This is a genomic window from Cellulomonas sp. NPDC055163, assembly GCF_053607065.1.
In genome coordinates, this window is the sequence record NZ_JBSGSU010000002.1 from 284,754 (window position 1) to 341,379 (window position 56,626).

Annotated in this window: 53 protein-coding genes and 2 pseudogenes (2 of these 55 only partly in view); 16 read left to right on the forward strand and 39 right to left on the reverse strand. The window is 74.8% G+C overall.

Annotation, left to right across the window (positions count from 1 at the left end; translation table 11 throughout):
- Together ACWFNE_RS04980 and ACWFNE_RS04985 are read left to right on the forward strand one after the other, a co-directional pair.
- Positions 1-407, forward strand: partial view of an ABC transporter transmembrane domain-containing protein gene (locus ACWFNE_RS04980; protein ID WP_452121360.1) — the final stretch only. Its footprint begins 1,471 nt before the window's first position; only the last 407 of its 1,878 coding nucleotides appear in the window; its start codon lies beyond the left edge, outside the window; the stop codon is at positions 405-407.
- Positions 388-2,121 (forward strand): ABC transporter ATP-binding protein, encoded by a 1,734-nt coding sequence (locus ACWFNE_RS04985; protein ID WP_452121361.1) that lies wholly within the window; start codon positions 388-390, stop codon positions 2,119-2,121. The genes ACWFNE_RS04980 and ACWFNE_RS04985 overlap by 20 nt, the downstream gene beginning before the upstream one ends.
- A 213-nt stretch (positions 2,122-2,334) precedes the next feature.
- Here the strand turns inward: ACWFNE_RS04985 and ACWFNE_RS04990 are convergent, their stop codons facing one another.
- Positions 2,335-2,943: a GNAT family N-acetyltransferase gene (locus ACWFNE_RS04990; protein WP_452121362.1), complete on the reverse strand. Its 609-nt coding sequence runs from the start codon at positions 2,941-2,943 to the stop codon at positions 2,335-2,337.
- Between the two features lie 126 nt (positions 2,944-3,069).
- Here ACWFNE_RS04990 and arfB point away from each other — a divergent pair, with 126 nt between their 5' ends.
- Positions 3,070-3,495: an alternative ribosome rescue aminoacyl-tRNA hydrolase ArfB gene (gene arfB, locus ACWFNE_RS04995; RefSeq protein WP_452121363.1), complete on the forward strand. Its 426-nt coding sequence runs from the start codon at positions 3,070-3,072 to the stop codon at positions 3,493-3,495.
- Positions 3,496-3,588: 93 nt separating this feature from the next.
- On the opposite strand, the gene ACWFNE_RS05000 is transcribed toward arfB, so the two are convergent.
- Both ACWFNE_RS05000 and ACWFNE_RS05005 read right to left on the reverse strand, forming a co-directional pair.
- Complete coding sequence (locus ACWFNE_RS05000) at positions 3,589-4,746, reverse strand: pectinesterase family protein (protein ID WP_452121364.1); 1,158 nt, start codon at positions 4,744-4,746, stop codon at positions 3,589-3,591.
- Between the two features lie 64 nt (positions 4,747-4,810).
- Complete coding sequence (locus ACWFNE_RS05005) at positions 4,811-5,863, reverse strand: SURF1 family protein (protein ID WP_452121365.1); 1,053 nt, start codon at positions 5,861-5,863, stop codon at positions 4,811-4,813.
- A gap of 380 nt (positions 5,864-6,243) precedes the next feature.
- On the opposite strand from ACWFNE_RS05005, the gene ACWFNE_RS05010 reads away from it, so the two are divergent.
- The 3 genes from ACWFNE_RS05010 to ACWFNE_RS05020 all read left to right on the forward strand — a co-directional run bounded on the left by ACWFNE_RS05010 (position 6,244) and on the right by ACWFNE_RS05020 (position 12,111).
- Positions 6,244-8,733: a phosphoketolase family protein gene (locus tag ACWFNE_RS05010; RefSeq protein WP_452121366.1), complete on the forward strand. Its 2,490-nt coding sequence runs from the start codon at positions 6,244-6,246 to the stop codon at positions 8,731-8,733.
- Between the two features lie 91 nt (positions 8,734-8,824).
- Positions 8,825-10,918, forward strand: a complete 2,094-nt coding sequence (gene pta / locus ACWFNE_RS05015; RefSeq protein ID WP_452121367.1) for a phosphate acetyltransferase — start codon at positions 8,825-8,827, stop codon at positions 10,916-10,918.
- Positions 10,915-12,111, forward strand: coding sequence for an acetate/propionate family kinase (locus ACWFNE_RS05020; protein ID WP_452121368.1), 1,197 nt, complete (start codon positions 10,915-10,917; stop codon positions 12,109-12,111). The genes pta and ACWFNE_RS05020 overlap by 4 nt, the downstream gene beginning before the upstream one ends.
- Positions 12,112-12,239: 128 nt before the next feature.
- On the opposite strand, the gene ACWFNE_RS05025 is transcribed toward ACWFNE_RS05020, so the two are convergent.
- The 3 genes from ACWFNE_RS05025 to ACWFNE_RS05035 all read right to left on the reverse strand — a co-directional run bounded on the left by ACWFNE_RS05025 (position 12,240) and on the right by ACWFNE_RS05035 (position 16,272).
- Positions 12,240-13,412 (reverse strand): alpha/beta hydrolase fold domain-containing protein, encoded by a 1,173-nt coding sequence (locus ACWFNE_RS05025; protein ID WP_452121369.1) that lies wholly within the window; start codon positions 13,410-13,412, stop codon positions 12,240-12,242.
- Complete coding sequence (locus ACWFNE_RS05030) at positions 13,409-15,040, reverse strand: succinic semialdehyde dehydrogenase (protein WP_452121370.1); 1,632 nt, start codon at positions 15,038-15,040, stop codon at positions 13,409-13,411. Before ACWFNE_RS05030 ends, ACWFNE_RS05025 begins: the two co-directional genes overlap by 4 nt.
- Before the next feature lie 107 nt (positions 15,041-15,147).
- A complete protein-coding gene (locus ACWFNE_RS05035) occupies positions 15,148-16,272 on the reverse strand; it encodes a GuaB3 family IMP dehydrogenase-related protein (protein ID WP_452121371.1) in 1,125 nt (374 codons plus the stop codon).
- A 221-nt stretch (positions 16,273-16,493) separates the two neighbouring features.
- Between ACWFNE_RS05035 and ACWFNE_RS05040 the strand changes: the two genes are divergently transcribed.
- Entirely contained in the window at positions 16,494-17,237 is a 744-nt protein-coding gene (locus tag ACWFNE_RS05040) for an exonuclease domain-containing protein (RefSeq protein WP_452121372.1), read from the forward strand.
- Positions 17,238-17,384: 147 nt separating this feature from the next.
- Here the strand turns inward: ACWFNE_RS05040 and guaB are convergent, their stop codons facing one another.
- From guaB to ACWFNE_RS05055, 3 genes are all read right to left on the reverse strand, one after another.
- The gene (guaB, locus tag ACWFNE_RS05045) at positions 17,385-18,914 is read right to left on the reverse strand and encodes an IMP dehydrogenase (protein ID WP_452121373.1); all 1,530 of its coding nucleotides are present in this window, start codon (positions 18,912-18,914) and stop codon (positions 17,385-17,387) included.
- 185 nt (positions 18,915-19,099) lie between these two features.
- On the reverse strand, positions 19,100-19,762 hold the full coding sequence (locus ACWFNE_RS05050) for a response regulator transcription factor (protein ID WP_412867551.1): 663 nt from the start codon (positions 19,760-19,762) through the stop codon (positions 19,100-19,102).
- A gap of 129 nt (positions 19,763-19,891) precedes the next feature.
- Positions 19,892-20,872 carry a MerR family transcriptional regulator gene (locus tag ACWFNE_RS05055; protein ID WP_452121374.1) on the reverse strand — a complete coding sequence of 327 codons (981 nt, stop codon included), beginning with the start codon at positions 20,870-20,872 and terminating at the stop codon, positions 19,892-19,894.
- 250 nt (positions 20,873-21,122) lie between these two features.
- Between ACWFNE_RS05055 and ACWFNE_RS05060 the strand changes: the two genes are divergently transcribed.
- Positions 21,123-21,419, forward strand: a complete 297-nt coding sequence (locus ACWFNE_RS05060; RefSeq protein WP_034629095.1) for a WhiB family transcriptional regulator — start codon at positions 21,123-21,125, stop codon at positions 21,417-21,419.
- A 273-nt stretch (positions 21,420-21,692) separates the two neighbouring features.
- Here the strand turns inward: ACWFNE_RS05060 and groES are convergent, their stop codons facing one another.
- Positions 21,693-21,989, reverse strand: a complete 297-nt coding sequence (gene groES, locus ACWFNE_RS05065; protein WP_452121375.1) for a co-chaperone GroES — start codon at positions 21,987-21,989, stop codon at positions 21,693-21,695.
- A gap of 245 nt (positions 21,990-22,234) precedes the next feature.
- On the opposite strand from groES, the gene ACWFNE_RS05070 reads away from it, so the two are divergent.
- The 4 genes from ACWFNE_RS05070 (at position 22,235) to ACWFNE_RS05085 (ending at position 25,667) form a co-directional block, all read left to right on the forward strand.
- Complete coding sequence (locus tag ACWFNE_RS05070; RefSeq protein ID WP_452121376.1) at positions 22,235-23,488, forward strand: THUMP-like domain-containing protein; 1,254 nt, start codon at positions 22,235-22,237, stop codon at positions 23,486-23,488.
- Positions 23,485-24,630, forward strand: a complete 1,146-nt coding sequence (locus ACWFNE_RS05075) for a glutamate--cysteine ligase (protein WP_452121377.1) — start codon at positions 23,485-23,487, stop codon at positions 24,628-24,630. The genes ACWFNE_RS05070 and ACWFNE_RS05075 overlap by 4 nt, the downstream gene beginning before the upstream one ends.
- A gap of 132 nt (positions 24,631-24,762) precedes the next feature.
- The gene (locus ACWFNE_RS05080; RefSeq protein WP_452121378.1) at positions 24,763-25,131 is read left to right on the forward strand and encodes a PadR family transcriptional regulator; all 369 of its coding nucleotides are present in this window, start codon (positions 24,763-24,765) and stop codon (positions 25,129-25,131) included.
- Positions 25,128-25,667: a hypothetical protein gene (locus ACWFNE_RS05085; RefSeq protein WP_452121379.1), complete on the forward strand. Its 540-nt coding sequence runs from the start codon at positions 25,128-25,130 to the stop codon at positions 25,665-25,667. Before ACWFNE_RS05080 ends, ACWFNE_RS05085 begins: the two co-directional genes overlap by 4 nt.
- Positions 25,668-25,802: 135 nt before the next feature.
- Here the strand turns inward: ACWFNE_RS05085 and tsaD are convergent, their stop codons facing one another.
- The 8 genes and pseudogenes from tsaD to ACWFNE_RS05125 form a co-directional block, all read right to left on the reverse strand.
- Positions 25,803-26,861 (reverse strand): tRNA (adenosine(37)-N6)-threonylcarbamoyltransferase complex transferase subunit TsaD, encoded by a 1,059-nt coding sequence (tsaD, locus tag ACWFNE_RS05090; RefSeq protein WP_452121380.1) that lies wholly within the window; start codon positions 26,859-26,861, stop codon positions 25,803-25,805.
- Positions 26,862-27,026: 165 nt separating this feature from the next.
- Positions 27,027-27,878 (reverse strand): annotated as a pseudogene (locus ACWFNE_RS05095) (sulfurtransferase); the annotation flags it as partial.
- 147 nt (positions 27,879-28,025) lie between these two features.
- Positions 28,026-28,460, reverse strand: a pseudogene (gene rimI, locus ACWFNE_RS05100) (ribosomal protein S18-alanine N-acetyltransferase); the annotation flags it as partial.
- Positions 28,457-29,185, reverse strand: coding sequence for a tRNA (adenosine(37)-N6)-threonylcarbamoyltransferase complex dimerization subunit type 1 TsaB (tsaB, locus tag ACWFNE_RS05105; RefSeq protein ID WP_452121381.1), 729 nt, complete (start codon positions 29,183-29,185; stop codon positions 28,457-28,459). The pseudogene rimI and the gene tsaB, both read right to left, overlap by 4 nt.
- 44 nt (positions 29,186-29,229) lie before the next feature.
- A complete protein-coding gene (gene tsaE / locus ACWFNE_RS05110; protein WP_452121382.1) occupies positions 29,230-29,787 on the reverse strand; it encodes a tRNA (adenosine(37)-N6)-threonylcarbamoyltransferase complex ATPase subunit type 1 TsaE in 558 nt (185 codons plus the stop codon).
- Positions 29,784-31,097, reverse strand: coding sequence for an alanine racemase (gene alr, locus ACWFNE_RS05115; RefSeq protein WP_452121383.1), 1,314 nt, complete (start codon positions 31,095-31,097; stop codon positions 29,784-29,786). The genes tsaE and alr overlap by 4 nt, the downstream gene beginning before the upstream one ends.
- 186 nt (positions 31,098-31,283) lie before the next feature.
- Entirely contained in the window at positions 31,284-31,898 is a 615-nt protein-coding gene (locus ACWFNE_RS05120; RefSeq protein ID WP_452121384.1) for a nucleoside/nucleotide kinase family protein, read from the reverse strand.
- The gene (locus ACWFNE_RS05125; protein ID WP_452121385.1) at positions 31,895-33,493 is read right to left on the reverse strand and encodes a bifunctional ADP-dependent NAD(P)H-hydrate dehydratase/NAD(P)H-hydrate epimerase; all 1,599 of its coding nucleotides are present in this window, start codon (positions 33,491-33,493) and stop codon (positions 31,895-31,897) included. Before ACWFNE_RS05125 ends, ACWFNE_RS05120 begins: the two co-directional genes overlap by 4 nt.
- Before the next feature lie 237 nt (positions 33,494-33,730).
- Between ACWFNE_RS05125 and ACWFNE_RS05130 the strand changes: the two genes are divergently transcribed.
- Positions 33,731-34,717 carry an LLM class F420-dependent oxidoreductase gene (locus tag ACWFNE_RS05130; protein WP_452121386.1) on the forward strand — a complete coding sequence of 329 codons (987 nt, stop codon included), beginning with the start codon at positions 33,731-33,733 and terminating at the stop codon, positions 34,715-34,717.
- A gap of 165 nt (positions 34,718-34,882) precedes the next feature.
- On the opposite strand, the gene ACWFNE_RS05135 is transcribed toward ACWFNE_RS05130, so the two are convergent.
- Together ACWFNE_RS05135 and glmS are read right to left on the reverse strand one after the other, a co-directional pair.
- Positions 34,883-35,242, reverse strand: a complete 360-nt coding sequence (locus tag ACWFNE_RS05135) for a holo-ACP synthase (protein ID WP_412867564.1) — start codon at positions 35,240-35,242, stop codon at positions 34,883-34,885.
- 91 nt (positions 35,243-35,333) lie between these two features.
- Positions 35,334-37,190 (reverse strand): glutamine--fructose-6-phosphate transaminase (isomerizing), encoded by a 1,857-nt coding sequence (gene glmS, locus ACWFNE_RS05140; protein WP_452121387.1) that lies wholly within the window; start codon positions 37,188-37,190, stop codon positions 35,334-35,336.
- Positions 37,191-37,336: 146 nt separating this feature from the next.
- On the opposite strand from glmS, the gene coaA reads away from it, so the two are divergent.
- Entirely contained in the window at positions 37,337-38,293 is a 957-nt protein-coding gene (gene coaA, locus ACWFNE_RS05145; protein ID WP_452121388.1) for a type I pantothenate kinase, read from the forward strand.
- Between the two features lie 52 nt (positions 38,294-38,345).
- Here the strand turns inward: coaA and ACWFNE_RS05150 are convergent, their stop codons facing one another.
- The 7 genes from ACWFNE_RS05150 to ACWFNE_RS05180 all read right to left on the reverse strand — a co-directional run bounded on the left by ACWFNE_RS05150 (position 38,346) and on the right by ACWFNE_RS05180 (position 45,334).
- Positions 38,346-38,969 carry a hypothetical protein gene (locus ACWFNE_RS05150; protein ID WP_452121389.1) on the reverse strand — a complete coding sequence of 208 codons (624 nt, stop codon included), beginning with the start codon at positions 38,967-38,969 and terminating at the stop codon, positions 38,346-38,348.
- 148 nt (positions 38,970-39,117) lie between these two features.
- Positions 39,118-39,888, reverse strand: coding sequence for a DedA family protein (locus ACWFNE_RS05155; protein WP_452121390.1), 771 nt, complete (start codon positions 39,886-39,888; stop codon positions 39,118-39,120).
- A 364-nt stretch (positions 39,889-40,252) separates the two neighbouring features.
- The gene (locus ACWFNE_RS05160) at positions 40,253-40,918 is read right to left on the reverse strand and encodes a peptide deformylase (RefSeq protein ID WP_452121391.1); all 666 of its coding nucleotides are present in this window, start codon (positions 40,916-40,918) and stop codon (positions 40,253-40,255) included.
- Complete coding sequence (gene glmM, locus ACWFNE_RS05165; protein WP_452121392.1) at positions 40,915-42,261, reverse strand: phosphoglucosamine mutase; 1,347 nt, start codon at positions 42,259-42,261, stop codon at positions 40,915-40,917. The genes ACWFNE_RS05160 and glmM overlap by 4 nt, the downstream gene beginning before the upstream one ends.
- Before the next feature lie 106 nt (positions 42,262-42,367).
- Positions 42,368-42,856, reverse strand: coding sequence for a 30S ribosomal protein S9 (rpsI, locus tag ACWFNE_RS05170; protein ID WP_034625781.1), 489 nt, complete (start codon positions 42,854-42,856; stop codon positions 42,368-42,370).
- Positions 42,857-42,900: 44 nt separating this feature from the next.
- Positions 42,901-43,350, reverse strand: a complete 450-nt coding sequence (gene rplM / locus ACWFNE_RS05175; RefSeq protein ID WP_258726101.1) for a 50S ribosomal protein L13 — start codon at positions 43,348-43,350, stop codon at positions 42,901-42,903.
- Positions 43,351-43,651: 301 nt separating this feature from the next.
- Positions 43,652-45,334, reverse strand: coding sequence for an ABC-F family ATP-binding cassette domain-containing protein (locus ACWFNE_RS05180; protein ID WP_452121393.1), 1,683 nt, complete (start codon positions 45,332-45,334; stop codon positions 43,652-43,654).
- Between the two features lie 126 nt (positions 45,335-45,460).
- Here ACWFNE_RS05180 and ACWFNE_RS05185 point away from each other — a divergent pair, with 126 nt between their 5' ends.
- Positions 45,461-46,075: a DUF5709 domain-containing protein gene (locus ACWFNE_RS05185; RefSeq protein WP_452121394.1), complete on the forward strand. Its 615-nt coding sequence runs from the start codon at positions 45,461-45,463 to the stop codon at positions 46,073-46,075.
- A gap of 211 nt (positions 46,076-46,286) precedes the next feature.
- Here the strand turns inward: ACWFNE_RS05185 and truA are convergent, their stop codons facing one another.
- A complete protein-coding gene (truA, locus tag ACWFNE_RS05190; protein ID WP_452121395.1) occupies positions 46,287-47,177 on the reverse strand; it encodes a tRNA pseudouridine(38-40) synthase TruA in 891 nt (296 codons plus the stop codon).
- Positions 47,178-47,374: 197 nt separating this feature from the next.
- Positions 47,375-47,932, reverse strand: a complete 558-nt coding sequence (locus tag ACWFNE_RS05195) for a dihydrofolate reductase family protein (protein ID WP_452121396.1) — start codon at positions 47,930-47,932, stop codon at positions 47,375-47,377.
- A gap of 144 nt (positions 47,933-48,076) precedes the next feature.
- Here ACWFNE_RS05195 and ACWFNE_RS05200 point away from each other — a divergent pair, with 144 nt between their 5' ends.
- Positions 48,077-48,862, forward strand: a complete 786-nt coding sequence (locus ACWFNE_RS05200) for an ROK family protein (RefSeq protein WP_452121397.1) — start codon at positions 48,077-48,079, stop codon at positions 48,860-48,862.
- 313 nt (positions 48,863-49,175) lie between these two features.
- Here ACWFNE_RS05200 and ACWFNE_RS05205 read toward each other — a convergent pair whose 3' ends face one another.
- From ACWFNE_RS05205 to ACWFNE_RS05250, 10 genes are all read right to left on the reverse strand, one after another.
- Positions 49,176-50,051: an alpha/beta fold hydrolase gene (locus ACWFNE_RS05205; protein ID WP_452121398.1), complete on the reverse strand. Its 876-nt coding sequence runs from the start codon at positions 50,049-50,051 to the stop codon at positions 49,176-49,178.
- Positions 50,052-50,230: 179 nt separating this feature from the next.
- Positions 50,231-50,791 (reverse strand): 50S ribosomal protein L17, encoded by a 561-nt coding sequence (gene rplQ / locus ACWFNE_RS05210; RefSeq protein WP_452121399.1) that lies wholly within the window; start codon positions 50,789-50,791, stop codon positions 50,231-50,233.
- Positions 50,792-50,861: 70 nt separating this feature from the next.
- Positions 50,862-51,875: a DNA-directed RNA polymerase subunit alpha gene (locus ACWFNE_RS05215; protein WP_034625816.1), complete on the reverse strand. Its 1,014-nt coding sequence runs from the start codon at positions 51,873-51,875 to the stop codon at positions 50,862-50,864.
- 148 nt (positions 51,876-52,023) lie between these two features.
- Positions 52,024-52,425: a 30S ribosomal protein S11 gene (gene rpsK / locus ACWFNE_RS05220; protein ID WP_034625818.1), complete on the reverse strand. Its 402-nt coding sequence runs from the start codon at positions 52,423-52,425 to the stop codon at positions 52,024-52,026.
- A 90-nt stretch (positions 52,426-52,515) separates the two neighbouring features.
- The gene (rpsM, locus tag ACWFNE_RS05225) at positions 52,516-52,896 is read right to left on the reverse strand and encodes a 30S ribosomal protein S13 (protein WP_034625821.1); all 381 of its coding nucleotides are present in this window, start codon (positions 52,894-52,896) and stop codon (positions 52,516-52,518) included.
- Positions 52,897-53,112: 216 nt separating this feature from the next.
- Complete coding sequence (gene rpmJ, locus ACWFNE_RS05230; RefSeq protein ID WP_013117849.1) at positions 53,113-53,226, reverse strand: 50S ribosomal protein L36; 114 nt, start codon at positions 53,224-53,226, stop codon at positions 53,113-53,115.
- Between the two features lie 62 nt (positions 53,227-53,288).
- Positions 53,289-53,510 (reverse strand): translation initiation factor IF-1, encoded by a 222-nt coding sequence (gene infA, locus ACWFNE_RS05235; RefSeq protein WP_012867920.1) that lies wholly within the window; start codon positions 53,508-53,510, stop codon positions 53,289-53,291.
- Positions 53,511-53,901: 391 nt separating this feature from the next.
- Positions 53,902-54,843, reverse strand: coding sequence for an LPXTG cell wall anchor domain-containing protein (locus ACWFNE_RS05240; RefSeq protein WP_452121400.1), 942 nt, complete (start codon positions 54,841-54,843; stop codon positions 53,902-53,904).
- A gap of 418 nt (positions 54,844-55,261) precedes the next feature.
- Positions 55,262-56,095, reverse strand: coding sequence for a type I methionyl aminopeptidase (gene map, locus ACWFNE_RS05245; protein ID WP_452121401.1), 834 nt, complete (start codon positions 56,093-56,095; stop codon positions 55,262-55,264).
- A gap of 25 nt (positions 56,096-56,120) precedes the next feature.
- Positions 56,121-56,626 carry the 3' portion of an adenylate kinase gene (locus tag ACWFNE_RS05250; protein WP_452121402.1) on the reverse strand. It continues 73 nt past the right edge of the window, so only the last 506 of its 579 coding nucleotides appear in the window; its start codon lies off the right edge, out of view; its stop codon occupies positions 56,121-56,123.

The window sequence follows — 56,626 nt, forward strand, 5'->3', positions numbered from 1 at the left end:
GCGTCGCGCTCGCCCGGGCCCTGCTCACCGAGGCCGAGGTGCTCGTGCTCGTCGAGCCGACCAGCGCGGTCGACGCCCACACCGAGGCCCGCATCGCGGCCCGGCTCGTCGAGGCGCGCCGCGGCCGCACGACGGTCGTGGTCACCGCCAGCCCGCTCGTGCTCGACGTCGTGGACGAGGTCGCGCTCGTGTCGGGCGGGCGCGTCGTGGCCCGCGGTGCCCACCGGACGCTCCTGGACGGGACCGACTCCGCGTCGCGCGCGTACCGCGAGGTGGTGTCGCGCTCGACCGCCGAGCCGTCGCCCGCCACGCCCGGATCAGGCGACCTGACCGACGACCTCGCCGAGGAGCTCGACGAGACCCTGCACGACACGAAGGAGCAGGACCGTGAAGCTGCCCGTCGCTGACGCACCGGCGCTGCGTCGCCACACCGGGCTGCTGCTGCGGCGGCACCGCGGCGGCCTGCTGCTCGTCGTCGTGCTGCACTCGCTCGCCGCGGCCGCCGGGCTCGCCGCGCCCTGGCTGCTCGGCGGGCTCGTCGACGCCGTCACCCAGGGCACGACGAACGCGCACGTCGACCGCACCGTCGCCGTCCTCGTCGTCGCGGTGCTCGCACAGACCGTGCTGATCCGCTACGCACAGCGGGCCGCGATGGTGCTCGGCGAAGGGGTCTTCGCCGAGCTGCGGGAGGAGTTCGTCTCGACCGTGACGCGCCTGCCGCTCTCGACCGTCGAGCGGGCCGGCACCGGCGACCTCGTCGGACGGACCACGACCGACATCGACCGCGTGCAGTACACCGTGCGGTTCGGGGTCCCCCGCGTCCTGGTCACCGTCGCGACGATCGTGCTGACCGCCGTCGCGGCGTTCCTCACGCACCCGCTCGTCGCGCTCGGGCTGCTCGCCGGCGTGCCGCTGCTGCTCGGCGTCACGCGCTGGTACCTGCGGCGCGCCGCCCCGGCGTACCTGCGCGAGTCGGCGTCCTACGCGCGGCTCAACGGGACCATCACCGAGTCGGTCGAGGGCGCCCGCACCATCGACGCGCTCTCCCTCGGCGCCCGCCGCCGCGCGCGCGTCGACTCGGACCTGCGCGAGGCGTTCGAGGCGGAGCGGCACACGCTCTGGCTGCGCACCATCCTGTTCCCCGGGATCGACGTCGCGTTCCTGCTGCCCGTGATCGCGGTCCTGGTCTGGGGCGCGTACCTCGTGTCGACGGGCTCCGCGACGATCGGGGCGGTCACCACCGTCGCCCTGTACGCGACGCAGGTCATGCACCCCATCGGCGAGCTGATCTTCTGGCTCGACGAGATCCAGGTCGGCGCCACGTCCCTCGCACGGATCATCGGCGTCGCCGCCGTCGCACCGGACCGCGAGGCCCGGCCCGCGACGCCGGCGGACGAGCACGTCGAGGGCCGCGGCGTCCGGTACGCCTACCGCGCGGGGCACGACGTGCTGCACGGCGTCGACCTCGACCTGCGCGTCGGGGAGCGGCTCGCGGTCGTCGGCCCGTCGGGCGCCGGGAAGTCGACGCTCGGGCGGATGCTCGCGGGCATCCACCCGCCCACCGGCGGCACCGTCACGGTCGGCGACGTGCCGCTCGTCGACCTCCCGCTCGACGAGCTCCGTGGGCACGTGGCGCTCGTGACGCAGGAGCACCACGTGTTCGTGGGGACCGTCGCGGAGAACCTCAGGCTCGCGGACGACGCCGCGACCGACGAGCAGCTCGAGCGGGCGCTGCGGGCCGTCGACGCGTGGGACTGGGTCGCGGCGCTCCCCGAAGGGCTCGGCACCGCGGTCGGGTCCGGCGGCACCGTCCTGACGCCGGCCCAGGCGCAGCAGGTCGCGCTCGCGCGGCTCGTGCTGCTCGACCCGCACACGCTCGTGCTCGACGAGGCGACGAGCCTCCTCGACCCGCGCGCGGCCCGGCACCTGGAGCGCTCGCTCTCGGCGGTGCTCGAGGGGCGCACGGTCGTGGCGATCGCGCACCGCCTGCACACTGCGCACGACGCGGACCGGGTCGCGGTCGTCGACGCGGGCCGCATCACCGAGATCGGCTCGCACGACGAGCTCGTCGGGGCCGGAGGCGACTACGCGGCGCTGTGGCGGTCCTGGCAGCGCGACTGACGGGTGCGGGGGGCGGGTGGCCGACGCGACGGCCACCCGCCCTCGCCGTGGGCGGCGTCGGCAGCCGGCCGCCCGGCGCGGTGCGGCCTCCTCGGGCGACCGGCGGCGTCGCGTCTCGGGTCGCCCGGCCCGCCGCGCGACCGGCGGCGTCGCGTCTCGGGTCGCCCGGCCCCGTCGCCGGTGATGACCCGGCCGTGGGGACGGCCCGCGGGCTCAGACCGGCGCGTCCGTCGCGATGCCGAAGTAGGCCGCTCCTGAGTTGGCGACCGGGACGCCGTGGAACCCGAGCCGCTCGTAGAACGCGCGTGCCGACGTGTTCGCCGGGTCCATCCCGAGGTGCAGCGCCGGCACGCCGCGCTCGCGCAGCGCCCCGAGGAACGCCCGGACGAGCCGACGGCCGTGACCGGCGCCCTGGTGCTCCGGGAGCAGGTCGATGTGCAGGTGGGCGGGGTAGCCCGCCAGCTCGGGGTGGAGGTTGCGCTCCGGCTGGTGCAGGAGCTCGACGAACGGTGCGTCGGCGCTGCCGAGCTCGGCGGGCAGCGGGTGCCGGGCCGCGACGAGCGGCAGCCAGCGGCGGCGGTGCTGCTCGACCCAGTGCGCCGTGTCGGCCGTGCCGAGCACGTAACCGACGGCCCGGTCCCCGTCGTCGAGCACGAAGGCCAGATCGGGCTCGAGCAGGAGGTACGGACCCGCGAACACGTCGGGCATGAGGTCGTCGTCGCGGTACACGCCGCGGGCGTCGCCACCCGCGGCCGCGGTCCGCACGCACACGTCGTACACGTCGGCGCGGTCGAACGCCTCGTACGGCCGGATGAACGCCACCGGAACCTCCTCCAGGCGGGCCGGGCTGCGCCGCCACCCCGCCCCCGGATCGCGTGGGGGCGCGCGGGGACGGCCGACGCAGACTATCCCGGCGACGTGGGGGCGCGGATGCCGGATCCTGGGGTCATGTTCGCTCCCGTCCCGCTGCGCGGCGGCGTCGTGCTGCCCCCGGACGCCCTGGCCTGGCGGTTCTCCCGGTCGGGTGGTCCGGGCGGCCAGTCGGTCAACACCGCCGACTCGCGCGCCGAGCTGCTGGTCGACCTCTCCGCGGTCCTCTGGCGCTCGCCCGAGCAGGAGGCCCGGGTGCGCGAGCGGCTCGCCGCCCGGCTCGACGGCGACCGTCTCGTCGTCGCCGCGTCCGAGTACCGCTCGCAGCTGCGCAACCGCGAGGCGGCGCTCGAGCGGGTCACGACCCTCCTCGACGGTGCGCTCGCTCCGCCGCCCCCGCCGCGGCGCCCGAGCCGGCCGAGCCGGGCCTCCCGGGTCCGGCGTGCCGCGGACGAGCGGCGCCGGCGCGAGGTCAAGGCGCTGCGCCGCCGCCCCGACGCCTGACCGGGCCGCCCGCGCCGGCCCGAGCCGCGCCCGGCGACCGCGTCGAGCGACACACGTCTCTCGCGAGCGTGGCCCAGGTGCCGCTGGGTGCCGTCAGCTCCGCCGGAAGGGCGCCCAGCCGTCGTCGCCCGCGAGGTACGTCCGCGGGGTGAGTGCCGCGGCCTCGGCGCGCGTGAGCTGCCGACGGTCGGGCGTCACGAGCGCGCCGGGCCCCCGGTTGTGGTGCTCGGCGAAGCGCGCGTCGCGCCACGACCAGCCGCCCGAGAAGTCGCTCCACGCGGTCGCGCCGACGTGCGCGCCGATCCACGAGTCCCGCACGAGCACCTGGCCGATCGCGTCGGGGTCGTTGCTCGGGTGCCACGGCCGGCCGAGGAAGACCGTGCCCGTGGGCGCGTCGCTCGTGAAGCGGCAGCGCGTGAACAGGAAGCCGTACGGGTTCGCGATCATCGTGCTCGGCGCGGTGACGTACCCGTTGTTGGTCGTCGAGCCGCGCGTGAGCGAGCGGATCTCGCAGCCCTCGAAGACGGCGGTCGCGCGGCCGAACACGAAGTCGACGTCACCCTCGACGTAGCAGTCGCGGAAGTAGGCGCGCGCGACGACCGCGGCGGACGCGCTGTTGACGTAGAGCGTGTCCTGGTTGCCGAGGAACCGGACGCCGTCGAACACGAGCCGGTCCGCGCGGGTCAGCACGGCGACGGCCTGGCGGTTGGTGATCTCGGGGTGCGCGGCCTCGTCGAACAGGTTGGCGAAGGTGAGGTTGCGGGCGGTGAAGTCGGCGCCGTCCACCGTCACGCTCGCGCTGCCGCTCGTGCCGTAGGTGCCGGTGCCGTCGGGCTTGGGTGTGCCGTTCGCGTTGTCGTAGGCGATGACGACGTCCTGCGCGCGGCGTCCGGTGCCGACGAGCGTGAGGAACGGCTTGGTCGCCGGGACCTTGACGAGCTCCCGGTACTCGCCGGGGCGGACCGCGATGACCCACGGCTCGGTCGCGCCCTCGGGCGCGGCGTCGACCGCGGCCTGGACGCTCGTGAAGTCGGCGCGGCCGTCGGCCGAGACGGTCGCGTCGGGTCGGTCGTGGCCGTCCCCGTGCGCGGGCCTGCCGGCCGGGAGGGACCCGGCGCGGGCGCCGTCGGGCGCCGCCTCGCCGGACGCGGCCGGGGCGGTGGCGGAGGCGGTCGGGGCGAGCGCTCCGAGGACGAGGCCGAGCACGGCCACCGGGATCGCGAGCAGTCGGGTGCGTCGTCGTGCGAGCATCTCTACCTCACTGTAGAAAGCGCTTTCCGGACGCGGGTGACGCTAGGGCACCTCCCCGAGCACGTCAAGGCGCCGTGGGAGCCCCCTCCGGCATCCCCGGGACGCCGCCCCGCGCCTCGTCGCGCACCATCCGGATCCACAGCACGAGCGCGAAGCCGCCGAAGATCCACCACTGCGCCGCGTACGCGAGGTTCTGGACGTTGAGGCCCGAACCCGAGCGCGTCGGCGGCGGCAGCTGCGCGAGCCCGTCGCCCTGAGCGGGGTCGGACCCGGTCAGCACCAGGTAGCCGCTCCAGATCGGACCGCCCCACGCGTTGACCAGCGCGCCCGAGCTGATCGCGTCGGTGCGTCCGGGCGCCGAGCCGCCGTCGCCCGCACCCTCCGACGACTGCAGGTAGCCCGAGACCGTGACCTCGCCGTCGGGGACCGCGAGCGCGGCGGCGTCGTCCGGCTCCGCGACCCACCCGCGCACGACGGGGAGCACCGGGTCGCCCGAGCCGGCGCCCGCCTGACCCGAGCCCCCCGACCCCGACCCCGCCTCCGCCGACCCGGCGTCCCCCGACCCCGCCCGGCTCGACGCCGCGCCGCCCGGGTCCGCGTCGTGCACCCGCAGCGGGGTGAGCACGAGGTAGCCGGTGCGTCCGTCGAGCGCACGACCCTCGACGAGCAGCTGACCCGCGGGCTCGTACACGCCGCTCGCCGTGACGTGCCGCCCGACGAGCTCGCCGCGGAACGTCGTCTGCGGCGCCAGCACCGTCCCGATCCCGACGGGCTCGGCTGCGGCCTGCTCGGCACGCCGCTCGGCCGCCTCGGAGGCCCCGCGGATCTCGGCGCGGTCGAGCTGCCACACACCGAGGCGCGCGCAGACCGCGGCGGCGGCGAGCAGCACGAGGAGCAGGACGAGCATCCGCGGACGCAGCGCCGCACGGACGAACGTCGTCGGTGGGGCCCCGGCACCGGGCTCGTCCGCACCGACGCCCGCGTCGCGCGCGTCACCGTCCCGCCCGGGAGCAGCCCCGGCACCGACCGCAGTCGCCGCACCCGGCTCGGCGGCGTGACCGACGTCACGCCCCGCGCGCGCAGCGTCGAGGCGGTCCGGGCCGGCGGGTTCGAGCACGCCTGCACGGTACCTCGCGCAGCCGTCAGGAACTCCGACCGGCGGCCCGCACGGGCGGACCTACGAGGTGCCCGCCGCACGCCCACGACCGCGTTGACCAGGGCAGACGCCCGCGCGTGGCCGCAGCGGGCCGACCCGGGGCCGAGGGGCACGACCGTGCGGCGCGGACCCCGATGAGGTTGTATGGGCGAGGACCGACGACGCGGCGCGCGTGGGCGCACCGCACCGTCGGGCGTCGTGCCTGGGTCGGACGTCCCGGCTCGGCGTCCTGGTCCGCGCAAGGCTGGGACCGGCACCACTCGCGCCGCGCGTGCGTGGTGCCGGGGGCACGCAGGAACGAACGACGAGCAAGCACCCAGCACCCACGGGGAGACGAGCAGATGAGCACGACGACCTCGCAGCACACCTCCTGGCGGACCGGCACCGGCGCCCCCGTCTCCGACGAGACGCTCCGTCGCATCGACGCGTGGTGGCGCGCCGCCAACTACCTCTCGGTCGGGCAGATCTACCTGCTCGCCAACCCGCTGCTGCGTGAGCCGCTGACCCGCGACCACGTCAAGCCGCGCCTGCTGGGCCACTGGGGCACGACCCCGGGCCTCAACTTCCTGTACGCGCACCTGAACCGGGTCATCGCGGAGCGCGAGCAGTCGACGATCTACATCACGGGACCCGGCCACGGCGGCCCCGGGCTGGTGGCGAACTCCTACCTCGAGGGCACGTACTCGGAGGTGTACTCCGACATCACGCAGGACGAGGAGGGCGTGCGCCGGCTGTTCCGGCAGTTCTCCTTCCCGGGCGGCATCCCGAGCCACGTCGCCCCCGAGACGCCGGGGTCGATCCACGAGGGCGGGGAGCTCGGCTACGCGCTGTCCCACGCGTACGGCGCGGCGTTCGACAACCCGGACCTGCTGGTCGCGACGGTCATCGGCGACGGCGAGGCCGAGACCGGCCCGCTCGCGACGAGCTGGCACTCGAACAAGTTCGTCGACCCCCGGACGGACGGCGTCGTGCTGCCGATCCTGCACCTCAACGGGTACAAGATCGCGAACCCGACGGTCCTCGCGCGCATCCCCGAGGAGGAGCTCCTCGACCTCATGCGGGGCTACGGCCACAAGCCGTACGTGTTCACGGGCGGGTTCGACCAGGAGGACCACGCCGCGGTGCACGCCCGGTTCGCGGCGCTGCTCGACGAGGTGCTCGACGAGATCGCCGCGATCAAGGCCCGCGCGGCGGACGGCGACGAGACCCGGCCGCAGTGGCCGATGATCGTGTTCCGCACCCCGAAGGGCTGGACGTGCCCGCCGGTCATCGACGGCAAGCAGGTCGAGGACTCGTGGCGCTCGCACCAGGTCCCGCTCGCGAGCGCGCGCGACACCGAGGAGCACCTCCAGGTGCTCGACGGCTGGCTGCGCTCGTACCGCGCGGAGGAGCTGTTCGACGACGGCGGGCGCCTCGTCGAGGACGTCGCCTCGCTGTCCCCCGGGGGCACCCTGCGCATGAGCGACAACCCGCACACCAACGGCGGCCTGCTGCTCAAGGACCTGCGGCTGCCCGACTTCCGGGACTTCGCGGTCGACGTGCCCGTGCCGGGCGGCTCGATCAGCGAGGCGACGCGCGTGCTGGGCCAGTGGCTCACCGAGGTCATCCGCCTCAACCCCGACAACTTCCGGATCTTCGGGCCCGACGAGACGGCGTCCAACCGCCTGCAGGCCGTGTTCGACGTGACGGACAAGGTCTGGAACGCGGAGTACGTCAGCGACAAGGTCGACGACCACCTCGGCCGCGTCGGGCGGGTCGTCGAGATGCTGTCCGAGCACCAGTGCCAGGGCTGGCTCGAGGGGTACCTGCTGACCGGGCGCCACGGCCTGTTCAACTGCTACGAGGCGTTCATCCACATCATCGACTCGATGTTCAACCAGCACGCGAAGTGGCTCAAGGTCACCGACGACATCCCGTGGCGCCGGCCCATCGCGAGCCTGAACTACCTGCTGTCGAGCCACGTGTGGCGCCAGGACCACAACGGGTTCAGCCACCAGGACCCGGGCTTCATCGACCACGTGGTCAACAAGAAGTCCGAGATCGTCCGCGTCTACCTGCCGCCGGACGCGAACACGCTGCTCTCGACGTACGACCACTGCCTGCGCAGCCGGCAGTACGTCAACGTCGTCGTCTCCGGCAAGCAGCCGGCGCCGAACTTCCTGACGATGGACCAGGCCGTCGCGCACTGCACGCGCGGCCTCGGGATCTGGGACTGGGCCGGCACCGAGCGGCCCGGCGAGGACCCGGACGTCGTGCTGGGCTGCGCGGGCGACGTGCCGACGCTCGAGGTCCTGGCGGCGGCGGACATCCTGCGCCAGGAGCTCCCGGACCTCAAGGTGCGCGTGGTCAACGTCGTCGACCTCATGCGTCTGCAGGACGAGCGTGAGCACCCGCACGGGCTCTCGGACCGCGACTTCGACACGCTGTTCACGACCGACAAGCCGGTCGTGTTCGCGTACCACGGCTACCCGTGGCTCATCCACCGCCTCACCTACCGCCGCAAGGGCCACTCCAACATCCACGTGCGCGGGTACAAGGAGGAGGGCACGACGACGACGCCGTTCGACATGGTCATGCTCAACGACCTCGACCGCTTCCACCTGGTCATGGACGTCATCGACCACACCCCGGGGCTGCGCTCGAAGGCAGCGAGCCTGCGCCAGCGCATGGACGACCGGCGCATCGAGGCCCGCGAGTACACGCGCCGGCACGGGGAGGACATCCCCGAGGTGCGCGACTGGGTCTGGCCCGACGCGGGCGAGACCGGCCGGGACGAGAGCGGCACGCAGTACGACCGCGCGACCGCCGCGACCGGCGGCGACAACGAGTGACGCACCGGGGCGTCGGGACCACCGTCCCGGCGCCCCGTCCGCGTCCCCCGTCCCCGGCACCCCGGGGACCAGCACAGAGAGAAGCCGTCCCGTGGCCCGCAGCATCTACCTGACCTCCTCCGAGGGCGAGACCGGCAAGTCGACCGTCGCGCTCGGGCTCGTCGACCTCCTCACGCGCACCGTGCAGCGGGTCGGGGTGTTCCGGCCCGTGGCCCGCTCGACGGACACGCGCGACTACGTCCTCGAGCTGCTGCTCGCGCACGACGGCGTCGACCTCGCGTACGACGACTGCGTCGGGGTGACCTACGAGCAGGTGCACGCGGACCCCGAGGCGGCGCTCGCCGAGATCGTCCAGCGCTACCACGCGGTCGAGCGCCAGTGCGACGCCGTCGTGATCGTGGGCACCGACTACACCGACGTCGCCGGCCCGACCGAGCTCGCGTACAACGCGCGGATCGCCGCGAACCTCGGCGCTCCCGTCCTGCTCGTCGTCAGCGGCTACGGCCGCACCCCCGACGCGGTGCGCCAGGCCGCCGAGGTCTCGCTGTCCGAGCTCGAGGCGAACCACGCGCACGCGATCGCGGTCGTCGCGAACCGCTGCGACCCCGGCGCGCTCGACACGGTGCGGGCGGCCCTCGGCTCGCAGGTCCCCGCGTGGGCGCTGCCCGAGGAGCCGTTCCTCTCGGCGCCGACCGTCCGCCAGCTCATGGAGTCCGTGGGCGGCCACCTCACGGTCGGCGACGAGGAGCTGCTGTCCCGTGAGGTCGTCGACGTGCTCGTCGGCGCGATGTCGATCGAGCACCTGCTCGACCGGCTGCACGACGGCGTCGTCGTCATCACCCCGGGCGACCGCTCCGACATCCTGCTCGGCCTGCTCACCGCGCACGCCGCCGACGGCTTCCCGTCGCTGTCCGGGATCATCCTCAACGGCGGCTTCTACCCGCCGCCGACCGTGGCGCGCCTCGTCGAGGGCCTCGGTGCACGCCTGCCGATCATCCGCACGGACCTCGGGACGTTCCGCAGCGCGAGCGCCGCCGCACGCACCCGGGGCCGGCTGAGCGGCGACTCGCAGCGCAAGGTCGACCTCGCGCTCGCGCTGTTCGAGAAGCACGTCGACGGGCCCGCGCTGCTCGCGGCGCTCGAGGTGCCGCGCGTCGAGGTCGTCACGCCGCTCATGTTCGAGTACGAGCTGCTCGACCGGGCGCGCTCCTCGCGCCAGAAGATCGTGCTCCCCGAGGGCAACGACGACCGCATCCTGCGCGCCGCGTCGACGCTGCTCCAGCGCGGCGTCGCCGAGATCACGCTGCTCGGCGACGAGACCGCGATCCGGGCCCGCGGCGTCGAGCTCGGGCTGCGGCTCGGCGACGCGCACGTCGTGGACCCCGCGTCGGGCGAGCTCTTCGAGCGCTTCGCCGCCGAGTACACCGAGCTGCGCCGGCACAAGGGCATGACGCTCGACCGGGCCCGCGAGATCGTCGCGGACGTGTCGTACTTCGGCACGATGATGGTCCAGCTCGGGCTCGCGGACGGCATGGTCTCGGGCGCGCTGCACACCACGGCGCACACGATCAAGCCGTCGTTCGAGATCATCAAGACCGTCCCGGGCGTCTCGATCGTCTCGTCGGTGTTCCTCATGTGCCTCGAGGACCGGGTGCTCGTGTACGGCGACTGCGCGGTCAACCCGGACCCGACGGCCGAGCAGCTCGCCGACATCGCGATCTCCTCGGCGGCGACCGCGAGCCAGTTCGGCATCGAGCCGCGCGTCGCGATGCTCTCGTACTCGACGGGCGCGTCGGGCTCGGGCGCGGACGTCGACAAGGTCCGCCGCGCCACCGAGCTCGTGCGCGAGCGCCGCCCGGACCTCAGCGTCGAGGGCCCCATCCAGTACGACGCAGCGGTCGACGCCTCGGTCGCGCAGACCAAGATGCCCGACTCCGCGGTCGCGGGCCGGGCCACGGTGTTCGTCTTCCCCGACCTGAACACCGGCAACAACACCTACAAGGCGGTCCAGCGCTCCGCGGGCGCCGTCGCCGTCGGCCCCGTGCTGCAGGGCCTGCGCAAGCCGGTCAACGACCTCTCGCGCGGGGCCCTGGTGCAGGACATCGTCAACACCGTCGCGATCACCGCGATCCAGGCGCAGGCGCTCGACGCCCTCCGCGCGAACGACCCGGAAGGCCCCCAGTGAGCACCCACGTCCTCGTCATCAACTCCGGCTCGTCCTCGATCAAGTACCAGCTGATCGACGTTGACACGCACGACGCCCTGGCCACGGGGCTCGTCGAGCGGATCGGGCAGCCGACCGGGAAGCTCAAGCACACCGGCCCCGCGGGCACGACCGAGCTCGAGCAGCCCGTGCCGGACCACGAGGCCGGCATGGCGATGGTCCTCGGGCTGTTCGAGGAGCACGGCCCGCGGCTCGTCGAGTCGGAGCTCACGGCCGTCGGCCACCGCATCGTGCAGGGCGGCAGCATCTTCGCCGGGCCCGCGGTCATCGACGACGCGGTCCTCCAGCAGATCGACGACCTCTCGTCGCTCGCGCCGCTGCACAACCCCGCGAACGTCTCGGGCGTGAAGGCCGCGCGGCACGCGTTCCCGTCGACCCCGCACGTCGCGGTCTTCGACACCGCGTTCCACAGCACGCTCGAACCCGCCGCGTACGAGTACGCGATCGACCGCGAGGTGGCCCGCCGGTACGCGATCCGCCGCTACGGCGCGCACGGCACCTCGCACCTGTACGTCTCGCGCCGGACGGCCGCGTTCCTCGGCAAGGACCCGGCCGACCTGAACGTCATCGTGCTGCACCTCGGCAACGGCGCGTCGGCGACCGCGGTCCGCGGCGGGCGGTCGGTCGAGACGTCGATGGGCCTGACGCCGCTCGAGGGCCTCGTCATGGGCACGCGCTCGGGCGACATCGACCCCGCGGTGCTGTTCCACCTCGCGCGCGTCGCCGGGATGTCGATCGACGAGCTCGACGACCTGCTCAACCGCCGCTCCGGGATGCTCGGGCTCGCCGGGCACACCGACATGCGCGACGTGCACGCGGCCGTCGACGCGGGCGACGAGAACGCCCGCACCGCGCTCGACGTGTACTACCACCGGATCAAGGGCTACGTCGGCAGCTACTACGCGCACCTCGGCCGGGTCGACGCGGTCGTGTTCACCGCGGGGATCGGCGAGAACGACCGTCACGTCCGGGCCGGCGCGCTCGCGGGCCTCGAGCGCCTCGGCATCGAGGTCGACCCCGAGCGCAACGCGGGCCGGATCACCGGGGAGACCGTCATCTCGCCCGAGGGGGCCGAGGTCGCCGTCCTCGTCATCCCGACGAACGAGGAGCTCGAGATCGCCCGCCAGGCGGTCGAGACGATCTCGGCGGGCTGACGTCCGCACCAGGCTGCACGGGCGGGCGTGCATGCCCATGGTCGCGTCCGGACATCCTCCGGTCGCGGCAGTCCGCGTGCGCGCCCCACGCGTGGGCGTGCGCCGGGCCGAGGAACCGGCTCGGCTCGTCAGTCCTCGTCGTCCGCCGGCTGCTCGAACGCCGGCACGTGGCGCGGGGTGCGCGCGGCCACCTCGGGTCGCAGCCGGTCGGCGAGGAACGCCACGACACGCTCCAGGACCGGCACGGGGTCGACCCCGACGAGGCAGTGGTCGGCGCCCGGGACGACGTCGAGCGTCACGTCGGGTGCGCCGGCGGCGACGAGGTCGTCGCGCAGGCGCCGGCTCAGCGCGGGCGGGACGGTGCGGTCGGCGTCGCCGGTCACGAGCAGGACCGGGGGCTGCGGCGCGCCCCACGAACCGGCGAACAGGTGCAGCGACGCGCGCTGGCTCGTCTCGTCGTCCGCGAGGTCGGCCGGGCGCCCGCCGAGCAGGCGCGCCTCCGGGGTGTCGGCCTCCTGCTCCGGGGTGAGCCCTTTGCTCGCGACCTGCGCGACGAGGTCCGTCGGCGTGTACAGCAGGACGAGCGCCTGGACCCGGCCCCCGATGCTGCCGTACCCCGCGAGCGCTGCGGCCCCGGCGAGGTGTCCGCCGGCGCTCTCGCCCGCGAGCGCGAACCGGTCCGCGTCGAGCCCCAGGGGCACGGCGTGCAGGCGCAGGTGGCGGACCGCGGCCGACACGTCGTCGAGAGGCCCGGGGAACCGCGCCTCACCCGAGAGCCGGTAGTCCACCGTCGAGACCGCCAGTCCCGCGCCCACGAGCGCCGCGAACAGCCACCGCTCGGGCCACCCCTCGGGGGTCGAGCGCCGGTGCCCCTCCTCCCACCCGCCGCCGTGCACCCACACGACGCACGGCCAGCCGGTCGGTGGCACGTCGCCGGCCGGCACGTGTAGGTCGAGCAGCAGCGGGCGGACGCCGCGGATCAGCGAGTACGCGACGTCCAGCCGGCTCCGGGCACCCGGCACGACCCCCGCGACGTGCGGGGGCAGCAGGTTCCGCCCGAACGTCGGCACCGCGTACCCGGACAGGTCGACCGGCCCGCGCGCGTCCGCCGCGGCGGTCGCCTGCCACCCCGCCTGGACGCTGCCCGCAGGAGCCGCACCGCCGCCCGCCGCACCGCCCTCCGCGACAGCGCCGTCCGCCGAACCACCCGTCACGCCCGCCACACCGCCCGTCGCAGCCGCCGCACCGCCGCCCGCCGCACCGCCCTCCGCCGCGCCGCCGTCCGCCGAACCACCCGTCACGGCCGGCGCAGCGCCTTCATGACCCGCAGCGCGCCGGTCAGCATCGCCGTCCACTGCTCGGCGTCGAGCTCGTAGACCCGCCGGAGGCCCACGCCCGGCAGCCCGGCGAACCCGTGCACGCCGCGCTGCACGGCGACGGTCTGGGGCGCGGTCGTCGCCCACAGGCCCTCGGGTCCGTGCCGGTGCCCCATGCCGGACTGCCCCCGCCCGCCCTGCGGCGCACCGAGCGAGGACCACGCCGCGGCGTACCCCTCGTTGACGTTGACCGTGCCCGCGCGCACCCGGGCGGCGAGCGCGGCCCCGCGCCGGCCGCTGCGCGTCCACACGCTCGCGTTGAGGCCGAGCTCGCTGTCGTTCATCGCGGCGACGGCCTCGTCGTCGGAGGCGACGCGGTACACGGACACGACCGGCCCGAACGTCTCCTCGCGGTGCACCCGGGCGTCCTCGGTGACCCCGTCGAGGATCGTGGGCTCGTAGAAGAACGGCCCGAGGTCGGTGCGGTGCACGCCGCCCGCGAGCACGCGCGCGCCGTGGGTCAGGGCGTCCTCGACGTGCTCGACGACGGTCGCGAGCTGAGCGGCCGACGTGAGCGACCCGACGTCGGCCACGTAGTCGAGCCCGGCGCCGAGCGACAGCGCGCGCGTGCGGCGGACGAACGCCGCGAGGTACTCGTCGGCGACCGCCTCGTGCACGTAGAGGCGCTCGATGGACACGCACAGCTGGCCCGTGCTCGCGAAGCACGCCCGCACCGCACCTTCCGCGGCCGTCTCGACGTCGACGTCGTCCGCGACGTACATCGGGTTCTTGCCGCCGAGCTCGAGCGTCGCGGGAATCAGCCGTTCCGCGGCCTGACGGGCGACGACCCGGCCGGTCGCGGTCGACCCCGTGAAGCTGACCTGGTCGACGTGCTCGACGACCGCAGCGCCGACGGACGGCCCGTCGCCGACCACGACCTGCAGCACCCCGGGCGGCAGGCCCGCGGCCTCGAGCTGCTCGGCGGCCCACAGCGCCGTGAGCGCCGTCTGCGGGTCGGGGCGCAGCACCACGGCGTTGCCCGCGACGAGCGCCGGCAGAACGTCGCTGAGAGCGAGGGTCAGCGGGAAGTTCCAGGGCGCGATGACGCCGACGACCCCGAGCGGGTGGCGCAGCACGCGCGCGCCCGTGAGCCCGGGAAGGATGCCGCCGCTGCGCCGGGCCGCGAGGTAGGCGCGGGCCTTGACGGCGTAGTGCCGCGCGACGAGCGCGACGTCGACGACCTCCTCGTACGCGCTGGCCCGGGACTTGCCGTTCTCGAGCTGGACCAGGTCGAGGACGTCGCTCTGGTTCGCGAGGACGAGGTCGTGCAGGCGCAGGAGCACCTCGGCGCGACGGCGCAGCGGGAGCGCGGCCCACGTGTGCTGCGCGCGGCGCGCGGACCGGACGGCGCGCGCGACGTCGTCGGGCGTCGAGAGCGGTACGGCCGCGATCGGGCCACCCGTGAACGGTGCGTACGTCGTGCGCGTCTCGTGGCCCGGCGACGTCACGACGCGCGCGAGGAGCGTGCGGACGTCGTCGGGCTCGAGCACGTACGTCGCGAGCGGGTCGGTCTCCGGGTCGATCAGCTGGACGTGCTCGTCGTCGTGCGCCATCCGGCCAGCGTAACCGGGCATCCCGGGCACCGGCAGGCACCGGCACGGACCGGCAGCGACCCGCCGCGCTCGCCCCGCGCCCGGCCGCGCGGGCGCCCCGACGTGCGTCAGTGCGGCTGGTACGGCGAGACGACGACCTCGACGCGCTGGAGCTCCTTGAGGTCCGAGTAGCCCGTCGTCGCCATCGAGCGCCGCAGCGCCCCGATGAGGTTGAGCGTGCCGTCCGCGGTGTGGCCGGGGCCGAAGAGCACCTGCTCGAGCGTGCCCGACGAGCCGACGCGGACGCGCTCACCGCGCGGGAGCTCCGGGTGGTGCGCCTCGGGCCCCCAGTGCCAGCCCTGGCCTGGCGCCTCGGTCGCGCGCGCGAGCGCCGCACCGAGCATCACCGCGTCCGCGCCGCACGCGATGGCCTTGACGATGTCGCCCGAGCGCCCGACGCCCCCGTCGGCCATGACGTGCACGTAGCGCCCGCCCGACTCGTCGAGGTAGTCGCGCCGCGCCGCCGCGACGTCCGCGACCGCGGTCGCCATCGGGGCGTGGATGCCGAGCGACGTGCGCGTGGTGTGCGCGGCGCCGCCGCCGAAGCCCACGAGCACCCCCGCCGCGCCGGTCCGCATGAGGTGCAGCGCCGCCGTGTACGTCGAGGCGCCGCCGACGATGACCGGTACGTCGAGCTCGTAGATGAAGCGCTTGAGGTTGAGCGGCTCCGCGCGGCCCGAGACGTGCTCGGCCGAGACCGTGGTCCCGCGGATGACGAACAGGTCGACGCCGGCGTCGACGACGACCTTGGAGAACTCGCGCGTGCGCTGCGGCGACAGCGCACCCGCGACCGTCACGCCCGCGGCGCGGATCTCCTTGAGGCGCAGCGCGATGAGGTCGGCGTCGATCGGCGCGGCGTAGATCTCCTGCATGCGGGCCGTCGCGTCCGCGCTGTCGAGCTCGGCGATCTCCGCGAGGAGCGGCTCCGGCGACTCGTAGCGCGTCCAGATGCCCTCGAGGTCGAGCACCCCGAGCCCGCCGGCCCGGCCGAGCGCGACCGCCGTCGCGGGGCTCATGACCGAGTCCATCGGCGCGGCGACCACCGGGAGCTCGAACTGGTAGGCGTCGATCTGCCAGCTGACCGAGACCTCCTCGGGGTCGCGCGTGCGCCGCGAGGGCACCACCGCGATGTCGTCGAAGGAGTACGCGCGGCGTCCCCGCTTGCCGCGGCCGATCTCGATCTCGTTGCTCACCGGTCCAGGTTACCGGCGTGCCGTCCCGCTCCGTGTCGGTGCCCGCTGGCACTGTGGGCGCGAGCCGCGGCGCAGGTGGCCGTGGGCCGGGCGCAGGTGGGCGCAGGTGGGCGCGGGTGGACGCGGGTGGACGCGGCTCACGGTGCGGGTGGCCCGCCACGGCGCGGACCGCGCGGCCGGCCGCGGGGGCAGGACGAGCAGGGCGAGCGAGGAGCACGACGATGAGCTGGACGCAGGGCCCGCTGGTGGGCTTCGACACCGAGACGACCGGCGTCGACGTCGAGCACGACCGCATCGTCACCGCCGCGCTCGTGCGCCGCGACGCGCACGGGACCCACGTGCGGACCTGGCTGATCGACCCGGGCGTCGAGATCCCCGCCGAGGCGGCCGCGATCCACGGCATCTCGACCGAGCACGCCCGCACGCACGGCGCGGCACCGGCGGGTGCGCTCGAGGAGATCGCGACCGAGCTCGCCGCCGCGCTGCGCGAGGGCACGCCCGTCGTCGCCTACAACGCGTCGTTCGACCTGTGCCTGCTCGACGCCGAGCTGCACCGCCACGGCCTGCGCCCGGTCTCCGCGCGCCTGGGTCGCGCCGTCGGGCCCGTGATCGACCCGCTCGTGCTGGACCGTCACGAGGACCGCTACCGGCCCGGGCGGCGCAAGCTCGTCGACCTGTGCGGGCACTACGAGGTCGTCGACCCGGGCGCCCTGCACACCGCCGACGTCGACGTCGTCGCGACGCTCGACGTGCTCGACCGGCTCGTCGGCCGGTTCCCGCACCTGCGCACGCTCGACCTCGAGACGCTGCACGAGTACCAGGTGACCGCGCACCGGGCGTGGGCCGAGAGCTTCAACGCGTGGCGCGCGGGCCGCGGGCTCGAGGGCCCGGGCGCGGAGACGACGTGGCCGACGCGCACCCCGGCCGTGCAGGCACCCGTGGGCGTGCCGGCGCCCGTGGGCTGAGCGGCGGCGTTCGGCCGCGCAGCCCGGGACGCGTCCGGCGCACGACCCGGTGCGCTTCCGGACGCCCCGCAGGACGCGGGCACTCAGCGGGCCCCGAGCACGACGACGCCGGGCCGCCCGCGTGGGGCGACCCGGCGTCGGCAGGCGTCAGCGCGAGGCGTAGTTCGGCGCCTCGGAGATCATCTGCACGTCGTGCGGGTGCGACTCCTTGAGCCCCGCCGACGTGATGCGCACGAACTTGCCGCGCTCCTGGAGCTCGGGGACGGTCCGCGCGCCGACGTAGAACATCGACTGGTGCAGGCCGCCGACGAGCTGGTGCGAGACCGCCCCGAGCGGGCCGCGGTACGGGACCTGGCCCTCGATGCCCTCGGTGATGATCTCGTCGTCGGCGAGGTCGCCCTGGAAGTAGCGGTCCTTGGAGTACGAGCGGCGGTCGCCGCGCGACTGCATCGCACCGAGCGACGCCATGCCGCGGTAGCGCTTGAACTGCTTGCCGTTGACGAACACGAGGTCGCCCGGGGACTCGTCGCACCCGGCGAGCAGCCCGCCGAGCATGACCGAGTCCGCACCGGCGACGAGCGCCTTGGCGATGTCGCCCGAGTACTGCAGGCCGCCGTCGCCGATCACGGGCACCCCGGCGGGCTTCGCGGCGAGCGACGCCGCGTAGATCGCGCTGACCTGCGGCACACCGACACCGGCGACCACGCGCGTCGTACAGATCGAGCCCGGCCCGACGCCGACCTTGACCGCGTCGACGCCCGCGTCGACGAGCGCCTGGGCGCCCTCACGCGTCGCGATGTTGCCGCCGATGACCTGGACACCGCGCGTCGCGGGGTCGGACTTGATCCTGCGGACCATGTCGAGCATGAGGCGCGCGTGCCCGTTGGCGGTGTCGACGACGAGCACGTCGACCCCCGCCTCGACGAGCGTCGTGACGCGGTCCCACGCGTCGCCGAAGAACCCGACCGCGGCACCGACGACGAGCCGGCTCTCGCTGTCCTTCGTGGCGAGCGGGTACTGCTCGGACTTCACGAAGTCCTTGACGGTGATGAGCCCGCGCAGGACGCCCGCGGCGTCGACCAGCGGGAGCTTCTCGATCTTGTGCTTCGCGAGCAGGGCCGCGGCGTCGTCGCGCTCGATCCCCACGGGCGCCGTGATGAGCGGCATCGGGGTCATGACCTCGCGGACGGTGCGCGTCTCGTACTCCGAGGACGGCACGAAGCGCAGGTCGCGGTTGGTGATGATGCCGAGCAGGCGCTGCCCGTCGTCGACGACCGGCAGGCCCGAGACCCGGTACTTGCCGCACAGCGCGTCGAGCTCGGCGAGCGACGCGTCCGGCGCGACCGTGACCGGGTCGGTGACCATCCCGGACTCGGAGCGCTTGACGAGCTCGACCTGGTGCGCCTGGTCGTGGATCGAGAGGTTGCGGTGCAGGATCCCTATGCCGCCCTGGCGGGCCATCGCGATCGCCATGCGCGACTCGGTGACGGTGTCCATCGCCGCCGACAGCAGCGGGATCGCGATCGAGATCTCGCGCGTGAGGCGGGTCGTGGTGTCGACCTCGCTCGGGATGACGTCCGTCTCCCCGGGGAGGAGGAGCACGTCGTCGTAGGTGAGGCCGATGTAGCCGAACGGGTCGGCCGGCGCAACGGATCCGGGGGTGCCAGCGTCGCTCATCCGGCGATGATACGCCGCAGGGTCCGGCCGTCCGCGGTGCCGCCCGTCACACGGACAGCGCCCGGAACGGGCCCCGACCGAGCGGCGGGACGGGACCGGACCGAGCCGCGGGACGGGTCAGGACCGAGCCCTGGGACGGGTCACGGCCGAGCCGCGGGACGGGTCGCGACCGGCCCTGGGACGCGTCAGCGGATGAGACCCCGGCGCAGACCGATCGCCACGGCCTGCGCGCGGTCGGCCGCACCGAGCTTGCGGAACAGCCGTCGTGCGTGCGTCTTGACGGTGTCCTCGGAGAGGAAGAGCTCGGCGCCGATCTGGGAGTTCGACCGGCCGTTGCTCATGCCGATGAGCACCTCGATCTCGCGCTTGGTGAGCGAGACCGTCTCGGGTGCGTGCGCCTGCGCGGGGACCTCGGTGAGCGCCTCGATGACGCCCGTCGCCGGTTCGGTGCGCGCGCCGACCGGGACGGCGGCGGGCAGGACCGGGGTCGCGAGGACGTGCGCGGCGACCGCGGAGAGCTCCGCGCGGCCGACGTCGGGGGCGAGGTAGCCGCGGGCGCCGATCGCGATGGCCCGGTCGAGGGCGACCTCGTCACCGGGCGTCGCGAGCAGCACGACCGTGGTGGCGCCCGAGACCGAGCGCAGCCGGCGGATCGCCTCGATGGGACCGACGCCACCGAGGTGCGCGTCGAGCAGCACGATGGTCGGCGGCATGCGCCTCGCGAGGGTCACCAGCTCGTCGACCGAGGCCGCGGCCCGGACAGGTGCGAGCGAGGGGACCCCGAGGGCCGTCAGGACGAGGCGCTCGCGCACCGTCGTCGAGCCGTGACAGACCACGACTCCAGCCATCAGATCCCTCCTCCTGGCCGCGGAGCATCCGTCGGCCGTCGACTGTGTATCGACGCAGCGCTCCGCAAGGTTAGTCCACCGAACGGGTGAAAGGACGGGTCCGGGGGCCCAAAGCTGGACAGATGTCCGTCACGAGCTCACGGCCAGGACCTCGTGCAACAGGCCCGGGAGGGAGCGCGACCGGTGCACCGTCCGGTCGAGCGGGACGTGCTCCGCGGCGGCGTCGTCGGGCACGTGCACGAACTGCGGGACGTGCGGGTGCGCCGCCGCGAGCGCCGCGACGACGGCGAGCTCGGGTGCGGTCTGGGTGGTGACGAGCACGACCGCCGCGGGCCGCGTCATGGTGGCGATCTCCACGAGACGGTTCTGCTCGACGCGCCCGGCCACGATGCGCGCGTCGACCGACCGCTCCGCGAACGCGGCGGCGAGCATGTGCAGCACGAGGGGGCGCTCCTCCCCCGGCGGAGCGAGCAGCAGCACGACCCGGCGTCCGGCGACGTGGGCGTTCTGCAGCGGCGCCGTGCGCGCGCGCAGCCCGGCGAGCACCGCGGCGACGACGAGGCCGTCGGCGTCCTCCCCCGCCCGGGCGAGGACGGTGCGCGACGCGATGGCGTGCCGCGCCGGCTCGACGAGCTCGGTCCACCACGCCATGACGCCGCCGGGCTCGGGCGGCGAGAGCAGCCGCCGCACCCCGGCCTCGTCTCCGCGCAGCGCCGCGTCGACGACGAGCGTGGGGCTCGCGGGTGCGGCGGTCTCGCGATGTCCGGCCGGGGCGGCGGGGCGAGGCGCAGCGGGGGCCGTGAGGCCGTCGACGTCGGGGTGCACGTGCGACTCGCGCGCGACGCGGGCGGCCTCGGACGGCGCGACGCCGTCGAGCGTGAGCCCGCGCATGACGAGCAGGCGCGCGACGTCCTCGGCGGTGTAGCGCCGGTGGGAGCCGGCGGAGTGCGCTGAGGGTCCCAGGTCGTAGCGCCGGTCCCAGGTCCGCAGGGTCGCCGGGGCGACCCCGAGCCGCCGGGCGACGGCGGCGACGGTCAGCGCCGGAGCCTCACCCGCGCCGGGCGGCGACGGGTCTGCGGACGCCGAGCCGGACTCGTCCGCGGTTGCCATGAAGCGATTGTGCCCAGGTCCTGACGCGGTCGCCAACGCGTTCCGGGAGCGAGTCGGGCACGTGACCAAGTTGGTCAGGTGCGCCCCGTCCCTGAAGCGTTATCGAACAGGGGGCTTGAACAACTTCTGACGCGGTTGTAGTGTCTCGCTTCAGACGCAGCAGATCAGGGCTTCCCAGCCCGGATCTCTCGTCGACACAACTTCCGCCCGCGGGACCCCCGCCGGCGCACAGCTCGTCAAGGAGGACCTCATGGCTGAGATCTCGCGCTTGCCCGGACCGGTGATGGACCTGTGGGAGTGGCAGTTCGAGGGCGCCTGCCGCGACGCCGACGAGAACCTGTTCTTCCACCCGGAGGGTGAGCGCGGCTCGGCCCGCCGTCGCCGCGCGGAGGCCGCCAAGGCCATCTGCGCCACGTGCCCCGTGCTCAAGGAGTGCCGCGAGCAGTCGCTCGCCGTCCGCGAGCCGTACGGCGTCTGGGGCGGGCTCTCCGAGGACGAGCGTGCCGCGATCCTCGCCCGGCCGTCGACGCGCCAGGCCGCCGTCTGACGCACGCGCCGCACCCGCACGACCGCCCGCTCACCGCGGGCCCACGTCGCCGAAGCCCCTCCTGGTTCTGCCGGAGGGGCTTCGTGCATGTCCGGGCCCGCTGGGCTCCGCGCCGAGTCGGGCCACGGGCACGCACGTCGCCGGCCACGACCCGCGGCTCGCACGCCCCGGCGCGCTCGGCCCTTGGCGATGCGTTCGACCCGTGCACGACGAAGCCCCTCCCGGCCAGGCCGGGAGGGGCTTCGTCACGCGGTCAGCAGCGCTGACCGGGCGTCAGCTGACGACGACCGCGAGGATGTCGCGCGCCGAGAGGATGAGGTACTCCTCGCCGGAGTACTTGACCTCGGTGCCGCCGTACTTGCTGTAGATGACCTTGTCGCCCACGGCCACGTCCAGCGGGACGCGGTTGCCGTTGTCGTCGACGCGACCGGGACCGACCGCCAGGACCTCGCCCTCCTGGGGCTTCTCCTTGGCGCTGTCCGGGATGACGAGACCGGACGCCGTGGTCTGCTCGGCCTCGAGGGCCTTGACGACGATGCGGTCCTCGAGCGGCTTGATGGAGACCGACACAGCGGACCTCCCCTTCGCATGTGAGTTCTTCAGTGATGTCCAGGACGCACCGTGTGGCTCGCCCGTCGTCGCGGGTGCCGGGGAGCCGGCCGGTGCTGCTGGCACACTCGACCTGAGAGTGCCAGCGCGCCTCACTCTAGGAAGCGGTTAGCACTCGGTCAAGGCGAGTGCCAGACCGGTGCGGCGGCCCGGCCTGCGCGCCACGCCGGGCAGCCCTGCCGGAGCGGGCGTGGAAGGATCGCCGCATGGACGCCACCGGCCTCGCCAAGCTCCTGAGCCCGACGGGCTGGGCGCTGCTGAGCGCCCTGCCCCCCTACGACGAGCACCGCGCGATGGCCCTGTCGGAGCGGCTGCGCAAGGAGGGCGTCGACGCCGAGCTCGTGGCCGCCGCGCTCACCCAGTCCCGGCTCCGGGCCAAGGCGCACGCCAAGTTCGGTGACTTCGCCGACGGCATGCTCTTCACCCCCGCGGGCCTCGAGCAGGCGACCCGGCTCGTCGTCGCCGCGCACCACGCGCGCCGCTACACCGCCGCCGGGATCACCAAGGTCGCCGACCTCACGTCGGGCGTGGGGGCCGACTCCATGGCGTTCGCGAGCATGGGGCTCACGGTGCTCGCGACCGACGTCGACGAGGTCACCGCGTCGGTCGCGACCGTCAACCTGCGCCACTTCCCCGAGGCCGAGGTCCGGCACGGCGACGGGCTCGTGACCGACTTCGCCGGGGAAGGCGTCGACGGGCTCTACGCCGACCCCGCACGGCGCACCTCCTTGGGCAGCCGGGTGTTCGACCCGAACGCCTACGCGCCCTCGCTCGACGCCCTGCTCGCGCTGCGCGCCACCGTGCCGTCGCTCGGGCTCAAGCTCGGGCCCGGGCTGCCGCACAGCGCGCTGCCCGACGACGCCGAGGCGCAGTGGGTCTCGGTCGACGGCGACGTCGTCGAGGTCGGGCTCTGGTTCGGCCCGCTCGCGCCCGAGGGGCCGGGCCGCAGCGCGCTCGTGCTCGGCGCCGGCGGCACGCACGTGCTCCGCAGCGGACCCGACGGCCCGCCGGTCCCCGACGTGGGGCCTGTCGGCGGCTACCTCTACGAGCCCGACGGCGCCGCGATCCGCGCCGGGCTCGTCGGCGAGGTCGCCGCGCGCGTGCACGGACGGCTCGTGGACCGCACCATCGCCTACGTGACGTCCGACGCGCTCCACGACAGCCCCGTCGCCACCGCCTACCGGGTGCACGACACGCTGCCCTTCGGCCTCAAGCGGCTGCGCACCTACCTGCGTGAGCGCGGCGTCGGCCGCCTCACGATCAAGAAGCGCGGCACCGCGGTCGTGCCCGAGCAGCTCCGGCGCCAGCTCGACCTGCGCGGCCCGCACGAGTCGACGATCGTGCTCACGCGCGTCGCCGGGACGCAGCAGGTGCTCGTCGTCGAGCCGGTGCTCTCGACCGGTGGGGGCGAGCAGACAGCCGGCGGCGACGCGGCCGGCTCGGGAGAGGACCGCGCATGAACCGCCTCGAGCTGCCGTTCGCGCGGTCGGCGCGCTCGTCGGTCGGGCTCGAGTGGGAGCTCGCGCTCGTCGACGCCGACTCGGGCGACCTGCGGCAGGTCGCCCAGACGGTGCTCGACGCGGTGCGGCCCGCGGACGGCCGCGAGCACCCGGCGATCCGCCAGGAGCTGCTGCTCAACACGGTCGAGGTCGTCTCGGGCGTGTGCCGGACCGTCGGGGAGGCCGGCGCCGACCTCGCGCGCGCGATCGAGGAGGTCCGCGCGGTCACGGACCCCCTGCGCGTCGAGCTCATGTGCGCGGGCACGCACCCGTTCGCGCGGTGGGCGCAGCAGAAGGTCACCGACAAGCAGCGGTACGCGACGCTCATCGACCGCACGCAGTGGTGGGGCCGGCAGATGCTCATCTACGGCGTGCACGTCCACGTCGGCATCGAGGACCGCGCCAAGGTCCTGCCGATCTCGCGCGCGCTGCTCACGTGCTTCGCGCACCTGCAGTCGCTCTCGGCGTCGAGCCCGTTCTGGGGCGGGCGCGACACGGGGTACGCGTCGAACCGTGCGCTGATGTTCCAGCAGCTGCCGACCGCGGGCCTGCCGTTCCAGTTCGAGCGCTGGGAGCAGCTCGAGGACTACGTCGCCGACATGCTGCACACGGGCGTGATCGACGCGTTCGACGAGGTGCGCTGGGACGTGCGGCCGTCGCCGCGGTTCGGCACGATCGAGACCCGCGTGTGCGACGGCGCCTCGAACCTGCTCGAGGTCACGGCGCTGGCGGCGCTCACGCACTGCCTCGTCGAGCACTTCTCCTCGATGCTCGACCGCGGCGAGGCGCTCCCGACGATGCAGCCCTGGTTCGTCCAGGAGAACAAGTGGCGCTCGGCGCGCTACGGCATGGACGCGATCGTCATCGTGAACGCCGCGGGCGACGAGGAGCTCGTGACGGACGCGGTCGAGCGTCTGCTCGTCGAGCTCGCGCCGGTCGCGGAGCGGCTCGGCTGCACGGCGGAGCTCGACGCGGTGCGCGTCATCCTGCGGCGCGGGGCGTCGTACCAGCGCCAGCGCGCGGTCGCCCGGCGGCACGGCGGCGAGCTCGACGCGGTGGTGGCGGCGCTCGTGGCGGAGATGCGGGCGGGCCGCCCGCTCTGACGGCGGCGCGACGGCGCGTGCCGACCGCGCACGTGCCGGGGGCCCCGACGGCCGTGAGCTCCTCACCGACCCGACCCAGGTGAGCCCTTCCCGCTACTTGGTTATGCCGACTAGTGGGTATAACCTGACTCCGTGCCCACCGCTCCCCGAGATCCTCAGCTCCTCAAGGGGGTGCTGCCGATCCTCGTCCTGACGCTCCTCGCGGAGCACGAGTCCTACGGCTACGAGCTCGTGACCCGGCTCCAGGCGGACGGACTCACCGACATCACCACCGGGACCGTCTACCCCGTGCTGACCCGGCTCGAGCGCGACGGGCTGATCGCCTCACGGCTCGTCGCGTCCTCCGCAGGCCCGGCCCGCAAGTACTACGTCCCCACGCCCACGGGCACCACGGAGCTCGACGACGCCGTGACGGCGTGGCGCGAGCTCGTCGCCACCGTCGACGCCGTGCTGACCCGGGCCCTCCCGGGCACCCCCGCGTCCAGCAAGGAGTCCCCATGACCGTCACCGCCCCCGCCCGGCTCGGCCTGCGCGACCGCCTCCGGCGCGACTGGTACCGCCTGCGCTTCGAGCTCGCGATGCAGGACTACCCCCCGAAGGAGTACCGCCGGATCGCCCGGTCCCTCGTCACCGACATGGACGCCGCCGCGGCGGACATCGGCATGGAGCGGGCCCTGGGCGACCTCGGCTCGCCGCGTCGCCTCGCCGCCGGCTACCACGCGGAGCTCGGCCGCGAGCGACCGCGTTACTGGGACGGAGGCCTCGTCCTCGGCCTGGTGCTCCTCGGCGCATGGGTCTGCCTGCTCGCGTACTGGGGCGGAGCGGTCGACACCCTTCTCGCCCAGGGCGGCGGGACCGTGACGCTGAAGCACCTCGGCGCGCCGACGACGGTCACCGCGACCGACGACGAGCTGTCGCTCGGCACGAGCCTGACGCTGCGCGGCGCGCTCCTCGTCGGAGGTCTCGCCGCCGTCGGCTTCGCGCTGGGCTCGCGGCTCTGGCGGCTCCTGCCCCGTCGCACGGCGCCGGCGGAGTGAGGCGGGCGCCCTCGTCGGCCGTCCGCCCCCGCCGACCCGCTTCCGTCGACCCGCTTCCGTCGACCCGCTTCCGTCGACTCGGGACAGTCGACCCGCAGCGGTCGAGGCGGCACGGCCGGCGTGCGCTCCCGAAGCTCAGACCAGGACCTGCGTGAGCGGCATCGAGGAGTCCACCGCGAGGTCCAGCGACGAGGCCGGCAGCCCGCGCCGCACGACCGCCGCGCCGAGTGCCGCGATCATCGCGCCGTTGTCGGTGCAGTACCGGATCGGCGGGATGCGCAGCTCGATGCCCGCCTCGGCGCAGCGCTTCGCGGCCATCTCGCGCAGCTGCGAGTTCGCCGAGAATCCACCGCCGACCACGAGGGTCGACACGTCGTGCCGGCGGCACGCGGCGATCGTCTTCGCGGTCAGCACGTCCGCGACGGCCTCCGCGAACGACGCCGCGACGTCCTCGAGCGGGAGCGGCTCACCGGCGTCCTGCCGGGCCTCGACCCAGCGCGCCACCGCCGTCTTGAGCCCCGAGAAGGAGAAGTCGTAGGCGTGCGCCGCCTGGTCCTTGGGCGCGGTCAGTCCCCGCGGGAAGCGGATCGCCGTCGGGTCGCCGGTGCGCGCGAGCCGGTCGATGTGCGGGCCGCCCGGGTACGGGAGCCCGAGGAGACGGCCCACCTTGTCGAACGCCTCGCCCGCCGCGTCGTCGAGCGTCGACCCCAGCTCCGTGACGCCGGTGACGACGTCGTCGACGAGCAGCAGGCTCGAGTGCCCGCCGGAGACGACGAGCGCCATGACCCGGTCCGGGAACAGCCCGTCGACGAGCTCGTCGACGGCCGCGTGCCCGATCACGTGGTTCACGCCGTACAGCGGGACGCCGAGCCCGAGCGCGAGCGCCTTCGCCGCCGACGCCCCGAGGGTCAGGGGCCCGACGAGCCCCGGGCCGGCGGTCACCGCGACCGCGTCGACGTCCGTCAGCGCGACCCCGGCCTCGTCGAGGGCACGCTCGATCGTCGGCACCATCGCCTCGAGGTGGGCGCGCGAGGCGATCTCCGGGATGATCCCGCCGAACCGTGCGTGCTCGTCCATCGAGCTCGCGACCGCGTCGACGAGCAGCTCGCTGCGGTCGTCGTGCGCGCGCACGAGCGCGACCCCCGTCTCGTCGCACGACGTCTCGATCCCCAGCACGAGCGGTCCACCAGACATGCCGCCCAGGATAGGCGGCGCGCGGGGCGCTCCTGCGCCGGCCGCCGTGGTGGTGGCGGTGGCGGTGGCACGCCCGCCCGACAGCCCACCGACGCGGCCGCCCACCGGTGCCGCCGCACACCGGCCCGGTAGCGCCTCGGCAGGCCCGAGCACGAGCCCGCCGCGTCAGCCGGGCTCGGGACCCGTCGCCGCCGGACGGTCGGGGGCGCTCGACCACTGCGACCAGGAGCCGGGGTAGAGCCGGGCCTCGACGCCGATCGACGCGAGCGCCGCGACCTCGTGCGCCGCGGTGACACCCGACCCGCAGTACACGGCGACGTCCCCCGAGCCCGGGTGCACACCGAGCGCCGCGAAGCGCTCCCGCAGCGCGCCGGCCGCGAGGAAGCGGCCGTCGGGGCCGAGGTTGCCCGCCGTCGGCGCGCTCAGCGCGGCCGGGACGTGCCCGGCGCGGGGGTCGACGGGCTCCACCTCGCCGCGGTACCGCTCGGCGGCGCGGGCGTCGAGCAGCGTCCCGGTGCGCGCGAGCGCGGCCGCCCCGTCGGCGTCGACCGTCGGGAGCCGTCCCGCCGAGAGCACGACGTCACCGGGCCCGGGCACGACGTCGCCCTGCTCGAGCGCTCCCCCGGCGGCGACCCACGCGTCGAGCCCGCCGTCGAGCAGCCGCACGTCCGCCCCACCCGCCCAGCGCAGCAGCCACCACGCACGCGCGGCGGACATCCCGCCGACCGCGTCGTAGGCGACGACCGGTGTGGTCGCACGCACGCCCCACCGGCGGGCCGCGGCCTCGAGCGCGGGGAGGTCCGGCAGCGGGTGGCGGCCGCCCTGCGGGGTCGGGGGCGCGGCGAGCTCGGTCTCGAGGTCGACGTACACGGCGCCGGGGACGTGGCCCGCGCGGTGCTGCTCGGCGCCGTCGGACCGCCCGAGCGCCCAGCGGACGTCGAGCACGACCGGGCGTGCGTCGTCGTCCCGCGCGAGGAGCGCGGCGAGCTCGGCGGCAGTGACGAGGACCGCGGACCGGGCCGCGGCGGGCTCGGCGTCGGACCCGTCGTCGTCCGCATCCGCAGCCGGACCGGCACCCGCGCCCGCAGCCGCACCCGCAGCCGCACCGACCTCGACCGCGTCCGCAACGGCGGCGGCGTCGAGCGCGAGACCCATCGTCCACGCGTCGACGTTCTCCGGCTGGTAGTACCCGCGGCGCCGGCCGAGCCGCTCGAAGCCGGCGCGCTCGTAGAGCCGGAGCGCGGGCTCGTTGTCGACACGCACCTCGAGCAGCACGCGCACCGCGCCGAGCGCGCGCGCCCGGGCCAGGAGCTCGTCGAGCAGCAGGCGCCCGACGCCCTGTCCCTGGTGGGTCGTCGCCGTGCCGATGGTCATGACCTGGGCGTCCTCGCCGTCGAACCACAGCCCTGCGTACCCGACGACCTCTCCACGCGCGCCGCGCGCGGCGACGTACCAACGGTCCTCGCCCGCGATCTCGTCCGCCAGCGACGCGAGCGACCACGCTCCGGCCCCGAACAGCTCGCGCTCGAGCCGGGCGAGCACGGGCAGGTCCGTCGCCACGAGACGGTCGAGGGTGACGCCCGGGTGCCCGACGGTCATGCCAGCGCGCGCTTGCGCTCGGCGGGCGGGACGGCGTCGGGCCGGCGCAGGTAGAGCGGCTCGGACGGCAGCAGCGTCCCCGCGGGCGCGGCGGCGAGCCGGGCGAGGGCCAGGCGTGCGAGCACCGCCGGGTCGGGGTCCGTGGGTCCGTCGGCGGCGGGCGGGAGCTCGGCCGCGTACTGCTGGGCGCCGCGGCCGACGACGACCGCACCGGCCGCACGACCCTCGGCGGAGACAGCGGCGGCGCTCGCGACGGACGGGCCGGCGACGAGCTCGACGAGCGCACCGGCGCCCGGGGCGCCGTCCGCAGCCGGGCTGGGCGCGGTGACCCGGTAGCGCGCCCAGTACACCTCGCGACGCCGGGCGTCGGTCGCGACGAGCACCTCGTCGCCGGCCGCGAGCCGGAGCCGGTCGGCGGCCTCGGCTGCGAGCGCGTCGAGGCTGCTCACGCCGTGCACCGGCACCCCCAGGGCCAGCGCGAGCGTCCGCGCCGTGACGAGCCCGACGCGCAGCCCGGTGTAGGGCGCCGGCCCCGTGCCCGCGACGACCGCGGTGACCTGGGTCCGGTCGACGCCGGCCTCGGTCAGGACGGCGTCGATCATCGGGGCGAGGAGCTCGGCGTGGTGGCGCTGCTCGGGGGCGGACCACGCGACGAGCGTGCGGCCGGCCGCGTCGATCAGAGCGACGGCGACGGAGCTGGACGTGTCGAGGGCGAGGACGGGCACGGGTCCAGCATCCCATCCCCGCCCGGGTGGCCGCGGGCCGGGACTCAGTGCGGCAGCGCGACCCCGGCCCACCGCTCGCCCACGGCGGTCACCGTGACGGTCCGCACCCCGGCGGACGGGTCGTCGTCCGACCCGGTCGCTGCGTCGCCGCGCGGTCGGCGCAGCGCGACCTCGAGCCGGTCCTGGGCGAGCGCCTCGACGAGCCCCTCACCCCACTCGACCACCGTCACGGACTCGTCGAGGCTCTCGTCGAGGTCGAGCGCGTCGACCTCGTCGAGCGAGCCGAGCCGGTACGCGTCGACGTGCACGAGGGACGTGCCCGTCGTCGTCGTCGCCCGCCCGCCCCCGGCCTCGCCGGCGGCCGGCCCGGGCAGCGGCGGGTGCACGCGCGCGATGATGAACGTCGGCGAGGCGACCTGCCCCCGCACGCCGAGCCCGGCGCCGATGCCCTGCGTGAGCGTCGTCTTCCCGGCGCCGAGGTCGCCGGTGAGGATCACGAGGTCGCCCGCCCGCAGCACGCCCGCGAGCGCCCGGCCGTACGCGCGCGTCGCGTCGGCGTCGGCCAGCTCGACGAGGACGCGCTGCTCGCCCGCCCCGCTCACCGGCCGGCCCGCGCGGGCTCGGTGGTCATGGGACGGTCGGCCGTCGGAGCGGCGGACGGCGGGGGCGGCGGCGGTGCGTCCCCGGCGCCGGGCACCGTCCGCCCGCCGGGTGCGCCGGACGCGGCGAGCGCCGTCCCGTCCGCAGCGCCGTCCGCCGCGCGCTCGCTGTCGACGTGCACGCGGGGCACCCGCGCGCCGAGGCGGGTCACGATCTCGTAGCTGATGGTCCCCGCGGACCGCGCCCAGTCCTCGGCCGTCGGGCCACCGTCCGCGCCGGTGCCGAACAGCACGACGGGGTCGCCCGGCTGCTCACCCGCGCCCGGGCCGAGGTCGAGCACGACCTGGTCCATGCACACCCGACCGGCGATCGGCACGCGCCGCCCGCCCACGAGGACGGGCGCGCCGGGGTGCCCGTCGCTGCCCGACGCGTGGCGCGGGATGCCGTCGGCGTACCCGACCGGGACGACGCCGAGCACCGTGCGGGTCGACGTCGTGTAGGCGTGCGCGTACGAGACGCCCTGGCCGGCGTCCACGGTCTTCACGGTCGCGAGCTCCGCCTCGAACGTCATCGCCGGGACGAGCCCGTAGTCCGCGGGGCCGCCGAGCTGCGGGACGGGCGAGAGCCCGTAGACCGCGATGCCGGGGCGCACGAGGTCGTAGTGCACCGCGGGGCTCGTGAGCGTCGCCGCGGAGTTCGCGAGGTGGCGCACCTCGAGGTGGGCGCCGCGGGACTCCGCGAGGCGGACGGCGTCGGCGAACACCTCGGCCTGCGCGAGGACCGTGGGGTGCGCCGGCTCGTCGGCGAACGCGAGGTGCGACCAGATCCCGACGAGCTCGACCGCACCCTCGGCCTGCGCGCGGAGCGCGGCGTCCAGGACGTCCGGGAGGTCCGCGGGGGTCAGGCCGTTGCGGCCGAGGCCCGTGTCGACCTTGAGGTGCACGCGCGCGGTGCGGCCCGTGCTGCGCGCCGCACCGGCGACCGCGTCGAGGGCCCACGCGCCGGCGATCGAGACGTCGACGTCCGCCTCGAGCAGCGCGTCGAACGGGGCGCCAGGGGCGTGCAGCCAGGTCAGGAGGCGCCCGCCGACGCCCGCGGCGCGCAGCTCGAGCGCCTCGGCGGCCTGCGCGGCACCGAGCCACGTCGCTCCGCCGGCGAGCGCCGCGCGTGCGCTCGGGACCAGGCCGTGACCGTACGCGTCGGCCTTGACCACGGCCATGACCTGCGCTCGGGGCGCGTGCTGCGCGAGGGCGCGGACGTTCCCGCGGATCGCGGCGAGGTCGACGACGGCACGGGCGGGGTAGTCGCTCACCCGCCCAGTCTCCCACCGGTCGGCGACCGCTCGCGGTCGGTCGGCGTGCGGTCGCCCGTCCGGGGTGGCCCCGGCGGCGACCCCGGACCGCACCGTGCCGATCCTGCCGCGCGGCGCGCATCCCGCTTCCGCTCCGTCCGCCTCGGACGCGTCCCGGCCCGGGGGCCCGACCCGGGGGTCCGGCCGCTAGACCCGGACGACGACGTCCGCGCGTGCTCTCGTCCCGGCGACGAGCCGGGCGTTGCGCTCGTCGGGCCCGTGCGCCCACGCGCGCGCCGCACCCGGGTCCTTGCCGAACCGCTCGTGCCGCGCGACGAGCCGGGCCAGGCGCACGTCGTCGTCCGGCTCCACGAACCACGCCTCGTCGAGCAGCCCCCGCACCGGACCGAACCCCGCGTCGTCGAGCAGCAGGTAGTTCCCCTCGGTGACCACGAGCGGTGTGGTCGCCCGGACCGCGATGGCGCCCGCGACACCGTTGCGCAGGTCGCGCCGGTACTCGGGTGCGTACACGACGTCGTCGCGCGCGTCGCGCAGCCGGCGCAGCAACGCCACGTAGCCCGCCGCGTCGAACGTGTCCGGCGCGCCCTTGCGGTCCGCACGCCCGAGGCGTTCGAGCTCGGTCTGCGCGAGGTGGAACCCGTCCATCGGGACGACGACGCACCGTTCGCCGAACGTCGCGGCGAGCTCCGCGGACAGGGTCGACTTGCCGGCCCCGGGCGCACCCGCGATCCCCAGCAGCTGCCGCCCGCCGCGCGCGAGCAGCCCACGCACGCGCTCCGCGAGCGCATCGGTGAGGATCACGACGCGAGCAGCTCGGCGACGGTGCGCGGGAGCGCCTCGGCGACCGCGAGCGCCGCGACCGGGCCGCCGGGGTTCGCGACGTGCGCCGCACGGCCGTGCACGAGCGCCGCGCACGCCGCGAGCGCCGCGACGAGCGACGGCTCGCCCGGGAGGTCCTGCGCCCGGCCGGCGAGCAGCGCGCCCAGCACACCGGCGAGGACGTCGCCCGCACCGGCCGTCGCGAGCCACGCGGGTCCGTCCGCCTGCGCGTACACGGCGTCGTCCGGCCCGACGACGAGCGTCGTGGCCCCCTTGAGCAGGATCGTCGCGCGGGTGAGCTCGCGCGCACGCCTCGCCCAGCGCAGGGGCTCCGCCTCGACCTGCGCGCGGTCCACGTCCTCGCCGCGGGCGCTCAGCAGCGTCGCGAGCTCCCCGGCGTGCGGGGTCAGCACGACCCACGGGGCGAGCCGCTCGGGCAGCAGGGTGAGGGCCCCTGCGTCGACGACGGCGGGCAGCTCCTGGGCGAGCACGCCCGCGAGCGCGCCGTGCACCCGCTCGGCCTGCGCGGAGTCGGTCGGGTCGACCCCCGGGCCCAGCACCCACGCCTGGACGCGCCCGTCCCCGGCGACGACCTCGGGCCGGTGCGAGACGACGGCCGCGGTCACCCCCGGCGACCCCAGGTAGCGGACCATGCCGACCCCGGCGTGCACCGCGGCGGTGACGGTGAGCACCGCGGCGCCCGGGTACGCGGGGGTGCCGGCGACGACCCCGACGACGCCGCGCGTGTACTTGTGCGCGGACCGGCCGGGCACGGGCCACAGCGCCGCCGCGTCACGGGGCTCGAGCCGCGCGACGGCGGGCCGGGCGTCGCCGAGCTCGAGGCCGATGTCCACGACCTCGACACGACCGGCGTACGCGGACGCCGGCGGAAGGAGCAGCGCGGGCTTCGGGGCCGCGAACGTCACCGTCACGTCGGCGGGCAGCACCCCGCCGGGCGGGCGCGTCGGGGCCGGCCCCGACCCGTTCGACGACCCCGGGCGCGGCACGTCGCCGTCGTCCACGCCGACGCCGCTCGGGACGTCGACGGCCACGACGCACGGGCCGTCGCCGCGTCCGCCCGTGCGCTCGTCGGTCACGAGCTCGCCGAGCAGCGCGAGCACCTCGGCCCCCGGTCCCCGCACCCCGGTCCGCCCGGCGGTAGCACCGATGCCGAGCACGCCGTCGAGCACGACGTCCGCCGTGAACGCCTCGGCGATGGCGTCGCCCGGCCACACCCGCGGCCCGGGGCCCCCGTCGGCGACGCTCACGACGCTGCCGCCCGCGGACCGGAGCGCCGCGAGGCCGCCCTCGTGCAGCCGCTCCGACGTCGCGACCGCGAGCACGCTGACCCCGCGCCGGGCCAGGAGCGCACCCGCGTGCAGGGCGTCGCCACCGTTCTTCCCCCCGCCGGCGAGCACCACGACCCGGCTGCCCGCGACGCGCGCGCGCCGGGCACGCAGCTCCCGCACGACCACCCCGGCGAGCGCGAACGCCGCCCGGTCCATCAGCGGGACGCCCGCGGCGAGCAGCGGCTCCTCGGCGGCGCGGACGTCCACGGCGGTGTAGGCGACGATCACCGGCCCATCTTGGCGGAGTCGGGGGCGCTCCCGCTCGGCAGGCCCGCGGCGGCGAGCCGCGCGACGTCGATCCCGGCGGCGCGCCCCGCGGCGAGCCCAGCCACGAGCCCAGCGGCAGCGGGGTCGCGAGGTGCAGGCCCGCCGCTCGTGGCGCACATCCCGACCCGCCCGTCCGCGGAGCGGGACACCGCCGCGCTCGACGGGCGCGCGCCCGTCCCGGCGGTAGGTTCTGGTCCCATGCGCTTCGGACTCTTCATCCCCCACGGCTGGCGGCAGGACCTCACCGGGATCGCCACGGCCGACCACTGGAACGTCATGAACGGGCTCGCCCAGCACGCCGACACCGGCGACGCGTGGGAGTCCATCTGGGTCTACGACCACTTCCACGCCGTCCCCGAGCCCAACGGCGAGGCGACGCACGAGGCGTGGAGCCTCATCAACGCCTACGCCGCGAGCACGCGCCGCGTCCGCCTGGGCCAGATGTGCACGTGCATGGCGTACCGCAACCCGGCGTACCTCGCGAAGGTCGCCGCGACCGCGGACGTCATCAGCGGCGGGCGCGTCGAGATGGGCATCGGCGCCGGCTGGTACGAGCACGAGTGGCGCGCGTACGGCTACGGCTTCCCGCGCGCCGGGGAGCGCCTCGCGATGCTCGACGAGGGCGTGCAGATCTTCCGGCAGCTCTGGTCGGACGGCACCGCGACCCTCGACGGGAAGCACTACCAGGTCGACGGTGCGCAGCTCTCGCCGCTCCCCCTGCAGACCGACGGCCCGCCGCTGTGGATCGCGGGCGGCGGCGAGCAGAAGACGCTGCGCATCGCCGCGCAGCACGCGCAGTACACGAACTTCGACGGGACGCCCGAGACGTTCACGCACAAGTCCGAGGTGCTGCGTGGGCACTGCGAGGCGATCGGTCGGCCGTTCGAGGAGATCACGCGGTCGTCGAACTACAACGTCGTCATCGGGTCGACCGCGGCCGAGGTCGAGGACCGGCTCGCGTGGGTCGCGGACCACTACGGCCGCACCGTCCCCGCCAAGGCCGCCGAGGTGACCGAGCAGTTCCGCAACGGCCCCCTCGTCGGCACCCCCGAGCAGATCGTCGAGAAGCTCCGCGAGCTCGAGGCGCTCGGGATGACGTACGCGATCACGTACTTCGCGGAGGCCGCGTACGACCGCTCGGGCATCGAGCTGTTCGAGCGCGAGGTCGTGCCTGCGCTGCGCTGACGGCCGGGTCTCGACGCGGGCCGCTCTCCTGCGGGGGGGGGGGGCGGCCCGTGGCGTACCGGGGAGGAGTACCGGGAGGGCGTGCCTGGACGAGGCGGTCCACACTCCGTGCCAACCGAGGCGCCACCCGGGCGCGCTCGTGGGCCGGCGGCGGTGGGGCCGGCGTCAGGCCGGGTCGCGCTCGGCGACCACGACCGCCGACGCGATCCCCGCGTCGTGCGAGATCGAGAGGTGGAAGCGGGCGACGCCGAGCTCGTCGGCGCGTGCCGCGACCGTCCCCACCACCTCGACGACCGGTTGCTGCCCGGGGACGCGCCGGACCGTCGCGTCCTGCCAGCTCATCCCCGCGGGGGCGCCGAGCGACTTGGCGATCGCCTCCTTGGCGGCGAACCGGGCGGCGAGCGACGCGGGCGGCAGGTGACGCTCGTCGGGCGTGAACAGCCGCTCGAGCAGGCCGGGGGCGCGCTCGAGGGTCGCCACGAACCGCGCGACGTCCACGACGTCGATCCCGACGCCGACGATCACCGGGCGGCCCCCGCCGGCGCCTGCCGGTCGACCGGCGCAGGGCTCGCGAGCGGGACGGCACCGACCGCCCGCGCCCGCCCGCGGCCCGCGCTCACTCGACCGTGACCGACTTCGCGAGGTTGCGCGGCTGGTCGACGTCCAGCCCGCGCGCGGTCGCGAGCTCGCACGCGAAGATCTGCAGCGGCACGACCGCCAGCAGCGGAGCGAGCAGCACGGGCGACTGCGGCACGTAGAACACCTCGTCGGCGAACGGCCGCACGTCCTCGTCGCCGTCCTCGGCGACCACGAGGGTCCGGGCACCGCGGGCGCGGATCTCCTGGATGTTCGAGACGACCTTCGAGTGCAGCGAGTCCCGCCCGCGCGGCGACGGCACGATCACGAACACGGGCTGCCCCGGCTCGATCAGCGCGATCGGACCGTGCTTGAGCTCGCCGGCCGCGAAGCCCTCGGCGTGGATGTACGCGAGCTCCTTGAGCTTGAGCGCACCCTCGAGCGCGACGGGGAACCCGACGTGCCGACCGAGGAAGAGCACCGAGGACGTGTCCGACATCCACCGGGCGATCTCGCGGACGCGCCCGGCGCGGTCGAGCACCTGCTGGATCTTGTCGGGCATCTGGCGCAGGTCCTCGTAGATCTCCGCGATCTCGTCGGGGAACTTGTTGCCGCGCAGCTGTGCGAGGTACAGCCCCAGGAGGTACGCGGCCGTGATCTGCGACAGGAAGGCCTTGGTCGAGGCGACCGCGATCTCCGGCCCGGCGTGCGTGTACAGCACCGCGTCGGACTCGCGCGGGATCGTCGAGCCGTGCGTGTTCACGATCGCGACGACCTTGGCGCCCTGCTCGCGCGCGTGCCGGACCGCCATCAGGGTGTCCATCGTCTCGCCCGACTGCGAGATCGCGACGACGAGCGTCTTCTCGTTGACGACCGGGTCGCGGTACCGGAACTCGTGCGCGAGCTCGACCTCGACCGGGATGCGGCACCAGTGCTCGATCGCGTACTTCGCCACGTGCCCGGCGTACGCGGCGGTGCCGCACGCGATCACGACGATCTTGTCGACGGACCGCAGCACCGACTCGTCGATGCGCAGGTCGTCGAGCACGAGCCGGCCCCGGAGGTCGGTCCGGCCGAGCAGCGTGTCGGCGACGGCCTGCGGCTGGTCGTGGATCTCCTTGTCCATGAACGAGCGGAAGCCGCCCTTCTCGGCGGCCGCGGCGTCCCAGTCGACGGTGTAGCGCCGGCCCTGCGCGGGGCGTCCGTCGAAGTCCGTGACCTCGACGGACGTGGACGTGATCGTCGCGACCTGGTCCTGCCCGAGCTCGAGCGCCTCCTTGGTGTGCGCGATGAATGCCGCGACGTCGGACCCGAGGAAGTTCTCGCCGTCCCCGAGACCCACGACGAGCGGCGAGTCGTGCCGGGCCCCGACGACGACGTCGGGCAGGTCGGCGTGCACCGCGAGGAGGGTGAACGTGCCGTGCAGCCGGCGGACGACGGTGGTCAGCGCCGTGGTCAGGTCGGGGGTCAGCTCGAACTGGCGCGCGACGAGGTGCGCGACGACCTCGGTGTCGGTCTCCGACCGGAACTCGACCCCGGCGGCGAGCAGCTCGGCCTTGAGGGCGACGAAGTTCTCGACGATGCCGTTGTGGATGAGCGCGAGCTTGCCGACGACGTGCGGGTGCGCGTTGACGTCGTTCGGCGCACCGTGCGTGGCCCATCGGGTGTGGCCGATCGCGGCGGTCGCCGGGCCCAGCGGCTCGGCGTCGAGCAGCTCGACGAGGTTGGCGAGCTTGCCGGCCTTCTTCGCGCTCGTCAGCGTGCCGTCGCCGCGCGTGAGCGCGACACCTGCCGAGTCGTAGCCCCGGTACTCCAGGCGTCGGAGCCCCTCGAGCACGACGTCGAGCGGGCGGCCGCTCGGATCCTGGCTGCCGACGTATCCCACGATTCCGCACATGCGGGCGAGTCTACGGGCGCGCGGGTGGGGCTCACGGTGATCTCCGGCACGTGCGGCCGCACCCGCTCCGCCCGCGGTGCTCGCACGCGATCGCACGCGCTCGCACGTGCCGGGCGGCACGGCACCGTCCGGCACAATGGCTCCTCGTGGCCCCCTCCGCCCTCGCGCCGCCGTCCCCGTACGTCGACCTCGACCGGTCCGCGTGGGCACGGCTGAGCGAGTCCACCCCGCTGCCGCTCACCGACGCCGACGTCACGCGGCTGCGCGGGCTCGGCGACCCGATCGACCTCGCCGAGGTGGACGCCGTCTACCGGCCCCTCTCACGGCTGCTCGACCTGTACGTCGGCGCGACGCGCGGCCTGCACGAGGCGTCGAGCACGTTCCTGCGCGAGGACACCGGCAGCACGCCGTACGTCATCGGGGTCGCCGGGTCCGTGGCGGTCGGCAAGTCGACGACGGCACGGCTGTTGCGCGAGCTCATGGCCCGCTGGCCCGCGACCCCGCGCGTCGAGCTCCTCACCACCGACGGCTTCCTCCACCCGAACGCCGAGCTCGAGCGACGCGGGCTCATGGACCGCAAGGGCTTCCCGGAGTCCTACGACCGGCGCGCGCTCGTGCGGTTCCTCACCAAGGTCAAGGCCGGTCGCCCCGAGGTCCGCGCGCCCGTGTACGACCACCTGACCTACGACATCGTGCCGGGCGCCGAGGTCGTCGTGCGGCGCCCGGACGTCCTCATCGTCGAGGGTCTCAACGTGCTGCAGCCGGCCCGCCCGTCGCTCGACGGCGGCGTCTCGAACCTCGCCGTGAGCGACTTCTTCGACTTCTCGATCTACGTCGACGCCCGCACCGCGGACGTCCGGCAGTGGTACGTCGACCGGTTCCTGTCGCTGCGGGCCACCGCGTTCGCCCGCCCCGAGTCGTACTTCCACCGGTACGCGTCGCTCTCCGACGAGGAGGCCGTGACGCGGGCCGAGGCCATCTGGGACGCGATCAACGCCCCGAACCTCGAGCGCAACATCGTCCCGACCCGCAGCCGCGCGACGCTCGTGCTCACCAAGGGCCCGGACCACGCCGTCCAGCGCGTCCGGCTCCGCAAGCTCTGACCCCCGGCGCCCCGCGACCGCGATCAGGACCGGCTGCCGCCGGTGACAGGCCTCACGGAGTCGGTGGCGCGGTGACCCGCGCCGCGAGCAGGTCCACCGGGAAGTGCTCCTCACCCGTCGTGTCGAGCTGCTCGACGGCAGCGGTGAGCTCCTCGGTCGGCGCGCCGCACGAGTCGACGGGGCGGTCCGCCCGCACCGCGCGCCCGAGCGCGTCGACGAGCCACAGGTCCCACGCAGGGGACGCCGGGGCGGCGCACGCCTGGTCGGAGCGCACCGGCTCGGACGGCTCCTCCAGCGCGTCGAGGAGCGGGGCGAGGTCGCCCTCGAGCTGGCGCACGGTGACCGCGGCCCACACGCCGTCGGCGTCCGTGAGCCGCTCCCCGCTCACGCACTGCACGGCGCTGACGGGCGTGAACGCCTCGGGGACGGCCCCCGGCTCGGGGACGTCCGGGTGCGCGGTGCCCGACGCGTCGTCGGCGCGCAGACCGAGCGACGCGATGACCTGCGGTGCGAGGCAGTCGGCCCGCGGTGCCGTCTCGGCCTCGGCGGGCAGCGGCTCGCCCGCGCCCGCGCAGCCGGCGAGCAGGGCCGTGCACGCGAGCGCCACGCCCCCGACGAGCCCGACGAGGCGCGCCCCGGGACTCCCTCGCTCACGCCCTTCGTGTCGTCGTCGCATGCCGAACCCCCCGCTCGCCCCCTGCCGACCCGCGCACCGAGGGAGCACCTCGAGAGGTGGTCCGGTGGGCGGGAGGGACGACAGCGGTGTCGTCCCATGACCAGCGTAGGACCGACCCCGGCGGAGGGCGCCGGGTGAGACCAGATCGTTAACCCGGGTGGGCGGATCGTTGCGGAGACGTGATCGGCCGCGCCGCGCGGGGGTCGGTCCCGGCCGGCACGCGCGTCTCGTGCAGCAGCGGGCCCGCCGGGCCGGCGTCCGCCGCGGGGTCGTCGGCCGGGTCGGGCGCCGCCGCCAGGTCGCGCAGGCTGCTCTGCTCGAGGACGGGGACGCCCGGGCGGAGCCACCGGCGCAGGAGCCAGTCGATGAGCAGACCCACGACGACGCCGATCACGACGCCGGCCACGACCGCGATGACCGGGTGGTCGTGCAGCCAGGCGCCCGCGCCGACCCCGATGGCCGTCCCGTACACGGCCCACGTCACGGCGGCCAGCGCGGTCAGGGCGACGAAGCGGCGACGCCGGTAGCCCAGCGCGCCCGCCGTCATGTTCACGGCCACCCGCCCCACGGGGATGTACCGCGCGGCGAGGATGAACGACGAGCCGCGGTGCGCGAGCGCGTGCTCGGCCCACGCCAGCGTCGCCCGGCCGCGCCTGCCTCGCAGGAACCGGACGCGGTGCACGTCGACCCGGCTGCCGATCGCGTAGGCGATCTGGTCACCCGTGAAGGCGCCCGCAGCGGCCGACGCGACGAGGAGCCCCAGGTTCGGCCCGTCCCCGACCATCGCCGTCGCCGCCACGGCGATGACGACGGACTCGCTGGGGATCGGCGGGAAGAACCCGTCGATCGTCGCGAACACGTAGATCCCCAGGTAGATCCACCCGGAGCCCGCGAGCGCGAGGATCCACTCCTCCAGCACCAGTCATCAGCTCCACTAGGTCGTGGCAGCGAAGCCGCCGGCGAGGTCGTCCTGCTCACGGTAGGTCGCCGTCACCCTGCGCCGGAATGGGGGAAGCCCCCCAGCCGACCCCCAGCGACCCCCAGGTGACCCCAGGGTGTGCGCCCTCCCGCTCCCCTCGATCGTGGGCGACGCGAGCGTGGTGACGCGTCCGTCGACCGGATGAGATCGCGTCCAGGACGCTACTCCGAGGGGCCGACGCGCCGACACCTGATACCTCGTCGCGCGACCGAGGGCGCCCCAAGGTGCGTCGCAGGGCGGCGTTCACGGCGACCGGCGGCACCCGCCGCGCTCGACCCGGGGTGGTGGCGCGAACCTCCTCGCCTCAGCGCAGCGGGAAACCCAGCGCGCGTGCAGCCGTCTCGGGCCGCGGCTCGCCGGCCCAGCGGGCGCCGAGCTCGTCGGTCCGCGCGAGCGAGCGCAGCTCGGCCCGGTCGAGGTACAGGGTCCCCCCGAGGTGGTCCGTCTCGTGCTGAGCGATGCGCGCGGGCCAGCCCGTGAGCACCTCGTCGAGCGCGTTCCCCGCCTCGTCGACGCCCGTGAGGCGGACGGAGCGGTGCCGCGCCACGACGGCCTGGTAGCCCACGACGCTCAGGCAGCCCTCGTAGAACGACGCGCGCTCGTCGCCGACCGCCTCGTACCGGGGGTTCACCAGCACGCGGAAGGGCAGGCGGGGCCGCTCGCGCACCTGCTCGACGTCGGGGTCGAGCATGCCCGGGTCCTCGACGACCGCGAGCGCGAGCGAGAGGCCGATCTGCGGTGCCGCGAGCCCGACCCCGGGCGCGGCGTGCATCGTGCGGCGCATGAGCTCCACGAGCGCCGTCAGCTCAGCGGCGTCGAGCTGGCCGTCGTACGGCTCGGCCACGGCCCGGAGCACGGGGTGACCGGCCTGGACGATGGGTGCGACGCCGCCCTGCGCGTCGGTCGCGGCGAGCAGGCGGTGGACCTGCTCGCGCAGCAGGGTCCCGCCCCCGGACGGCGTGCCGCTCACAGCGCGAGCTGCGCGCGCACGACGTCCGCGAGCCCGTTCGCGATGCGCTCGGCGTCGTCCTGGCTCGCGGCCTCGACCATGACCCGCACGAGCGGCTCGGTCCCCGAGGGGCGCAGCAGCACGCGCCCGGTGTCGCCGAGCTCGGTCTCCGCGGCGCGCACGGCGTCCGCGAGCACCTCGTCGGTCGACGCGCGCGCCCGGTCGACGCGCGGCACGTTGACGAGCGTCTGCGGGAGCCGCTGGACGACCGAGGCGAGCTGCTCGAGCTTCTGCCCCGTCCCGGCGACGCGCGCCGCGAGCTGGAGCGCCGTGAGAACCCCGTCGCCGGTCGTCGCGTGCTGCGCGAGGATGACGTGGCCCGACTGCTCGCCGCCGAGCGCGTAGCCGCCCGCGCGCATCTCCTCGAGCACGTACCGGTCCCCGACCGCCGTCTCGATCGTGCGGATGCCCGCGGCGGTCATCGCGAGCCGCAGCCCGAGGTTGCTCATCACCGTCACCACGAGGGTGTCGTCGGTCAGGGTGCCGCGCTCGCGCATCGCGACGGCGAGCGTCCCGAGGATCTGGTCCCCGTCGACGAGCGCGCCCGTGTGGTCGACCGCGAGGCAGCGGTCCGCGTCGCCGTCGAACGCGACACCGAGGTCCGCCCCGGACGCCACGACCGCGGCCTGGAGCTGCTCGGGGTGCGTCGAGCCGCACTTCTCGTTGATGTTGCGCCCGTCCGGGGACGCGTTGATCACGACCACGTCGGCGCCGGCGGCCCGCAGCGCGGCCGGGCCGACCTCGCTCGCCGCACCGTTGGCGCAGTCGACCGCGATGCGCAGGCCCGCGAGGCTCACGTCGATGGTCGAGACGAGGTGCTCGACGTAGTCGGCTCCCGCCTGCCCGTTGTCCATCCGGATGCGGCCCACGGCGGCGCCGACCGGGCGCTCCCAGTCCTCGCGCAGGCGCGCCTCGATCGCGACCTCGAGCTCGTCGTCGAGCTTGTGGCCGCCGCGCGCGAGGAACTTGATGCCGTTGTCCGGCATGGGGTTGTGCGACGCGGACAGCATCACGCCGAGGTCGACGTCGAGCGACGCCGTGAGGAACGCGACGGCGGGCGTCGGCAGCACGCCCACGTTGAGCACGTCGACACCGGCGCTCGCGAGCCCGGCGGCGACCGCGGCGCTGAGGAACTCCCCGGAGGCACGGGAGTCGCGGCCGATCACGGCACGCGGGCGGTGGCCCTCGAACTGGCCCAGCGAGCCGAGCACGTGCGCCGCGGCGACGGACAGGTCGAGCGCGAGCTCGGCCGTCACGTCCCGGTTCGCGAGGCCACGCACCCCGTCGGTCCCGAACAGACCCATCAGGTCACTCCTTCGTCGTGCGTCGTGCGGTTCCCGCCGGCTCGTGAGACGCCGATGGCCCCGATGGTCTGGTGACCGTCGGGGCCATCGGGCCACGGCTGAGGGATCAGCGCTTGGAGTACTGAGGCGCCTTGCGGGCCTTCTTGAGACCCGCCTTCTTGCGCTCGACGACCCGCGCGTCACGCGTGAGGAAGCCGGCCTTCTTGAGCGCCGCGCGGTTCGAGTCGGCGTCGATCGCGTTCAGCGCACGGGCGATGCCGAGGCGCAGCGCGCCGGCCTGGCCCGAGACGCCGCCACCCGTGATGCGCGCGACGATGTCGAAGCGGCCCTCGACGTCGACGAGCTTGAGCGGGGAGTTGACGAGCTGCTGGTGCACCTTGTTCGGGAAGTAGTCCTCGAGGGTGCGGCCGTTGATCTTCCACTGCCCGGTGCCGGGCACGAGGCGCACGCGGGCGATGGCCTCCTTGCGGCGGCCGAGGGCCTGGCCGGGAGCGGTGATGCTCTGGCCGCGGCCCGTGGGCGCAGCGGTCTCGGAGGTGTAGCTGGTGGGCGTGTCGTCGCCCTCAAGGTCGATGTCGACCGTGGTCTCGGCCACTGGTGTGTCCTCGCGTCCTGTCTGGGTGGCTGGCTGCAGCAGGCTCAGGCCTGCTGAGCGACCTGGGTGATCTCGAAGGGCTTCGGCTGCTGGGCCGCGTGGGGGTGCTCCGCGCCGACGTACACCTTCAGCTTGCTCAGCTGAGCGCGCGAGAGGGAGTTCTTCGGGAGCATGCCGCGCACAGCCTTCTCGATCGCCCGCTCGGGGTGCTTGTCGAGGAGGTCGGCGTACGCGGTGGCACGCAGGCCACCCGGGTAACCGGAGTGGCGGTAGGCAAGCTTGGTCTCACGCTTGTTGCCCGTGAGGGCCACCTTGCCCGCGTTGATGACGACGACGAAGTCGCCACCGTCGACGTGCGGGGCGAAGGTCGCCTTGTGCTTGCCGCGCAGCAGCGTGGCCACGTGGGTGGCGAGGCGGCCCAGGACGACATCGGTCGCGTCGATGACGTACCAGTTCCGCTCGACGTCGCCGGGCTTCGGGGTGTACGTGCGCACGGTCTAAGCCTTCGTCTCGTGTTGCTGAATGTGTTCACGGCGTGGGACCACAGGGGGTCCCGCCGATGAGTGCTGTCGGTGGAGCATCCCTGGCCGGCGAGTGGGATCGCACCGGCACGACCGACCGTGCTGGACCCGGGCGGGAGCAGGTAGCGGCTGCTCTTCGCACATCCAGCGCAGGCGGGAGACGCACAACGACACACCAGAGTAGCCGCCGGTCGCTGGCAGGGTCAAAACGCGGGCGGCTGAACCCGGTGTGACGTCAGCGGTCACCCGCCGCGGACCGGACCGGGTGCAGCGCTCAGCGCGCGCGCTGCACCCGCCCCGCGTCCCACACCGGCTCCGGCGTCTCGACGACCTGGCCGTCCGCCCCGAACGACAGGAACCGGTCGAAGCCGCGCGCGAACCAGCGGTCGTGCGTGACGGCCAGGACCGTCCCCTCGAACGCCTCGAGCCCCGCCTCGAGCGCCTCCGCGGAGTGCAGGTCGAGGTTGTCGGTCGGCTCGTCGAGCAGCAGGAGGGTCGCTCCCCCGAGCTCGAGCAGCAGGATCTGGAACCGCGCCTGCTGGCCGCCCGAGAGCGTGTCGTACGCCTGCTCCGCGGCCGCGACGAGCTCGTAGCGGTCGAGCGCCTTGCTCGCGGGCTCCCGGCCGAGCCCGGGCCGGTGCCCGTCGCCGCGGTGCAGGATCTCCAGGAGGGTGCGTCCCGCGAGCTCGGGGTGCGTGTGGTTCTGCGCGAACCACCCCGGCCGCACGCGCGAGCCGAGGACCGCCCGGCCGGTGTGCGCGACCGGCGCGACGCTCACGTCTCCCGCGGGCTCGTGCTCGGGACCGGGGTCGGAGCCACCGGTCGCGAGCAGCCGCAGGAAGTGCGACTTGCCCGAGCCGTTCGACCCCAGCACCGCGACGCGCTCCCCGAACCACACCTCGAGGTCGAACGGCTTCATCAGGCCGGTGAGCTCGAGCCCGGTCGCGACGACCGCGCGCTTGGCCGTCCGGCCGCCCCGCAGCCGCACGCGCACGTTCTGCTCACGCGCCATGACCTGCGGCGGACCGGCCTCCTCGAACTTGCGCAGGCGCGTCTGCGCCGCCTGGTACCGCGAGGCGAGCCCGTCGTTGAACGCCGCCTTGTTCTTGAGCGTGAACACGAGGTCCTTGAGCTTCGCGTGCTCCTCCTCCCAGCGCCGCATGAGCTCCTCGAGCCGCGAGCGCCGGTCCTCGCGGGCCTGCGGGTACGTGCGGAACGAGCCGCCGTGCACCCAGATGCCCGAGCCCGCCGCGGTCGGCTCGAGGGTCGCGACCTGCGTGGCCGTCGTCGAGAGGAGCTCGCGGTCGTGGCTGACGAACAGGACCGTCTTGGGCGACGCCGCGAGCTGCTGCTCGAGCCAGCGCTTGGTCGGGACGTCGAGGTAGTTGTCGGGCTCGTCGAGCAGCAGGACCTCCTCGGGCCCACGCAGCAGCGCCTCGAGCACGAGCCGCTTCTGCTCGCCGCCGGACAGCGTGCGCACCTCACGGTGCTGCGCCCGGTCGAACGGGATCGACAGCACCGAGTCGGTGACCTGGTCCCAGCCGGCCTCCGCCTCGTAGCCGCCGACGTCCGCCCAGTCGACGAGCGCCGTCGCGTACCGCATCTGCGCGGGCTCGTCGTCGACCTCCATGATCCCGAGCTCCGCGGCGGCGAGCTCGGTCGCGGCGTCCCGGACCGCCGCCGGGGCGAGCGAGGCGAGCAGGTCGCGGATCGAGCGCTCGTCGTCGATCCGCCCGACCATCTGCCGCATCACGCCGAGCCCCCCGCTGCGCGCGACGGCCCCGCCGTGCGGCGCCTCGTCGCCGGCGACGATCCGCAGCAGCGTCGTCTTCCCCGCGCCGTTCGGGCCGACGAGCGCGACCTTGGCGCCGTCCGCGACGCGCAGGTCGACCTCGTCGAGCAGCGGGCGGCCGTCGGGCAGGAAGTAGCTCACGGAGCTGATGTCGAGGTGTCCCACCCCACCAGTGTCCCGGGCGGCGAGCAGTGCGGGCGACCTGTTTCCCGTCGCTCGCCCGCTCTCGACCTCCCGTGCGGCCGCGCGCTCCCCTCGCAGGTCACGCGCGGCGGTGCCATCGTGAGTGCCATGAGTGAAGACACCCCGGCCACCAGCACCGACCCGGCCCTCGGCTCCGAGGGCGACACGAACCAGCTGCCCGGCGAGGACACGCTCGCGGAGCCCGACGACGACACGATGCTCGAGGAGGGGTACTCCCCGCCCGACCACCCGCGCCCCAACCACTTCGGGGAGACCGCGTGGGAGCAGGCCCACGGCGAGACGCTCACGCAGCGGCTCGACGAGGAGGAGCCCGAGGTCTGGGAGGAGCAGCGGCCCGTCGACCCGAACGTCGCGCCCGACGGCGCGGGTCAGCTCGTCGAGGACGGCGACGCGGTCGCGGCGCACGGCACCGACGCGTTCGCCGTCGAGACCGGCTCGACCGCCGGGACCGTGAGCGCCGAGGAGGCCGCGATCCACGTCGTCGACGACGAGGAGATCGTCCTGGACCAGCTCGAGACCGCCGACGCGGGCGACGAGACGTTCGAGGACGAGGACCCCCGCGTCGCCACCGACGTCCTCGTCGACGACGTCTCGGCCGACGCGGGCGCGAGCACCGACCGCGACGTGGTGGGCGACCTCGGCCTCACCGAGGACCCGAGCAGCACCGACGCGCCCTACCTCGCACCCGACGACCGGGCCTGACCGGACGACGACGCGGCACCCCGCCGGTGGGTGCCGCGTCGTCGTGCTGCGCGCCCGCCGCGCTCGACCGACGGTCTGCCGTGCGCGGGGCGCACTCGACCGACCGTCTGCCGTGCCCGAGACGCGCTCGACCGACGGGTCGGCCGCGTCCGGGCTGCGTGCGACGAAGCGTCGACCGGCACGCCGGGGTGCGGTCCGAGGTCCGGAGCCGTCAGCCCTCGTCGGTGCAGCGCCCGCGGAGCGCGTCGACGTCGTCCGCCGCCCGTGTCGCCCGCGTCTGCTCGGCCCGCGCGGCGAGCTCCGCGTCCGGCGGGTAGGCGACCTCCTCGAGCGTGAGGCCGAGCGCGGCGACGACCGCGCTCCCCGGGTCGCGCCGCCGTCCCGCGAGCAGGTCGGCGGGCCACGTCACGTCCCGTCGCCCCTCCCCGACCGCGATGCTCGCCCCGACGAGCGCCCGGACCATGCTGTGGCAGAAGGCGTCGGCCTGGACGTGCGCGACGACGAGCCCCGCGTCGGCCCCAGTTCCGGGCCGCTCCCAGCGCAGCACCTCGAGCGTGCGGATCGTCGTGGCACCCGGCCGCGGGCGGCAGAACGAGGCGAAGTCGTGCCGCCCGAGCAGCAGGCGCGCCGCCGCGTCCATCGCGTCGACGTCGAGCCGCGCGCGGTGCCACAGCACGTGCGTGCGCCGCAGCGGGTCTCGCACCAGGGCGTCGTCGCACACCCGGTACACGTAGCGGCGCCGCAGCGCGGAGAAGCGGGCGTCGAAGCCCGGCGGGGCCACGCTCACCCGGTGCACGGCGACGTCCCGCGGCACGACGCCCGCGAGGCGCGTCGCGAGCGCCTCCGCCGGGGTCCGCGTCGTGCGCCCGACCACGCGCTCCCACACCTCCGGGGTGACGTCGACGTGCGCCACCTGACCGCGTGCGTGCACTCCCGCGTCGGTGCGGCCGGCGACCGCGACACGCAGGCCCTCGGTCCGCAGCACCCGCCCGAGCGCCTCCTCGAGCACCCCCTGGACGGTGCGCAGCCCGGGCTGACGCGCCCAGCCCGCGAACTCGGTCCCGTCGTAGGCGAGGTCGAGACGGACACGCACGCTGCTCACGCCGGACACCGTAACGCCCCGAGGCCGAGGTCCTGGGCCGTGCGCGGGGACCGTGGTCCCTCGGTGGCGACGTCCGGGCCACGGCCGCCGCGACTGCGACCCGTCGAGCGCCCGCACGGGTGGCGGTCGACGGCGTGGGCTGCCCCCCAGGGTCGGTCCCGTCGACCGCCCGCCCGGGTGACGGTCGACGCCGTGCGCTACCGCTGGGTACCGGGCCCGTCGCCCGCCCGGGCCGACGGCCGGTAGACCAGCCGGACGGCTCCGGTCGGGTACGTGCGGGTGTCGACCAGGTCGAAGGTCAGCAGGTCCGACGGCTCGTCGAACAGGCGCCTCCCCCGACCCGCCACCACGGGCGTCACGTTGAGCAGCAGCTCGTCCAGGAGACCGTCGCGCAGCAGGTCGCGGGCGAGGGTCCCGCACCCGTAGCCGAGGAGGTCGTGCTGCTCCCGCAGGGCCGCGACGTCGGCGTAGCGGACTGCCGTCGAGCTCTCCCAGGCGTCGACGTCGGTGAGGGTGGACGTCACCACGTACTTCGGCATCGAGTTGAGGCGTGCGGCCATCGGGCTCGACTGCCCCGGCCACACCGTGGCGAGCTGCTCCCACGTCAGCCGCCCCAGCAGGAGCGCGTCAGCGGCCAGGGCGAGGTCCAGCGTCGCCTGCCTCCCCTCGTCGCTCATGTAGGGCAGCTGCGCCTCGGGAGGCGACTCGATGACGCCGTCGAGGGTGACGAGGGTCTGCACGGTGATGCGGCTCATGCTCGTCAGACGGTGCGCGGACCGGATTCTCATCGGTGCGCCGTCGGCACCTGTGCTCTCGGCGCGAGTGCCGACTCCGGTTCGTGCCCGGCGCACCGCCCCGTGGCCCTCCACCGTCGCCGCCCGCCGCGTTAACGTGGACGGATGCCTGCACCCGTCGCCCCCGGCGGCCGCGCGTCGTTCACCCTCGCGGTCGACTGCGGCGGCGGCGGGATCAAGGCCTCCGTGCTCGACGCCGCCGGGACGCTGCACGCGCCCGCCGTGCGCGTCCCGACCCCCTACCCCCTGCCCCCCGAGCGGCTCGTCGAGACGATCGCCTCGATCGCCGCGGGCCTGCCGCGCGCCGAGCGCGCGACCGTCGGGATGCCCGGCATGGTGCGGCACGGCGTCGTCGTCGCGACCCCCCACTACGTGACCCGCTCGGGCCCGCACACGCGCGTCGACCCGGCGCTCGTGGCCCTCTGGTCCGGGTGCGACATCAGTGCCCTGCTCGAGGACCGGCTCGGCATGCCGACGCTCGTCCTCAACGACGCCGAGGTGCACGGCGCGGGCGTCGTGTCCGGGACCGGCGTCGAGCTCGTGCTGACGCTCGGCACCGGCCTCGGCTCCGCGCTGTTCGACGGCGGCGTGCTCGCGCCGCACCTCGAGCTCTCGCACGCACCCGTGCGCCGCGACACGACCTACGACTCGTACATCGGCCAGATCGAGCGCGCGCGGCTCGGCAACGGGCTCTGGTCGCGGCGCGTGCGCCGGGTCGTCGACGGGCTGCGGCCCGTGTTCCTGTGGGACCGGCTCTACCTCGGCGGCGGGAACGCGCGCCAGATCACCCCGCAGGTGCTCGCCCGGCTCGGGGACGACGTCGTCGTCGTGCCGAACCAGGCCGGCATCGTCGGCGGCGTGCGGGCGTGGGACCTGCGCCGCCCGGACTGACGGGCGCGGCGCCCGACGACCTCCGGCGAATGCTGCCGTCGCGCGTCGTGCGTCGTGCCCACCGCGAGCCGGGGGCAACCCCGCGCCCCACGCGCTGGGCCCTCTCGCTTTCTGCGCCCCTGTGCGTCGAGCGACCCTCGCGTCTCGCGTCCCGCGCCTCAAGCCCTGCGCCCCTGGGCGCCCGCAGCCCTGGCCGTCTCGCATCTCGCGCCGTGGGTCCTGCGCCCAGGGCGCCCCGCAACGTCTCGCGTCTCGCGTCTCGCGTCTCGCGTCGCGCGCCCCGGGTCCTGCGCCCCTGGGCGTCCCGTGTCGCTCAGCCAGCCGTGGCCTTCGGCGTCTCGCGCACGGGCGCGCGTCGACCGCGAGCCGATCCGACCCCGGGCCCGATCTCGAGCTCGTCGAGCGCCTCGAGGACGGTGCGCGTGAAGCGTTCGGGGGCGACGAGGCTCACGAGGTGCGTCGCGCGCGGCACCACGACGAGCCGCCCGTCCCGGCAGGCCGCCAGGAAGCGTCGCTCCTCGCCGCGGAAGTGGTCGTAGCGCCCGTTGACGAGCCACACCGGGACGTCGATCCGGGCGAGGTCGTCGAGCGGCGTGCACGCGGACACCTCGCGCAGCACGTCCTCGACGACGTGCAGGGCGAACCCGCCCGCGCCTGCGTCCTCGGCGGCCGACGGCGGCAGCGCGCGCTCGACGAGGAGCTGGTTGAGCGCCGCGCCGTGGTCGGGCAGCCGGACGATCCCGCGCGCCGCGAGCGACCACCCGGCGACGAGCGGGCGCGCCGGCCGGGTCGAGCACGCCGCCGCGACGAGCCCCGCGACCTGCCCGGGGTGCGTTGCGGCGTGCGCCATCCCGATGTACCCGCCGAGCGACAGCCCGACGACGAGCGCTCGGCCGCCGACCTCGTCGACCGACTCCGCGACCGTCTCGATCGCGCCGGTGCGCGTGAAGCGCTCGTCGAGGCGCGTGCCGTGCCCGGGGAGATCGGGCGCGACGACGCGACGGCCCGACGCCTCCAGCGCCTGCACCTGCGCGCGCCACATGGTCGACGACGTCCGCAGCCCGTGCAGCAGCACGACGGGGAGCGTGCCGGGCTTCGCGCGCACCCCGGTGGCCGGCGGGCTGCCGGTCCGGGCGCCGGGCTCAGCGCCAGGACCGCCACGGGCGTCGCGGGATGCGTCGGTCGTCATCCTCGGAGTCTCGCACCGGCCTTGCGGCGTCCGCACGTGGGTTGGGCCCCGACCCGGCGCGACGCCGACCCGGCCACGATGTCGGCCTGCGCCCGACGACGAGCCGCCGCCACGAGTCGACCGGACACGACGAAGGCCCGGACCGGGTCTCCCCGGTCCGGGCCTCGCGTCGGTGGTGCTCAGGCCTTGTCGGCGCTGTCCTCGGCCGGAGCCTCGGTGGACTCGGCGGCCGGGGCCTCCGTGGTCTCGTCAACAGCGGTCTCGTCGGCAGCCGGCTCCTCGGCGGCGGGCGCGGCGGCGGCCTCCGTCGTCGCAGCCTTCTTCGGGGCGGACTTGGCAGCCGTCTTCTCGGCCTCGCGCACGACCGCCTGCTTCGGCGAGAGCGGCTCGAGGACGAGCTCGATCACGGCCATCGGCGCGTTGTCGCCCTTGCGGGGGCCGATCTTCGTGATGCGCGTGTAGCCACCCTGACGCTCGGCCACGGCCGGGGCGATCTCGGTGAACAGCGTGTGGACGACCGACTTGTCCTTGACGACCGTCAGGACGCGGCGGCGGGCCGCGAGGTCGCCGCGCTTGGCGAACGTGACGAGCCGCTCGGCGAGGGGACGCAGGCGCTTGGCCTTCGTCTCCGTCGTCGTGATGCGCTTGTGCTCGAACAGCGCCGTGGCCAGGTTGGCCAGGATGAGCCGCTCGTGCGCCGGGCCGCCACCGAGACGAGGACCCTTGGTGGGCGTAGGCATGGTCTTTACTCCTTGAGGTCAGTGAAGGGCTGTGCGCGGGCCGGACGGGCCGCACGCCTCCCGGGGGGCGTCAGTACTGCTCGTCCTCGGTGAAGTCGCCCTCGTCGCCGTCGTAGTAGCCGGCGGCGGCGGTCGGGTCGAAGTCGAGCGGGCTGTCCTTGAGGGACAGTCCGAGCTCGGCCAGCTTCTCCTTGACCTCGGTGATGGACTTCGCGCCGAAGTTGCGGATGTCCAGGAGGTCGGCCTCGCTGCGCGCCACGAGCTCACCCACGGAGTGGATGCCCTCGCGCTTGAGGCAGTTGTACGACCGGATCGTGAGCTGCAGGTCCTCGATCGGGAGCGCGAGGTCGGCGGCGAGCGCGGCGTCCGTCGGGGACGGGCCGATCTCGATGCCCTCGGCCTCGACGTTCAGCTCGCGGGCGAGACCGAACAGCTCGACCAGCGTCTTCCCCGCGGAGGCGAGGGCGTCGCGCGGCGTGATCGCGGCCTTCGTCTCGACGTCGACGATGAGCTTGTCGAAGTCCGTGCGCTGCTCGACACGCGTCGCCTCGACCTTGTAGGTCACCTTGAGGACCGGCGAGTAGATCGAGTCGACCGGCACGCGGCCGATCTCGGCGTCGTACGACTTGTTCTGGTTCGCCGAGACGTACCCGCGACCGCGCTCGACCGTGAGCTCGATCTCGAGCTTGCCCTTCTCGTTGAGCGTCGCGAGGTGCAGGTCCGGGTTGTGGACCTCGACCCCGGCCGGCGGCACGATGTCCGCGGCCGTGACGACGCCGGCGCCCTGCTTGCGCAGGTACATCACGACAGGCTCGTCGTTCTCCGAGGAGACGACGAGGTTCTTGATGTTGAGGATGATCTCGGTGACGTCCTCCTTGACCCCGGGCACGGTCGTGAACTCGTGCAGCACGCCGTCGATCCGGATGGACGTGACGGCGGCACCGGGGATCGAGGAGAGCAGGGTGCGGCGGAGCGAGTTGCCGAGCGTGTAGCCGAAGCCCGGCTCGAGCGGCTCGATGGAGAACCGCGACCGGTTCTCCGAGATGACCTCTTCGGTCAGGGTGGGGCGCTGTGCGATGAGCACTTCTGGTTTCCTCTCAGCGCGCGTCCGCCATATGACGCTGCGCAGCTACTGCTGGCCGACCCGGTCTCGGTCCACCCGGTCGGTGAGTCGTGCACGGCTGAGCCGGGTCGCTGCGAGAGCTCCCGCGGCGACCCGGCCCACCGGTGGATCAGACGCGGCGACGCTTCGGGGGACGGCACCCGTTGTGCGCCTGGGGCGTCACGTCCTGGATCGAGCCGACCTCGAGGCCGGTGGCCTGCAGCGAGCGGATCGCGGTCTCACGGCCGGAGCCGGGACCCTTGACGAAGACGTCGACCTTCTTCATGCCGTGCTCCTGCGCACGACGCGCGGCGGCCTCGGCAGCGAGCTGCGCGGCGAACGGCGTCGACTTGCGCGAGCCCTTGAAGCCGACCTGGCCGGAGGAGGCCCAGGCGATGACGGCGCCCGACGGGTCGGTGATCGAGACGATGGTGTTGTTGAACGTGCTCTTGATGTGCGCCTGGCCGTGGGAGACGTTCTTCTTCTCCTTGCGGCGCGGCTTGCGCACGGCGGTACGGGACTTGGGAGGCATGTGGGTTCTCTTCCGGGTCTGCGGGGGTCGTGAGGTCGGGTGTCCGACGCGCGGGCCGCGGCGCTGTGCGCGCCGCCTGCCCGTCGCGAGCTACTTCCGGCCGGCCTTCTTCTTGCCGGCGACGGTGCGCTTCGGACCCTTGCGGGTGCGCGCGTTGGTCTTGGTGCGCTGACCGCGCACCGGAAGGCCACGACGGTGGCGGAGGCCCTCGTAGGACCCGATCTCGACCTTGCGGCGGATGTCCGCGGCGACCTCACGGCGAAGGTCACCCTCGAGCTTGTAGTTGCCCTCGAGGTAGTCGCGCAGCGCGACGAGCTCGGTGTCACCGAGGTCCTTCACGCGGACGTCCGGGGAGATGCCGGTCGCGGCCAGCGTCTGCTGGGCGCGGGTCCGGCCGACGCCGAAGATGTAGGTGAGCGCGATCTCGAGCCGCTTCTCGCGGGGGAGGTCGACGCCGACAAGACGTGCCATGTGCCTGGTGGCTCCTGTACTGCATCGGAGGTCTTCCGCACGGCCCTCCCGCGTTCTGCGGGCCCCGGCCTCCGACCGAGGGTTCGCCGGCGCCGTCCCGCGGACCCGGAGGTCCGTGGTGCTGCGCCGGAGTGGCTGTGCGCTTGCTGGCCCTTCCCGGGAGAACCGGGGGCGGGGGCCGGGTGGTGCTGCTCGGGCCTGCCGAGCGTCAGGGCGTCAGCCCTGGCGCTGCTTGTGGCGCAGGTTCTCGCAGATCACCTGGACGCGACCGTGCCGGCGGATGACCTTGCACTTGTCGCAGATCTTCTTGACGCTGGGCTTGACCTTCATTGCGTGTTCCTCCGCCGCCGTGGCGCCCGGTTGCCCGGACCGACGGCGTGATCGAGTGGCGGTTACTTGTAGCGGTAGACGATCCGGCCGCGGGACAGGTCGTACGGGCTCAGCTCAACGACCACGCGGTCCTCGGGGAGGATCCGGATGTAGTGCTGACGCATCTTCCCCGAGATGTGGGCGAGCACCTTGTGGCCGTTGGCCAGCTCCACGCGAAACATCGCGTTCGGCAGGGCCTCGACAACGCTGCCCTCGATCTCGATGACACCGTCCTTCTTTGCCATATCCTCCGCTAACTCTCTGATGGATGAGACGCACCACGTCGGCCCGCGCCCTCTGCGCTGCCCCGGCCGTGGCCCGGACAGCGAGAACCGCTCACACGCTCCGTGGTCGGGAGTGCACCGACGCGCCGGGCCCCTGAACGCTGGACCCAAGAGCCCTCGGAACGTTCCGTGGGGGTCGAAGACTCCCACGGACACGAGACCGCCGCTCTGCATGCCGGTCGAACGCCCGAAGGGGCGCACACACCCAACGGACAATCTTACGGCATCGGCGCCGCAGAAGAAACCACGACCAGGTGGCTCCGGCACGCCCCCCACGTGACGTCCGGCACGGGTGCACGACGAACGGGCGGCCCGGGGAGAACCCCGGACCGCCCGTCGCTCGAGGTGCGGGTCAGCCCTGCTGGCGGGCCCGGCGCTGGCGTGCGACGACCAGCCCGGCGCCACCGGCGACGAGCACACCCGCGACCGCGAGCATCGGACCGACGGACGAACCCGTCGCAGCCAGGACCCGGCCGCTCGGCGGGGCCGCGGCGAGGACCTCGGACGTGTACGTCGGGCTCGGGCTCGGGGTGGGCGCTCCCGACAGCACCTGGCTCGCGCCCGGGACGATCGGCGACGCCGAGGGGGTCGGCGTCGGGGTGGCCGACGGCGTCGGTGCGGCCGAGACCTCGCCGGAGGGCGTCTGGGACGGACTCGGCGTCGGCGTCGGGTCCTCCGTCGGCTCGGGCGCCGGCGTGGTGACCGGCGGCACGACCGGCGGGGTCGAGGGGACGGGCGACGGCGTCACGACCGGGGTCGCGCTCGGGCTCGGTGCGACGTCGTCGCACTCCGGGACCGAGCCGATCCCGCTCTCGAGGTTCCAGTGCGCGGCCTCATAGAGCTTGCCCGGCTGGTAGCCACCCTTGTTCTTGTCCCACCAGCCGATGTAGCTCTTGGGGTACCACGGCTGCTTGTCCGGGTCCGTGAACACGGCCGTCGTCCCGAAGGCCTTGTCCTGCTGGATGCCCCAGCCCGGGCCGCAGACGGGCACGGGGACGGCGGCCTGGATCTCCTCGAGCGTCAGGTCCCGGCGGTACTCCTTGCCGTCCCACGCCGCGACGAGGAACTGCTCGGTCGAGTTCTCCCAGGCCGCGTCCTTCGCCGGGTCGATCTTCTTGTAGACGTACGCGGCGACGGAGTACGGCTTGCCGTACGGCCGGTCGGTCGCGGACGCCGGCGCGGCAGCCGCGAACGTCGAGGCGGCGATCACCCCGGAGACCAGCGTGAGGGCCAGCGCCCGTCGCCTCGGGGTGGCACCGCGGTCGTGGGCGGAGGGACGCAGGCCGTGCAGCATGGGCAAACCAATCGGTCCGGGGGCAGGCGGCAGGGAGGCGACTACCCGAGGGAGGATCGCACCGTCGCCGTCCGCCACCGCGCGGGGACACAGGGGCCGCAGCAGTGGGGTCACGGGACGGTCGATCCCGTACATAGGGGACGGTAGTCGACGAACCGGACACCTGTCCGGGATTTGCACCGATTGTCGCGAGATCCGCCCCGGACGGCCCAGCGGCGTCCGCACGCCCGCAGGCGCCAGCCCGCACGCGGGTGACCTGACGGCACGCGCCGATGAGCCGAGCGGGCGACGGGAGCGTCCGGAGCCCACGCGCCGATGAGCCCGGCGGGCGACAGGAACGTCCGGAGCCCACGCGCCGAGGAGCCGAGCGGGCGACAGGCGCGTCCGGAGCCGGACTGCCTCGGGCCGGCGTCGCCGCTCAGTCGAGCGCGACGACCTCGACGCCGAGCGCGCCCAGCGGGCCCGCTCCCCCGTCGCGCGCGGTCAGCACCACGATGCCGTCCTCGAGCACCGCGACGGAGTGCTCCCAGTGCGCCGCACGCGAGCCGTCGACCGTGACCGCGGTCCAGTCGTCCTCGAGCGTGCGGGTGGCCTGGTCGCCCCGCGTGATCATGGGCTCGATCGCGACGCACAGTCCGGGGCGCACGCGGGCGCCGCGATCCCGGCTGCGGTAGTTGAGCACCTCGGGGGGCTGGTGCATCGCGGTGCCGATCCCGTGGCCGACGAACTCCTGCACGACGCCGTAGACCGGCCCGCCGTCCGCGGCAGCGGCCTCGACGACGTCCTCGACGGCCTCGCCCACCGCGGCCAGCCTCGTCGCCGACGCCAGCGCGGCGATGCCGGCCCACATCGCGCGCTCCGTGACCGCGCTCAGCGCCTCGTCGGCCGGGTCCGCCCCGGGGAGCACCACCGTGATCGCCGAGTCGCCGTGCCAGCCGTCGACGACGGCGCCGCAGTCGATCGAGACCACGTCCCCCGGACCGAGCACGCGCGGCCCCGGGATGCCGTGCACGACCTCGTCGTTCACCGACACGCACAGCGTCGCCGGGTAGCCCTCGTAGCCGAGGAACGACGGGGTCGCTCCCGCACGGCGGATCACGTCCGCGGCGATCGCGTCGAGGTCCGCCGTCGTCATGCCCGCGCGGACCTGCTCCCGCACGGCGTCGAGCGCGTCCGCGACGATCAGCCCGGCGCGCCGCATGACCTGCACCTGTGCGCGAGTCTTGTACTCGATCCGCTCGCGGCCGAACACCGGGCTCTCCTCTGCCGGCCCGGCGTCAGCCGAGCGCGGGCGTCAGCGCGTCCGTCAGACGGGCCGTGATCTCGTCGATCTCGCCGATCCCGTCGACGCGGACCAGCAGCCCGCGCTCGCCGTAGGCGGTGGTGAGCGGGGCGGTCTGCTCGGCGTAGATGTCGAGGCGGCGCGCGATGGCCTCCTCGGTGTCGTCCTCGCGGCCCTCGACCTCCGCGCGGTTGCGCAGCCGGGCGAGGAGCTCGTCCCGCTCGGCGGTCAGCTCGACCACCGCGTCCAGCCGGCTGCCGAGCCCGGCGAGGATCTCGTCGAGCTCGGTCACCTGGGCCGCGTTGCGCGGGTACCCGTCGAGGATGAAGCCCTCGGAAGCGTCCGGCTGCGCGAGCCGGTCGCGCACCATGTCGTTGGTCACGGAGTCGGGGACGAGCTCGCCCTTGGCGGTGTACTCCTGCACGAGGCGCCCGAGCTCGGTGCCGTCCTTGATGTTCGCGCGGAAGATGTCACCGGTGGAGATCGCCGGGACGCCGAGAC

Excerpts from the sequence above, each read along its gene's own strand:
- arfB (WP_452121363.1), top strand. The coding sequence starts at position 3,070 with ATGTTCGCTCCCGTCCCGCTGCGCGGCGGCGTCGTGCTGCCCCCGGAC.
- ACWFNE_RS05000 (WP_452121364.1), bottom strand. The coding sequence starts at position 4,746 with ATGCTCGCACGACGACGCACCCGACTGCTCGCGATCCCGGTGGCCGTG.
- ACWFNE_RS05010 (WP_452121366.1), top strand. The coding sequence starts at position 6,244 with ATGAGCACGACGACCTCGCAGCACACCTCCTGGCGGACCGGCACCGGC.
- ACWFNE_RS05030 (WP_452121370.1), bottom strand. The coding sequence starts at position 15,040 with ATGGCGCACGACGACGAGCACGTCCAGCTGATCGACCCGGAGACCGAC.
- ACWFNE_RS05040 (WP_452121372.1), top strand. The coding sequence starts at position 16,494 with ATGAGCTGGACGCAGGGCCCGCTGGTGGGCTTCGACACCGAGACGACC.
- guaB (WP_452121373.1), bottom strand. The coding sequence starts at position 18,914 with ATGAGCGACGCTGGCACCCCCGGATCCGTTGCGCCGGCCGACCCGTTC.
- ACWFNE_RS05050 (WP_412867551.1), bottom strand. The coding sequence starts at position 19,762 with ATGGCTGGAGTCGTGGTCTGTCACGGCTCGACGACGGTGCGCGAGCGC.
- ACWFNE_RS05055 (WP_452121374.1), bottom strand. The coding sequence starts at position 20,872 with ATGGCAACCGCGGACGAGTCCGGCTCGGCGTCCGCAGACCCGTCGCCG.
- ACWFNE_RS05060 (WP_034629095.1), top strand. The coding sequence starts at position 21,123 with ATGGCTGAGATCTCGCGCTTGCCCGGACCGGTGATGGACCTGTGGGAG.
- ACWFNE_RS05070 (WP_452121376.1), top strand. The coding sequence starts at position 22,235 with ATGGACGCCACCGGCCTCGCCAAGCTCCTGAGCCCGACGGGCTGGGCG.
- ACWFNE_RS05075 (WP_452121377.1), top strand. The coding sequence starts at position 23,485 with ATGAACCGCCTCGAGCTGCCGTTCGCGCGGTCGGCGCGCTCGTCGGTC.
- ACWFNE_RS05085 (WP_452121379.1), top strand. The coding sequence starts at position 25,128 with ATGACCGTCACCGCCCCCGCCCGGCTCGGCCTGCGCGACCGCCTCCGG.
- tsaD (WP_452121380.1), bottom strand. The coding sequence starts at position 26,861 with ATGTCTGGTGGACCGCTCGTGCTGGGGATCGAGACGTCGTGCGACGAG.
- ACWFNE_RS05130 (WP_452121386.1), top strand. The coding sequence starts at position 33,731 with ATGCGCTTCGGACTCTTCATCCCCCACGGCTGGCGGCAGGACCTCACC.
- glmS (WP_452121387.1), bottom strand. The coding sequence starts at position 37,190 with ATGTGCGGAATCGTGGGATACGTCGGCAGCCAGGATCCGAGCGGCCGC.
- ACWFNE_RS05150 (WP_452121389.1), bottom strand. The coding sequence starts at position 38,969 with ATGCGACGACGACACGAAGGGCGTGAGCGAGGGAGTCCCGGGGCGCGC.
- glmM (WP_452121392.1), bottom strand. The coding sequence starts at position 42,261 with ATGGGTCTGTTCGGGACCGACGGGGTGCGTGGCCTCGCGAACCGGGAC.
- ACWFNE_RS05185 (WP_452121394.1), top strand. The coding sequence starts at position 45,461 with ATGAGTGAAGACACCCCGGCCACCAGCACCGACCCGGCCCTCGGCTCC.
- ACWFNE_RS05195 (WP_452121396.1), bottom strand. The coding sequence starts at position 47,932 with ATGAGCCGCATCACCGTGCAGACCCTCGTCACCCTCGACGGCGTCATC.
- ACWFNE_RS05200 (WP_452121397.1), top strand. The coding sequence starts at position 48,077 with ATGCCTGCACCCGTCGCCCCCGGCGGCCGCGCGTCGTTCACCCTCGCG.
- ACWFNE_RS05205 (WP_452121398.1), bottom strand. The coding sequence starts at position 50,051 with ATGACGACCGACGCATCCCGCGACGCCCGTGGCGGTCCTGGCGCTGAG.
- rplQ (WP_452121399.1), bottom strand. The coding sequence starts at position 50,791 with ATGCCTACGCCCACCAAGGGTCCTCGTCTCGGTGGCGGCCCGGCGCAC.
- rpsK (WP_034625818.1), bottom strand. The coding sequence starts at position 52,425 with ATGCCTCCCAAGTCCCGTACCGCCGTGCGCAAGCCGCGCCGCAAGGAG.
- rpsM (WP_034625821.1), bottom strand. The coding sequence starts at position 52,896 with ATGGCACGTCTTGTCGGCGTCGACCTCCCCCGCGAGAAGCGGCTCGAG.
- rpmJ (WP_013117849.1), bottom strand. The coding sequence starts at position 53,226 with ATGAAGGTCAAGCCCAGCGTCAAGAAGATCTGCGACAAGTGCAAGGTC.
- infA (WP_012867920.1), bottom strand. The coding sequence starts at position 53,510 with ATGGCAAAGAAGGACGGTGTCATCGAGATCGAGGGCAGCGTTGTCGAG.
- ACWFNE_RS05240 (WP_452121400.1), bottom strand. The coding sequence starts at position 54,843 with ATGCTGCACGGCCTGCGTCCCTCCGCCCACGACCGCGGTGCCACCCCG.